We start from the raw sequence: 56,711 nt of genomic DNA, 5'->3' as shown, positions 1-56,711 counted from the left end.
TTTTCAGCAGGGCTGGACACCGGTGCGCCTGACTTGCCCACGGGAGGCGGATGAGGCAGATCAGCAACATTGAGACAGCGCAATCGTCCTGTTACAAAAAAGATGCGTCATGAAAGCTGCACCCTGCAATATGACAAACATGCCTGGCACGATTCCAGCTATAAGGGGAGATGAAGCAAAGAGACCGGCAAGCAGGCAGGAACGAATTGCACCGGCAGGAGGAGATCGGCAGCATCGCCAGGCACCAGCCGCGCTGGCCTGCGCAACCGCCCGACAGGCATTGTCCGCCTGTTCCCTCCCGCCGGCTATCAGGGTTTTCACGATGGCGCGCTGCGCGAAAATAGCGCACCGTGTGGTCAACCGCTGAAGCAATCCGCACATTGAAAGAGCATGATGTGAATGAAGCTGCGAATGTCCCTGCGCACGCAATGGGATAAACGCTTCACCCCAATGCGCGGGAAAATGCAAAGAAAATCCAGCGCTTGCTGAATGAAGCTGCACTATAGGGATCACCAAGCAGAAGCAAAAAAAGGAATAGAATGAACTGCAGGATCTGAAAAGATCTTCGCATCACGTTGTAGAAGCTACGGCTTTCAAAGAACACACCGGCAATGACGCAATGCAGAGTCACCGACGCGTTCTTCGATAACCGCAGATGGCAAGTCCAGACATATGAATCTGTTTCGTACTTTTTTGAGAGCGACGGAGGTGGTATGGATATCTACAGCAGCTTTGCAAGCCGGTTCGACAAGACCAGAGAAGAAGAATTATCGCTTGAAGAGTATCTGAATCTTTGCAAGAACGACCCGGCAGTCTATGCATCGGCTGCCGAACGGATGCTGATGGCCATCGGCGAACCGGAGAAGGTCGACACCCGGGAAGATCCGCGCCTCTCGCGCATCTTCGCCAACAAGGTCATCAAGGTCTATCCCGCCTTCAAGGAATTCTACGGCGCGGAAGAAGTGATCGAGCAGGTGGTTTCGTATTTCCGCCATGCCGCGCAAGGCCTGGAAGAAAAGAAGCAGATCCTCTATCTGCTGGGACCGGTCGGTGGCGGCAAGTCCTCCATCGCTGAACGCCTGAAGCAGTTGATGGAGCAGGTGCCCTTCTATTCCATCAAGGGTTCGCCGGTCAATGAATCCCCGCTGGGCCTGTTCGATTACGACGAAGACGGTCCCATCCTCGAAGAGCAATACGGCATCCCGCGCCGCTATCTCAAACCCATCCTGAGCCCCTGGGCCGTCAAGCGCCTGCACGAGTACAACGGCGACATCCGTCAGTTCCGTGTGGTCAAGCGCTATCCGTCCATCCTGCGCCAGATCGGCATTTCCAAGACCGAACCGGGCGATGAAAACAACCAGGATATTTCCACCCTGGTCGGCAAGGTCGATATCCGCAAGCTGGAACAATATTCGCAGGACGATGCCGACGCCTACAGCTACTCGGGCGGCCTGTGCCTGTCCAACCAGGGCCTGCTGGAATTCGTGGAAATGTTCAAGGCCCCCATCAAGGTGCTGCACCCGCTGCTGACGGCCACCCAGGAAGGCAACTTCAAGGGTACCGAAGGTTTCGGCGCGATCCCCTTCGATGGCGTCATCCTGGCCCACTCCAACGAATCGGAATGGAAGGCCTTCCGCAACAACAAGAACAATGAAGCGCTGCTGGACCGCATCTTCATCGTCAAGGTGCCGTATTGCCTGCGCGTTTCCGAAGAAATCAAGATCTACGAAAAACTGATCCGCAGCTCTTCGCTCGGCAAGGCCACGTGCGCACCGGGCACGCTGAAGATGATGGCGCAGTTCTCGGTACTCACGCGCCTGAAGGAACCGGAAAACTCCAGCCTCTTCTCCAAGATGCAGGTCTATGACGGCGAGAACCTCAAGGATACCGATCCGAAAGCCAAGTCCTACCAGGAGTATCGCGACTATGCCGGCGTCGACGAGGGCATGAACGGCATCTCCACGCGCTTCGCCTTCAAGATTCTGTCGCGGGTGTTCAACTTTGATACCACCGAGGTAGCGGCCAATCCGGTGCACCTGATGTACGTGCTGGAACAGCAGATCGAACGCGAACAATTCCCGCAGGAGACCGAGCAGAAATATCTCTCCTTCGTGAAGGACACGCTGGCCTCGCGCTACGCCGAATTCATCGGCAAGGAAATCCAGACGGCCTACCTGGAGTCGTATTCGGAATATGGCCAGAACGTCTTCGACCGTTACGTGACCTATGCCGACTTCTGGATCCAGGATCAGGAATACCGCGATCACGATACCGGCGAGAGCTTCGACCGTGCGGCCCTGAATGCGGAACTGGAAAAGATCGAGAAGCCGGCCGGCATCAGCAACCCCAAGGACTTCCGCAACGAGATCGTCAACTTCGTGCTGCGTGCGCGGGTCAACAACGGCGGCAAGAATCCGCTGTGGACCAGTTACGAAAAACTGCGCGTGGTGATCGAGAAGAAGATGTTCTCCAACACCGAAGACCTGTTGCCGGTGATTTCCTTCAACGCCAAGGGCTCCACCGAGGAAATGCAGAAACACGAAGACTTCGTCAATCGCATGGTCAGCAAGGGATACACGCCCAAGCAGGTGCGCCTGCTGTGCGAATGGTACCTGCGCGTGCGCAAGTCCTCGTAAGCGCCGCTGTTGCGCATCGCCCGCGGTATGCGTGGCGATGCGCGCGGCGACCCTTCGGCGCCGTGCGCCTGGCGCACCGCCGACCACTAGCAGGAGAACCGAGTGCTGCATCAGATCATCGACCGCAGGCTGGCTGGCAAGAACAAGAGCATCGCCAACAGGGAGCGCTTCCTGCGGCGCTTCAAGGGGCATATCCAACGTTCGGTGGCGGACGCCGTGCGCGACCGCAGCATCACCGATCTCGAAAAATCGAAGAGCATCAGCATCCCGCGCAAGGATGTCTCGGAGCCCTTCTTCCATCACGGCAAGGGCGGCAAGCGCGAAGCCGTGCACCCGGGCAACCAGGATTACTTGCAGGGTGACCGCATCCCGCGCCAGAACGGCGGCAGCGGCGGCGGTGGCGGCAGCAGTGCCAGCAACGACGGCGAAGGCCAGGACGACTTCACCTTCGAACTGACCCGCGAAGAATTCATGCATTACTTCTTCGAGGACCTGGAACTGCCGCGCCTGGTGGAAACCAACCTGCTGCAGGTACCGAACTGGAAGAACCAGCGCGCCGGTTATTCGGTCGACGGTTCGCCCAACAACATCGACGTGGTGCGTTCGCTGCGTTCCTCGCTGGGCCGCCGCATCGCCCTGGGTGGACCGCTGCAGCGCCAGCTCGACGTGGCCGAGGAAACGCTGGCCGAGATGAAGCGCAAACCCGAGGAGCACAGCGCCGACATCCCGCTGCTGGAAGAGGAAGTGAAGCATTTGCGCGCCCGCATCCTGCGCATCCCCTTCATCGACCCCTTCGACCTGCGCTACGTGAACAGAGTGCGCCAGCCGCAACCCTCCAGCCGCGCCGTGATGTTCTGCGTGATGGACGTATCGGGTTCGATGGATGAGCAGCGCAAGGATCTGTCGAAGCGCTTCTTCATCCTGCTGTATCTGTTCCTGACGCGCAATTACGAACACATCGAAGTGGTCTTCATCCGCCATCACACCCGCGCCGATGAAGTCGATGAGAACACCTTCTTCCATTCGCAGGAAAGCGGCGGCACAGTGGTCTCCAGCGCGCTGGAGCTGATGCACGACATCATCACCAAGCGCTATTCGCCCAGCGAGTGGAACATCTATGGCGCGCAAGCCTCGGATGGCGACAACTGGAACGACGATTCCCCCAAGTGCCGTGAACTGCTGGAGTCGTCGATCCTGCCGCTGACACGCTACTTCGCCTACATCCAGGTGGCCGAGCCGGAACAGAACCTGTGGACCGAGTACATGCAGCTGATCGAATCGCATCCGCACTTCGCCATGAAGAAGGTGCAATCGGCCGCAGAGATCTACCCGGTCTTCCGCGAACTCTTTGAAAAGCAGGTGCACGCATGAACAGCCGCTTCAAGCATGACCCGCTGCCTTGCCCCTCGGACTGGAGCTTTGATCTCATCGAGCGCTACAACGAGGAAATCGCACGCGTGGCCAAGGGGTACGAGCTGGACATCTATCCCATCCAGCTGGAGATCATCTCGGCCGAGCAGATGATGGATGCCTATGCCTCGCACGGCATGCCGGTCAACTATCGCCACTGGTCCTACGGCAAGCATTTCATGCTGACCGAACGCGATTACAAGCGCGGGCAGATGGGCCTGGCCTATGAGATCGTGATCAACTCCGATCCCTGCATCGCCTACTTGATGGAAGAGAACACGATGACCATGCAGGCCCTGGTCATCGCGCACGCGGCCTATGGCCACAACTCCTTCTTCAAGGGCAATTACCTGTTCCAGTTGTGGACCGATGCCAGCGCCATCATCGATTACCTGGTGTATGCGCGCAATTACATCGCCGAGTGCGAAGAGCGGCACGGCTTCGAGCGCGTGGAAGAATTGCTGGACTCCTGCCATGCGCTGATGAACTACGGCGTGGACCGCTACAAGCGTCCGCAACGCCTGTCGCTGGCGCAGGAGAAGGCGCGCCAGCGCGAGCGCGAGGCCTACATGCAGTCGCAGGTCAACGAACTGTGGCGCACCCTGCCGGCTAAAAAGGAGACGGCCGCCGCGGCTGTGGAAGGCCGCTTCCCGTCCGAACCCCAGGAGAACCTGCTGTATTTCGCCGAGAAGAACGCGCCCCTGCTGGAGCCCTGGGAACGCGAGGTGATCCGCATCGTGCGCAAGGTCGGGCAGTATTTCTATCCCCAGCGCCAGACCCAGGTGATGAACGAAGGCTGGGCCACCTTCTGGCATTACACGCTGTTGAATACGCTCTATGACCAGGGCCGCCTGACCGATGGTTTCATGATGGAATTCCTGCATTCGCACAGCAATGTGGTGTTCCAGCCGCCCATCACCAAACCGTATTACAACGGCATCAATCCGTATGCACTGGGCTTCTCGATGATGAGCGACATCCGCCGCATCTGCGAGAACCCTACCAATGAAGACCGCGAGTGGTTCCCCGACATCGCCGGGCGCAACTGGCTCGATACCTTGCAGTACGTGATGCGCAACTACAAGGACGAAAGTTTCATCGCGCAATATCTCTCGCCCAAGCTCATGCGCGACATGCGCATGTTTGCCGTGCTCGATGACGAGGCGCGCAGCGAGATCGAGGTCTCGGCCATCCACAACGAACGCGGCTTCCAGTACGTGCGCCAGGCACTGTCCCGGCAGTACGACATCAACCACCGCGAGCCCAACATCCAGGTCTGGTCGGTCAACACGCGCGGCAACCGCAGCCTGACGCTGCGCCACTTCCGCAGTGACGGCCGCTCGCTGGGCGACAGTACCAACGAGGTGCTGCGCCACATGGCGCGGCTGTGGCAGTTCGACGTCTATCTGGAAAGCGTGGACGACAACGGCTACATCGTGCAGCGCTATGAATGCGTGGCCGAGAACCGGTATGCTCTGCGTTCGTGAGTGACCGCTGCCAGGAGTGACCATGCCCGCCGCCCCCGCTACCCCGCGCCCGCCGATCTCGGCCCAGACCATCCCGCTGTTTCCGCTGGCCAGCACGCTCTTCCCGGAAGGGCGGCTGCCGCTGCAGATCTTCGAGGTGCGTTATCTGGACATGATCGGCAAGTGCATCGCCGAGGGCAGCAGCTTCGGCGTGGTGGCGCTGACGGAAGGATCGGAAGTGCGGCGGCCCGGCCAGAGCGAACGCTTCGTCGGCGTGGGCACGCTGGCGCGCATCCAGGAATGGAGCACGCCCTCCCCCGGCCTCATGCGCATCGCCTGCTTGGGCAGCGAGCGTTTTCGCATCGTGCAGGCCGAGCAGCAGAAACATGGACTATGGACGGCGCAGGTGGAGATGATGGAAGCGGACCGTGCCGTGACGATCCCCGAGGAGTTGCGCAATACCTCGCAGGCACTGGACAACCTGCTGCAATCGGTATTGCGCCAGGGCCTCCCGGACAGTGAAGTGCCCATCGCCGCACCTTACCGGCTGGAAGATTGCGGCTGGGTGGCCAACCGCTGGGCCGAGATGATGCCCATCTCCGTCAACCTCAAGCAGAGCCTGCTCGCGCTGGACAATCCCCTGTTGCGGCTGGAGCTGGTGCAGGATGCACTGGATGAGTTGGGCTGGCTGAAATAGTTAGTTATTTCCATAATGCAACTAACTATCCCGCTTCAGATTTCCTGATATTTGTACTTCCCCATCACGGGGACACGCCGCTGATCCCCGCCTCGGCCAGCAGCGCCGACATCCCCGACCAGAAGATCTGGATCCCGATACACAGCAGGATGAACGCCGACAGGCGCAACACCACCATGGTGCCCAGACGCCCCATCAGGTGCACCAGCTTGTGCGCATAGTTGTAGCAAAGGAAGATCACCAGCGCCGTGAGCGCCGCGCCCAGGGCGGCACTGCCGACCGAGATCACCCAATCCAGCAGGCGGGTTGGCGTATTGGCCCCCAGCGTGATGGACGCGGCGATGGTGCCGGGGCCGACGGTCAGGGGAAAGCTCATGGGATAGAAGCTGCGCGCCTTGATTTCATCGTCGGGCAGGTCTTCGTCATAGGTCTTGGCCACTTGGGTGGGGATGGAGCTGTCCTGGCTGTTGTCGTTGAGGAGTTTCCAGCCCGAGACCGCCACCAGCAGGCCACCGCCGACGCGCACGATGGGCAGCGAGATGCCGAAGAAGGTCAGCACGTGCGAGCCGATGAAGATGGCCGCCACCAGCATGAACCAGCAATTGATGGCGACCTGGCGCGCGATGCGCTTTTCGGTGCTGCGGCTGACGTTGCCCAGCAGGTTGGCGAAGACCGGTGCGATGCCCAGGGGATTGAGGATGGGCAAGAGCGTGACCGGGATCAGGACGACCGCCTTGAGGAAAAGGATGAACATGGCGCAATCAGAAATAAACGGCGAATAATCGGCATTGAAGGTTGACCCGGCAGCGTAGCTGAAAGCCGCTACGCTGCCAACCACGGCCGCATCTGGCGTTGCGCGGTTGTGCCCTCTTCTCTCAGGCGGCCCGCAACCGCATGCCGCGCACCCGCGTGAAGAGCAGCACCGCGATACCCAGGTTCAGCAGGTTCCAGGCGATGCCATTGGCGAAGGCCGCGTGATAGCTGCCGGTGAGATCGAAGATCTTGCCGGACATCCAGCCGCCCAGCGCCATGCCGAACATGGTGGCCATGATGACCGCACCCACGCGCTGGCCGGCTTCGGCAGCGGGGAAGTATTCGCGCACGATGATGGCGTAGGACGGCACGATACCGCCCTGGAACAGCCCGAACAGGGCCGAGATGAGATAGAGCGAGGCCAGGCTGTCGAAGGGAATGAACAGCAGCAGCGACAGGCCTTGCAGGGCCGAGCCCAGCAGCAGGGTGCGCAGGCCGCCGATGCGGTCGCAGATGGCCCCGGAGACCAGGCGGCTGACCACGCCACAGGCCAGCATCAGCGAGAGCATCTGGGCACCGCGTGCCGGGCCGTAGCCGAGGTCGCCGCAGTAGGCCACGATGTGGACCTGGGGCATGGCCATGGCCACGCAACAGGCGACACCGGCCACGCACAGCAGCAGCTGGGCGGAGCCCGGTGCCAGGCCGAAGGGGCGCGGGCCGCCGCCGGCGCGGGCCGTCGCTGCACTGCTGTCCTGCACCGGCGGCCGGGCGCGCATGAGCAGGGCCAGCGGGCACATGACCAGGATGCAGATCAGGCCCAGACCGCGATAGGTTTCCTGCCAGCCGTAGTTGTCGACGAAATGCTGGACGATGGGCGGCCAGATTGCGCCGCCCAGGTAGTTGCCGCTGGCGCAGACCGCCACGGCGATGCCGCGCCGCTTGCGGAACCACAGCGAGGTATCGGCCACCAGCGGAGAAAAGGTGGCGGAGGTCCCCAGCAGGCCGATGAGGATGCAATGCACGGCCATGAAGGTCCAGATGTCCTGGGCCCAGGAAGCGGCGATGAAACCGCCGCCCAGGCACAGCCCGCCCAGCATCATCGGCCGGGTGATGCCGGAGCGGTCGGCCATGCGGCCCATGAGCAGGCCACCGACGCCCACGCCCAGCATGGTGAGGGTATAGGGCATCGAGGCCAGGCCCCGGTCGACGTAGTAATGCGCCTGCACGTAGGGCAGCACCACTGCAATCACGTACATGCCGCTGGCACCCACGACCATCAGGATCATGGTGATGCAGAGGCGCATTACGGCGTAGGGGGAGTCGACCTGGTGGGGGTCGGGGGGTGCGGGGCTTGCGGGGGAGAATGGGGGCATGGGGGTCTCCTGATCATTTTTTTAATGGGGCGCTGCAACGCCCGCTTGTTCTCTGTTGGCAATTTTTCTTGGCTGACTGCTGGCGATGAGCTTGGTCCGATCAGCCTTGTTTCTCATCTTTTTTATAGGGATAGTAATCGAGGCAGATGCCCAGGCTTGCTTCGGCAAGGCGTCCCATCAAGCGATTTCACCGATGTCTCTGCGAGCGAAAGGCAGAAGCTTTACCAAATGCCGATCGTCATGGCTCGTTGACCATTCCCGGCCTATCGTGACAGCAAGCCACAGTAGCGGAATCACTGCCATCGAAAACAGGAGCACTGGCTGACCGTGTACCTGTGTCTTGGTGTTGCTCACATTTGGCCGCTGGTGATTTCATGGATCATCTTTAAATCGCGGGATGGAGCCAAAATCCGCGAGCAACTTCTCCTTCAATTGGTTTGCCTTTTCCATATCCGCGTCACCCATTTTTCCTGCCAGCATCTTTAAATTCGATGCGAGAAATTGTTTTAGCTCTGCTTTTTCTTCATGACTTTCCGCGACAGAGAACCATGCGTAGGACAGTGGTAGATTCTTGATCGGAGAGCCTTCGCCGTAAGCGAACGCAAGGTCAACTTCAGCTAAACGGAAGCCTTTTTGTGCTGCACCAAGGAAAAACGGAACAGCTTCCTGGATGCTGCGCTCTTTGCGAAGAATGACACCAAGGATATGGATTGCGGGCGGATATCCACTCTCGGCCGACTTGGCTTCCAGCTTGACGCCTTCATCACTATCTTTTCTTCCGCATTGCCCCGTCAAAAGCTGAGTGCCCAACAAATATTGGGCCTTGGGATTCCCTTGCTGAACTTCTGCCTCCAGCAACTTTTGTGAGGCGTCGCTGCAATCGCGGGGGAGTTGCGCATGAGCGCAGTTCGACAGGAATAACAGTAGAAAAAAAAATGCCGGGTAAATTTTCATTTTGAATTTTCGTGATTGCTTGAATTCTTGGTTCCGGATAAATGGGATGTCTGCTTCTGGCCGGAAGCGGTCCTTGATGACTACGGCATTCGAATCAGGTATCTCGTTCAGCTTCAAGTACAGCGACATTAATCAAATCATCGGAACCGACCCAGAGCGTCCCAAATTTTCACTCAAGCAGGCATGCTCCGAAACAGTCAGTCGCCCAGCGACGCAGGTTTATAACGCACGTTGAATTCCTTGAAAATGCCATCTTCACCGATTCGTTCAAAGTTATCTTCATAGTAAGATTTTGCCCACTCAATGAACTCTTCCGCGTCCATTTGCACCATATCTAACAACCAGTCGGAGCCATCATCAATGCCGACAGGAAGTAACGCGGTTCCGGTTTCCCAAGATTTACCGTCTGTACTCCAACAGCAAAACGTAACGAGCTCAGATTCGATGGCCTCGTCCTGTATCAAACGTAGGAATTCTTGCGGCATACCCTCGTAAATCCCTGGCCAGATTCCGTATTCATCGCGCGCATATGGGCTGACTTCTGATTCGTGGTCAAAGCCTTTGAGCACAACTTTTCCGTCAACGCTAAAGAGCGCAATAACATGGTCTCCCGCACCATTGTCGTATTTAGCCATTGCAATCCCGTCCGACCAGTACTGTTCATACCAGAAGGATCTTAGCCAATCTTCGGAAGTTATCAGGGCATCGCACTGAGCTGCGCATTGCCACGTCATTTGGAGTTGAGACGGCGAGAGTTTTGGAATTTTCATTTTATTAATATTTTTAAAAATCTTTTTTAAGCATTGATTTTGGTCCGCTTGTGGCCGATTGCGGCCGTTCTCTTGCCGTCCAATTCGCAACCAAACAATATCTATAATTTTGAAATCTCCGCCATCACCTCACTGTGCCACATGGTATTGACGTTTGCGGCGGCGGCATCTATTCCTTCAATTTCAGTTAAACAAGAGGACATCGTTTCGCTTCGAAGATGCTCTTGGAAGACACAGAGGCATTCTGCAAACTGGTTCACTGTCGAATTGATAAAAACCCGTAAGTTATGCGCATCATGATTAAAGTAGACGACCTGTCGCGAGTCCTCGTCTATCGCAATGATGTCACCTGCCCCATTGTTTCCAATGGGAAGGTAATGGGGGGGTAATGCGAAGGTTTCGATACTTTGAGCAATTTGCGACGGAGAATATGCGGAAAAACTTAGAAACGGTGACGCATCGCACGGCAAACCATGTCGTTCAAGGAAGGCGCTATCCTCTTCAGCCAAGCAAGAGAGAAGATTTTTATCAAACTCGACAAACCTGTCCAAATTTAATTCCAGCCCAGGAGGAATAGAAGGTAAAGCCCCGATAAAACGCGTTTTAAAATCAAAGCTTTTCATAGTAGTCATAAGTAGTTAAGTACCTGAAGTAGCGTTGTTGATTGCGGGAGGCTCTACATCAATACCATTTTCAATGCCTGCTACTGGCCGTGTCCGGCTATACTTTCAGAACTCAAAATTCGCAATATTCCAGCTTAATTCCGTGCAGTTCAAGGTAAATGCCGTGTTCCGTATCCCATTGTGGAGAGATGTAAAAACATGAACTCAGTGCTTGCATGTCTTCGTCCCGAATGACGACAATATCTCTCACTACAAGATATGGCAGCAGTTCATCTTTATTTAAATTTTCTGGAACGTCGCAGGAAGCTAGCCATTCAGAATGCGCATCGAAACCCCGATAGTGTTCATAGACTTTATCCAATAGTTTATCGGGATGTGCTTGCATAAATGAGACTAATCTTTCAGCTTCATTAACCATCTGCAAATCTGGCTCGCCAATATCCGGACGAAGTTCGACGGCAAATAAACCTAATACGCTCGAAATTAAAACTGGGTGGACCCAAAAATCGAAAGCGTACGGCCCTCGCGGTGCTTTCTTAAATTCGGATAGTTGAAAAATTATTGGCATGTGCTTTATCTATTGAAAGTCCGCTTTTGGCCGTATTGAGACTTCATGGAATCAGGTCTACCGTTTCGCCAATCTTCAAAAGCTCGCCATCTTTACGCTCCAGCAATTCAAAGGAAAATACGGTCAAATCTGGTGAGCCGTCTGGTCGTAGTGCGCGTGGTTGTAAAAATTGGCACTTGATACGAACGCCGGCCAGACGCGAATCCGGCCCTACTCTGAAGTCACCTTTGTCTACTTGACGCGCCAACACATATGGAGCATTGCCAGTCGATAGATATTCCAATTTGAATCGCATATCTGATTCCTTATTGAACGGCATCCTCTGGCCAATAGAAGACATCATATTCCACGCCTTTAGCAAGTCTTTTCGCACTGGGAGCCTATGCCGCCGAACGTTGCGAGAGAACAAAAAACATTTCCTCTTCATTCTCGTCAAATGCCGCATCATGTCGGAATCCGACTAATCGCTCTGCCAGCATAATCGCGACATCAAAGACATAGTCGACATCCGTACGGCCATCCTGTAGCTGCAGCATCTCCGCGCGTACCTCATCAAAAAAGACAGGCGGATTGCCCATCACATCAAGGCTCATGACCCCATCTTCTGCGTCGTGAGCAATAAACCATTGCTCTTTTCCATTTTCCCAGCAAGCTGCCGTGCTGACCATTGCATGCTCTTCTATCTGACATGCGACGATCTTCGTGCTTGCGGAGAGCATACGCAGAAATTCCGGTTTCAATGCCGAAGGACTGGGGGTGTCAAACCATACGACGTACCATCCAGTTGGCAGCGCAATTCCCGCGCGAGCGGTTTCTGTGAATGACTGACGTTGATTGGTTTCAGCTAAACCCAATGCACTAAGCACAATCTCTTTCTTATCGGACGGAGTGGCTAACCAAGAGATAGAAAAACCCATTAATTTCCTTCATTTAATGTAAGCAGTTACATATCTAGGCCGCTAGCTGGAATCAATTTGGGCAAAGCGACGACGAACTGGGCAGGACGAAGCCTCAAAAGTCTGTCCCGGGCCGATTGCGAACTTTGATTCAATCATCGTCACCATACTCATGTGCATCAGAATCCATGGCTTGATGGAATTCGGCTAGAGACTGGTAGGTGATAACTGACGGGTATTCTGCTGGATTATTATGCGGGCCGGTTGCCCAGTCGAGATGGACAACTACCATTGCTCCATCGCAACAAAGGACCAATACATCATCGTTGTCCACTCGACGGCCAACGACTTCAATATCATTCCCCCAGAGGGGATGGCCTTCTGCAAGCTCTCGTTCCAGTTGGAGCTGAAGAGCAGGTACGTCTCGAGGATGGGTCAACGGCCTCCATGGCATCCTCCATACAATGTTATCGATTGTCTTTGTCAAAAATGATAGAAATCGTATGACTGCTTCTGGCCGGTAGCAGACATGGCTGCCTGTAAATACGGACCTAATCGCACATAACGTCAGTAGCGACAATTACCCAATGCGTTGCCGGTCTATCTATCTCAAAGCTAGAAATGCACGGTCCACCATCAGAGAATTCAATCCCGATTCCTCCTGCGTATAGACGTGAGACATGAACGTTCCAAGCTTCTCTCCTCGCAAGAACAATAGCGGCTCCCGCTACCTGAACTGCTGCAAAGTGCCCATGCTCATCATAACTTCCAGTGTCTACACTACGGATTGTTTCCGCAGTATGCGAAATTACGTACTCATAGGACTGATAATTGTCTCCACATAGCATTTCGAGCGCCAGACGAGAGGCAAGCGCCGGTTCATGATTTGTGGCAAGAACATGTATTTCGGCCTCTATCCGCTGGCGCTCAGAGGAAACGCAGGCATTTGGATATCCTTGAAATCTGTCATTAAAGGGGGCTGGTTTTAATGGGAAATTCTGTGCGTAGGCAGATGAAAAAAGGTTGAGCGCAGACAGAATCAGTATCGTGATGGCAGGGCGATATCTCTTCATTTTTGGCAATCCTGGTTAGCCACGACCATGATGTGTTGATTTGCTCGCAGATTTGACCCTCTCCATTTGACCCACCTTCCACCGCCTACCAAAGGCGGCCACACGGTCATACGACCCTTCATATCCCAGTTCTTTTAGATCCAGGAACATCTGTTTCAGGGTTCTTCGTTGCTTTCGAGATTTAACGGACTCAGCGCTCAGCCAAGCGGAGAGCCTGGGAGCAAACTCATCAAGAGAGCTCGGTGAATGCCTTGCTGGGTATGCTGGTTCGATCGCGTCCGACCGGATATAACGGCGAACCGTATTGCGGGAGATGTCCAGGCGGCGGGCGATTTCCCGGATTGAGATATGGTCTCTAATGTACCAGCGTCGAATAATTCCAAGTAGGGCCACGTTTATCACTCCGTTCTCCCGCTCGCTGTCATGAGCAGGATTGTGGTCTAAACATGGGTCAACTTAGGATGCAAATTTCCTGAGAAAGTGGGTCAGATTTAAATGCAATTCAACAACCTGACCATCTGTTTCTCGAGCGACGTAAGTATCAAGTCAACAATGTGATCGACGCCTTTGGATGCCCTTATCTGTGCCACGGCATCAGTTATTTCTTGAACATGCGGTGAGATATATGCCGCACTACTCAAATGAGATCGGATCGAATCAAGTACTGCGACGCGGATATCATAATTTACGGATTTGAGTAGTTGGAGCAAAACTAAAATCGCGTTGTAACTCTGGATATCGCCGAGAGTCTCTGCGCATCGAATACCCCACTTTTCGGGCTTGCCAAGGCACGAGGTAGCAAGAGCACTCCAATCGCTATCGGTAAATCTGCTCAACATCAATCCCGCCTGCGATATTCCCTCATCTGACCAATAGTCAGACGAGAAGTCGCGACCAAGATATTCATCGTAAAGTTCGTACATTTCAGATTCTCGCGGGTCCAGGAACGCTCGCTTGTTCCGAACGCCAAACCATGAGTATTTCCATCCACAACACCTAGCCGGAATTCGTGGGACAGTTTGCGTACAAGGGCCACTTCTGAACGATAGCGGACATCATGGCCCCCACAGCAATGAGGATCGCCGATATGGAAACCGCCTATGCTTCTCAGAAAATCATGCGAAACCCTAAACGAGCATGTGATCGGGATAGCTCCGTTATCTGCCGTTCATCATTAGCTAAAACCGCGGCCAGGAAAGCACGCTGCTGAAAACTTGCGGACGACATCTGGACGTTGAAACGCAAGCATGGAAGCAGCAAGAAAAAAGCGGGCGCTCAACGGCAAGTATTGAGATCTGTATTGCTGATGATCATTCCTTGCTTGCTGCCTACGCTCAGGCTCAATGACATATCCTCGGAACGATAACCAGGTTCATCTTGTTCCAGAACGATATACTGCGCGCCGTTTTTCCAGGCACGCAGAGATCCGTAAACCCTTCCCTTTTTGATGTCTTTCAGATACTCGGCTGTTGCGTCGCTATAGTTCTTGTCGAAGTAGGCTGATGCTGCGGCAACATCCTCTTTTTTCCCGCGCATGATATAGAACGCGGATTCCGCATTGCTACTGTCTTCCGTCGAAGCAAAGACAGCGGCCAAAACGGGAACCTGAACATTCGAAAATTCCATCTGGCAGAGCGGTGCTCCCATCACCATCAAAGACTTTGCACGGGGAAAGCATTTATTGGGTTCAGAATCCGAGTCCTGTACGACAACAGCCTTCTTCGATACGGATAATTGCGCATCAGCCATTTGCCTTACAGTTCTTGGGGTGGCACTTAATTTCTCACAGGCCTCCTGGCCCATCGCCAATGAGCACACCAATGACAGAGAGAAAAAGACGAGACGGCGAGTTTTCATATGCAGTTGAACTGGAAAAGAGAACGTATGAGAGGATTGACATGTCGGCCAGCATTTTCACCTCGGGAGACCAAACGGGACAATGTAGCAAGCCTGTCGGCGTTTGCTGGCACGGACATATCATCGGCGCGAGAGGGTTCGTTCGGCGAAACGGAAAAAGCCTGCTTCTGGTAGATTGCAGCCACAACCGAGCTTGCAGTCGCCTGAAACGCATCATTGTCACGACACGGGCATCGGCATCGGGTGACTCTGCAACCGCCAATTCCTGGCCGTCACCAAACACCTTCAGCGATTCACAAGCAGAACGATTGCAGAAAAGATCATTCCCCAAAATACCAACACGCCTGCCAATCCCATCAACATGAGGATCTGGCTGAGATAACGAAGAGCTGATCGGGCTTGATGGAATCTGTCATTCATCTTTGCCAGGAACAGGATGGCGAGCCCCGAACAAATGGTGAAGAAGATGGTGCCGCGGATACTGGCCGTGACAACCCGATTCCCCTCCTTCAACCACGAGGAATAGGAATGATCCATGAAGCTCACTACTATCAGCCATTGAATCGCGATAACGATGCCCGCAAGGACCAGTCCGATTTTTGTCTTCATTGAAAATGAGAAGTCAGATTTCAGGCCATTTGCCAGTAGTACTTCGCCGCCAGCCGATAGGCTCGCAATTGTTCGGTGACGCTTGCATCCAAGGCAATCGGTTCGTCAATGACTTGTGAGAGCGGATCGCAGGTCATATGGCTTCTTTCGATATGTTGGTTGGGCTGCAGTCCGTCCCGGGCCGATTGTGGGCATCGTGCGCAAGAACAATCCATGTCACTCGCGGTTGCACAGGACTCCGATTACATCGTTACAGGTACCGATTGGCGAACTCGTCGAGCGCCACCGATAGGTGGCCTATATTGACTCCTTGCATGCGCCATACCTGCTTGCGTGATTACTAGTGCATAACTCGCACCGCACCCAACATGTCATGCACACCAAGCACCATCATCGCGAGAAATGCAATCAAGGCGAGGTAGCACGTACTGTAGTTAAGCTTCGTCGAAAGCGGAACTCCGTAATAGCGTGCATTGTCGGGATGACTCGGATCATAGTTCCAGGCTAGTCGAAGTTGCGGCAAGGCCAATATCGCAACCAGGATCAGCATCGGACTCGGATGGTAGACGAACAGCGCTATCAACACCGGAACGCCGGCGAACCAGATACGGGGAGACAATACTGCCGTAATACGGCCACCATCGAAGGGCGACAACGGGATGAGATTGAATAGATTGAGGAAAAAGCCACTGTATGAAATGGCGAGCAACAGCGAGCTGTCCAGTTGACGTGCTGCGAAATAGCAGGCAAGCGCTGCAATACTGCCAGCAAGTGGGCCGGCCAATCCGACATACGCTTCCGTTTCTGCATCGAGGGGCTTGTCCTTCATTTCTATCCACGCACCGACGAATGGAATGAAGGTCGGCAAGCCGACATCCAGCTGCCGATTGCGGGCTGCCCAGTAATGGCCGTATTCGTGAATCAGCAGCATGCATACAAAGCCCAGCGCATAGCGCCAGCCGAAGATCAAGGTATAGCCTAATAGCGACAGCAGCATGGAACCGCCCGACGCAAGCAACTTGCCGAACTTGAGCCCGGATAGGGCAAGCACTAGCAGTTTGATCATGACGTTTGCTCAGCGTGAATCCGCAGGCCCAGGCGACGACGGTGGAGTGTTCTGCGCTTCCGGTGGAATTAGCACGGTCGAAACGGGAGCATGCGTATCTTCTCCCGACACAGTCGGAGAGGCAGTCTTGGCTTTACCGGTAAAGAACTTCTTGAAGGCCGCGCCAAAGCCGAATACGGCCAACAGAATCACCTTGAAGAACTTGGCAAAAAAGGCAGCAACGAGAGCAAACAGGCCCAGCTTCTTGATCGCCACCCCTGCCACCAAAGCGGCAAGACCATATTCGGCGACATGATCGGTGGATGCGTTGAAATCAATGTATCGTTTGCCTTCGTTGAAACTGATCGCCGCGAGCAGTTGTTGCGCAGCTGGCTTGTACTGTTGGAGCAGATCCAGCGAGCTGACCATAGTGAGTGAGAGATAGCCTTCACGACCCAATGCTAAGGTACGGTAATTCACCGAAAGGTCGGATGGGGCATCATGCTTGCCTTTGTTGGCCACGATGGCTGACCACACCAGCTTATGTGTAGCCGAATCATATTTGGGTATCTCGGCCCAACCGGTCACTTCGATCTCAGGAATTCCGTGTTGCGTGCGCTCAGCATTGGCGGCCTCTGTGCCTTCCTTGAGGTTGCTGAGGATGTCGTCTGCCTTCCAATCCTTGGCATCATCGTCACGGACATAGCCGGCTTTTTCCACGGTCAGTACGCTCATCCATGAGCTTGTGCCATCGGTAGGCACAATGATGCCGACCAATCCTTGTTCATTAACGCGGTTGCCAAGGGAACGCAAATAACGTGCCGCGGCAGCAGAAGGGATGAATGCAGTTCCAGCCGGGAGCGCAAGCTTTGCCTGATCTTGGATATCGATGGAGACAGGGCCATGCTGGAGAAGCTTTTCAGCCTCCTGAGCCGCAGCTTTTTGCTCGGCTTCGGTCGCTTGGTCCACCGCATAGGCGCTGCTGCAGATGAAAAATAGACTTGCAAAAAAAGAAATGAGAAAACGCAGTGATGCATTCATGGATGGAATTCCCCTTTTAATTGTTTATGTCGGCGGTATGGCGGCCAAACATTATGGCAGAAGAAGTTCCCGACTGATGAGATTGATTGGCATGCCGGCCCCAAAGCTGTCATCGCCAAAAATTGGATTCTGCTCGTGTACCAACGACGTCAGAAGAACCACCCAAAGCTACTGCTTCGATAAAAAGAAAGAGCGATTTTCTGTGACGCATGGATTCACCTTTCGGATTTCACAAGCTCACATGCAACGATTTCCATGTGCCCCGCTACCAACTCGATACGCCCGAAATCGCCTTCGAGCGTGAGCCGATGGGGAGCGAACTGTATCGCTTCAATCTCACCGAGGCTTGGGCTGCCGTCGGCAGTGCAACGGCCTGCATTGAGCGCGACGGGATGAAAGCTCATCTGCACATCGACATCATGCAAGGCGATGGCGTCGATCCGAACTCTCCGGTCGTCCACAGTAAGGACTTCAAGGCCGGCATACGTCTTCTCTTGCGCCCACTCAATGGAGAGGAGCTCCCCCTCCAACAGGTCATGCATGTTCATGCGACACTCCTGAATATCAGGCCTGCCAGACACCCGCACATAAAAAAACCGTCCGGGCCACCAGGGCGCGAACGGCGATCAGCAAGCAAGGCAGGCAGCCTCAGCCCACGTGATAAAGATGCACCGGCCGAAACCCCAGGCGCTCCTTGTGCCGGGCAATCTTCTGCAGCATCCGCAAGCCTTCCTCATGCCCGGCCACCACCACCCGGCGCACGGCGCTGCGGCCTTCGATGCCGTCCCAGGCTTGCGTGAGTACCCAGTCACCCAGCAGATCCTGCACCAGGTCCACCGTGAAGATGGCGCGCGTCTTGCCGTCGGTGAAGTGCAGGCGCGTGGCCACGGTCACGGGCAGTGCATGGGTGACGTGGTCAGCGGAATCGATCATGGCAAAAGCAGGGCTACGGAACGGCGGGCGTGGATGATAGCAGGACGGCGACGGAATACAAGAACCCGCGGCAAAAGTCCGGAAATGAAACTAACCGTCCGGCATCAGGCCGGACGGCGATTCCGTAAACTATTTACAGGTTCGGCGCCAGCCAGCGCTCCACCTCTTCCTTGGGCACATGGCGGCGCTCTGCCATATCCACCACCTGGTCTTCGCCGATCTTGCCGACCACGAAGTACTTCGACTGCGGATGCGCGAAGTAGAAGCCCGACACCGAGGCACCGGGGAACATGGCGTAAGACTCGGTCAACTGCATGCCGATCTCGTCGCACTGCATGACGCGGAAAGCCTCAGCCTTGACGGTGTGCTCCGGGCAAGCCGGATAGCCGGGGGCGGGACGGATGCCGAGATATTTTTCCTTGATGAGATCGGTGCTGCTCAGGTTCTCATCGGCCGCATAGCCCCACAGGTCCTTGCGCACGCGCTCATGCAGGTACTCGGCGAAGGCTTCGGCCAGGCGGTCCGCCAGGGCCTTGAGCATGATCGAGGAGTAATCGTCGTGCGCATCCTCGAAGCGCTTTTCGTATTTCTCGATGCCCAAGCCAGCGGTCACGGCAAACATGCCGATGTAATCCTGCACGCCCGATGCCTTGGGCGCGATGAAGTCCGACAGGCACTGGTTGGGACGCGCCACGCCATCCACCACCGGCTTCTCGGTCTGCTGGCGCAGGCCGTAATAGGTGAAGGCGACCTGGCTGCGGCTGTCGTCGGTGTAGATCTCGATATCGTCGTCGTTGACGGTGTTGGCCGGCAAGAGCGAGATGACGCCATTGGCGGTGAGCCAGCGGCCATCGATGATCTTCTTCAGCATGGCCTGGGCTTCCTGGAAGACCTTGGTCGCCGCTTCGCCCACGACTTCATCGGTGAGGATCGCAGGATAAGGACCGGCCAGGTCCCAGGTCTGGAAGAACGGACCCCAGTCGATGTAGTTGGCCAGCAAACCCAGGTCCACATTCTTGAACAGGCGGCGGCCGATGAACTTGGGCTTGACCGGTGCGAATTCCAGCTTGGTCTTGTTGGCGCGGGCTGCCGCCAGCGACAGCATGGGCGCGGCCTTCTTGCTGGCGTGCTGTTCGCGGATGCGTTCGTAGTCGGCGTTGAGGTCGGCCACGTACTGCGTCTTCTGCTCGTCGGCCAGCAGCGACTGCGCCACCGACACGGCGCGCGAAGCATCCGGCACGTAGACCACCGGGCCTTCGTAGTTGGGGGCGATCTTGACGGCCGTGTGGGCGCGCGAGGTCGTGGCGCCGCCGATCATCAGCGGCATCTTCAGGCCGGCGAAATACGGATCGCGCTGCATTTCCTTGGCGACGTAGGCCATCTCTTCCAGCGACGGGGTGATCAGGCCGGAGAGGCCGATGATGTCGGCCTTCTCTTCCTTGGCCTTGGCCAGGATCTCGGCGCAGGGCACCATCACGCCCATGTTGACGACCTCGAAGTTGTTGCACTGGAGGACGACGGTGACGATGTTCTTGCCGATGTCGTGGACGTCGCCCTTGACGGTGGCAATGACGATCTTGCCCTTGGGCTTGGCGACTTCGCCGGTGGCGATTTCGAGCTGGCGCTTCTCTTCTTCGATGAAGGGGATCAGGTGCGCCACGGCCTGCTTCATCACGCGCGCCGACTTGACCACCTGCGGCAGGAACATCTTGCCCTGGCCGAACAGATCACCGACCACGTTCATGCCATCCATCAGCGGACCTTCAATCACGTGGATGGGGCGGCCGCCATCGGCGGCGACCTGCTGGCGCACCTCTTCGGTGTCTTCCACGATCCACTGCGTGATGCCGTGCACCAGCGCATGCGAGAGGCGCTTGGCCACCGGCAGGTTGCGCCATTCCAGGGTGGCTTCTTCCTTCTTGTCGCCGGCCTTGAGCGTGGCGGCGTATTCGATCATGCGCTCGGTGGCGTCTTCGCGGCGGTTCAGGACCACGTCTTCCACGCGCTCGCGCAGCTCGGCCGGCAGGTCGTCATAGACGCCGATCATGCCGGCATTGACGATGCCCATGGTCATGCCGGCCTTGATGGCGTGATACAGGAACACGGTGTGGATCGCTTCGCGCGCCGGGTCGTTGCCGCGGAAGCTGAAGGAGACGTTGGAGACACCGCCGCTGATCTTGGCGTAGGGCAGGTTCTGGTGGATCCAGCGGGTGGCTTCGATGAAGTCGACCGCGTAGTTGTTGTGTTCCTCGATGCCGGTGGCGACCGCAAAGATGTTGGGGTCGAAGATGATGTCTTCGGGCGGGAAGTCCAGCTTGTCCACCAGCAGGCGATAGGCGCGTTCGCAGATCTCGATCTTGCGGGCGAAGGTATCGGCCTGGCCCACTTCGTCGAAGGCCATGACGATGACGGCCGCCCCATAGCGGCGGCAAAGCTTGGCTTCGCGCAGGAATTTCTCCTCGCCTTCCTTCATCGAGATGGAGTTGACGATGGACTTGCCCTGCACGCACTTCAGGCCCGCTTCGATGACTTCCCACTTGGAGGAGTCGATCATGATGGGCACGCGTGCGATGTCGGGTTCGGAGGCGATCAGGTTGAGGAAGCGCGTCATGGCGGCGACCGAATCGAGCATCGCCTCATCCATGTTGATGTCGATGATCTGCGCGCCGTTCTCGACCTGCTGGCGGGCCACTGCCAGGGCCTCGTCGTACTGCTCGTTCAGGATCAGGCGGGCGAAGGCCTTGGAACCGGTGACGTTGGTGCGCTCGCCGACGTTGACGTAGAGCGACTGGTCATTGATGGTGAAGGGCTCCAGGCCCGACAGGCGCATCTCGTGCGTGGGCTCGGGCAGCTTGCGCGGGGCGATGGTGGCCACCGTCTCGGCAATGGCCTTGATGTGCGGCGGCGTGGTGCCGCAGCAGCCACCGGCGACGTTGACAAAACCGCTCTCGGCGAATTCCTTCAACAGGGCCGAGGTGACATCCGGGGTTTCATCGAAGCCGGTATCGCTCATCGGATTGGGCAGGCCGGCGTTGGGGTAGATGCAGACGTAGGTGTCGGCGATCTTGGACAGCTCTTCCGCATAGGGGCGCATCAGGGCCGCACCGAGGGCGCAGTTCAGGCCCACGGTCAGCGGGCGCGCATGGCGGATGGAGTTCCAGAAGGCGGTCACGGTCTGGCCCGACAGGATGCGGCCGGACGCATCGGTGACGGTGCCCGAAATCATGATCGGCAGGCGCTTGCCGCTCTCTTCGAAGAAAGTATCAATGGCGAACAAAGCCGCCTTGCAGTTGAGCGTATCGAAGATGGTCTCGACCAGCAGCACGTCGGCACCGCCTTCGACCAGCGCACGGGTCTGCTCCAGGTAGGCCGCCACCAGCTGATCGAAGGTGACGTTGCGCGCGGCCGGGTCGTTGACGTCCGGTGAGATGGAAGCGGTCTTGGGCGTGGGGCCGAGGGCGCCGGCCACGAAGCGCGGCTTGTCCGGGGTCGAGTACTTGTCGCAGGCCGCACGGGCCAGACGCGCCGATTCCACGTTCATCTCGTAGACCAGATGCGCCATGTGGTAATCGTCCTGGGCCACGCTGGTGGCACCGAAGGTATTGGTCTCGATCAGGTCGGCACCGGCGGCCAGGTATTGCTCGTGGATTTCCTGGATGATGTGCGGCTGGGTCAGCGAGAGCAGCTCGTTGTTGCCCTTGACGAACAGGTCCTTGCCGGGAACGCTGAAGTCGGCGAAACGCTGGCCGCGATAATCCTCTTCGGTCAGCTTGTAGCGCTGGATCATGGTGCCCATCGCACCATCGAGGATGAGGATGCGCTGCGACATCAGGTCGCGCAGCAGCAATTCGGTCTGGCACAGTTCGTTCGGCTTCATCTGGCGTTTTTCTCTGGTAACGGCAACAATGCGAGGCCTGATCCCGCGCGCAAGCGCGCTGCGGATAAAAAAACCGGCCAGAAAAGGACCGGTTCATCAGGCAAAAAGTGAACCCGATTATACGCCAAAGCACCCTCCTCCCGCCTCCCGGCAGGCTTTGCGGGCGGGGCTTGGTTGCAGAATGTTAACTATTTACATCCATGCCCGATCACCCGCCCATCCTCATTCTGACCGCCCTGGAAAATGAACTCGATGCCACCGCCGCCCCGGCGGGGGTGCAGGTGGTCTATTGCGGCGTGGGCAAGGTCAATGCCGCCCTGCATGCGACCCAGGCCATCCTGACCCATCGCCCGCGCGCACTCATCAATTTCGGCACGGCCGGCAAGATCGATCCGGCGCACGACGGGCTGCTGGAAGTGGCGGCCGTCATCCAGCGCGACATGGCGGCCATGCCGCTGGCACCGCGTGGAGTGACGCCATTGATGAACCAGGAGCAACAGCCGGCGCGCCTGGAGTCCGGCTATCCCGGCGTGCTGTGCGGCACCGGCGACAGCTTCGTGACGGCAGCCGACGACTGGCTGCTGGAACAGAAGGTCGATCTGGTGGATATGGAATTGTTTGCCATCGCCCGCGTGTGCCGGCACTTTGGCTTGCCGTGGCGGGCTTTCAAGTTCATCACCGATGGCGCCGATGACGATGCGGCCGAGGACTGGCAGGCGCGCGTGCATCTGGGCGAGGAACTGTTCTGGCGGCATCTGCCGCTGGTGCTCAGACAGTTCGATGGAGAACAGGCGCGTTGATTCGCGCAGGCGTTCAGGCGCGACGGGAGGACTTAGTTCGCGCCTGAACCAAAGTCCTCATGCCTGCCTGAAGGTGGTCGCAGCGCTCAGGCGAAGCGGCCGCCTTCCAGCGGGAATCCCTTCAGGAATTCCGCCGCCGGCAGGCGCTTGCCGCCCGGCTTCTGCAGTTCCGTCAGCAGCAATGCGCCTTCACCGCAAGCCACCACGATGCCAGCTTGGGCATCGGCCGACAGTACCTGTCCCGGCTCGCCCTGCTGCGCCACCTTGACCGGACGCGCCTGCCACAGCTTGACCACGGTATCGCCGAAGCGGCCCGTTGCGCCGGGGAAGGGATTGAAGGCGCGGATGCGGCGGGCCAGCTGCTCGGCACTCTGGGTGAAGTCGAGCGCGGCCTCTTCCTTGGCGATCTTGGCGGCGTAGTTCGCGCCCTCTTCCGGCTGTGGCGTGGCCGGCAGCGTGCCCTGTTCCAGCCTCGCAATCGCTTCCACGATCATCTTGCCGCCCAGCGCGGCCAGCTTGTCATGCAGGGTGCCGGTGGTGTCGTCTTCGGCAATGGGGACGCTTTCGATCAGCATCATGGGGCCGGTGTCGAGGCCCTCTTCCATCTGCATGATGGTGATGCCGGTCTCGGCGTCACCGGCCTCGATGGCGCGATGGATGGGGGCGGCACCGCGCCAGCGCGGTAGCAGCGAGCCGTGGATGTTGATGCAGCCCAGGCGCGGGATGTCGAGCACGCTGCGCGGCAGGATCAGGCCATAGGCAGCCACCACCATCACGTCATGCGGGGTCGATTGCAGCAGGGCGTGGGCTTCCTGTGCCACTTCCGGATATTTGCCGTTCAGGCGCAGCGAGACCGGCTGCGCCACGGGCGTACCGTGCTTGATCGCGCACTGCTTCACGGGTGAGGCCTGCAGCTGCATGCCGCGTCCGGCGGGGCGGTCGGGCTGGGTCAGCACCAGCGTGATCTCGTGACCGGCAGCGTACAGCGCTTCGAGCGCGACGGCGGCGAATTCCGGCGTGCCGGCAAAAATGATCTTCATGAAAAACTCCAGGGGCGGCCGCAGCCGCCAGATTTACAGATTGCGTTTCTTGTGGGGCGCGCGGGCGAAGGCGATATCGTACAGCCAGTTCGGCAGCAGCCGCAGCAGCTTGGCCACCACTCCCATCTGCCACGGGATGACGCGATAGCTCACGCCCTCGGCGATGCTCTCGACGGCACGCTCGGCAAAGCGCTCCACGGGCATCAGGAAAGGCATCGGATAGGTGTTCACGCGGGTCATCGGGGTATCGATGTAGCCCGGCGCAATGGTCACGACCTTGATGCCGGAAGAGCGCAGCTCCACCCGCAGCGATTCGCAATAGCTGATGACGGCCGACTTGGAAGCGCTGTAGGCCCCCGCCCCCGGCAAGCCGCGAATGCCGGCCACGCTGCCGATGCCGACCAGGCGGCAGCGATTGCGCTGCGCGGGCGGCGCGGCCTTCATGCGGGCCACGAAGGGCGTGAAGGTGGCAAAGGTGGCCGTGACGTTGACGGCCAGGATGCGTTCGAAGGCCGGCAGGTCTTCCTGATATTCGGTCAGCGTGCCTTGCGAGATGCCGGCGTTGGCAATGACCACGTCTGCCCCGCCGAACTCGGCCAGGAAGGCTTCGGCGGCGGCGGCCAGGGCCGCATGGTCGGTCACGTCGAGGGCATAGACGCGGTGCCGCTCCGGATGCGGCAGGCTGGCGCGCAAGGCTTCCAGCTCGGCCGTGCGGCGCGCGACCAGGCCGAGGATGGCGCCACGGCGGGCGTAGGCTTGCGCCAGGGCCATGCCGATACCGCTGGAGGCGCCGGTCAGGAACACGCGTTCCTGGGCTGCAACGACGAGAGGGTTGGCCATGCCTGCTCCTGAGGTGAGTTGAAGGTTTAGGTAATTTCTGCTGCCCAAATGACAACGGTCCGCGGCCTTGCGGACGCGGACCGTGTGGAACGGGTGAAGCTTATTTCTTTTTCGCGGGGGTGCTGCCAGCGGCCTTTTCAGCAGCCACCTTGGCCACCAGGTGATCCATCACCTGCAGGGCGGCGGCTTGCTGCATCGATTCCGGCTGGTTGGCAAGGGCCACGCCGACCACGGCCGGCGAGGTCACATAACGGCCATCGATGGCGATCATGGGCACGCCGTCGACCTTGTAGGCTTCCTGCAGCTGGGCCGCGCGGCGGGCCTTGGTCTGCACGCCAAAGGAATTGTACAGGTCGAGGAATTTCTGCTTGTCCAGGCCGATCTTCTCGATGTAGGCCAGGATGGTCTTGTCGGTGTTGATGCGCTGGTTTTCCACGTGGATGGCCTGGAAGATCTTGGGGGTCAGTTCATCGGCCTTGCCCATGGCTTCCAGCGTGTAGTAGAGCTTCTGCTGCGGCACGAAGCTGTCGCGGAAGGCCACCGGCACCTTCTTGAAGCTGATCTTGTCGCCCTGCTTCTTGACCCAGGCCGTCAGCGACGGATCCCAGGCCGCGCAGTGCGGACAGTCGAACCAGAAGAACTCGGTGACTTCGACCTTGTTGCCGGAATCGGTCGGCTGGGCCTGCTCCAGCACACGGTAGTCGCTGCCCACTTGCGGATTGGCCGGCGAGGCCGAAGCGCCAACGCTGGCGGTGAAAGCCAGTACGCCGAAGCTGACCGCAGCCAGCAGCTTTTGATGGAAACGCATGGTATTACCCTCTCTGATGGATAGTCGGTGGGAACGGCCGCTGGCCATTCCACGCCCGTCGTGCCGGTCGGTTATCCCCTGCCGCCGGCATCCACGGTGCGATCTGTTTATTTGGGGATGCGCACGATGGCGGCATCGACCCCGTTATCGGACAGCTTGCTGCGCGTGCGGTTCATCGACTCCGCATGCTCGAAGGGACCGATGCGCACGCGGTAAAGCACGCCACTGTCTGCCGTGCGCTCGGTGACCTTGGCCTCGAAGCCCAGCAGGGCCAGCTTGGCGCGGGCACTTTCGGCATCGGCCTGGTCGCGGAAGGCACCGGTCTGCAGGAAGTAAGTCCACTTGTCGTCGTTGGTGTCGTTCTTGGCGGCCGGGGTCGCAGGCGTGGTGGCCGAGGGCTTGGCGTCAGCCGTCTTGGTCTCCGGCTTGGACGGTGCCGGGGTGGGCTGCGGCGCCGGGGCCACTGGCGGCACCGGTTGCGCGGCGGCCGTATTGGGCGGCACCGGCGTCTGCGACTGCTGCTGGTCGCGCGCTGCTTCGCGGGCGATGTCGCGGTTGCCGTAGAGCGGACGGTTGGGATCGGCCGCCTGGGCCGGTGTCGGGTCGGCGCGCTCGGGGCGCGTCACCTTGTTGACGAAGGGGATGGGCGACTTGGTGATCATCAGTGCCACACCCACGGCGATCCCAAGGCCGACGATCAAACCCAGGATCAGGCCGAGCAGCGTACCGCCAGCCTGCTTGTGATATTTCGCGTTCAACGGTTTCACGTTTCTCTTTAGCTGCTTGTTTTACATTCTGGCCGGAGCCGATACGCCCAACAATGCCAGGCCGTTGCGCAGCACCTGGCGGGTGGCGGACAACAGCGCCAGGCGTGCAGACCTGGTTGGGACATCGTCGACCAGCACGCGTTCCGCATTGTAGTAGCTATGCAGTTCGCCTGCCAGATCGCGCAGGTAGAAGGCGACCTGGTGCGGTCCCAGTTCCTGCAGGGCATGGGCCAGCATGTCCGGATACTCGGCCAGCTTGGCCAAGAGCGACGCTTCGCGCGGGGCGGTCAGCAGCGACAGGTCGGCTGTGGTCTTGAGCGCTTCTTCATCCACGCCCGACTTGCCCAGCACGGTGCAGATGCGGGCATGCGCGTACTGGACGTAGTAGACCGGGTTTTCATCGGACTGCGCCAGGGCCAGGTCGACGTCGAAGACGAACTCGGTATCGGCCTTGCGCGAGATCAGGAAGAAGCGCACCGCATCGCGGCCGCGCGTGAGATCACGTTCCTGGCCCTCGACCGCTTCGCCGGCCGACCATTCGATCAGGTCGCGCAGGGTGACGTAGGAACCGGCGCGCTTGGAGATCTTGACCTCTTCGCCATTGCGCATGACGGTGACCATCTTGTGCAGCACGTAGTCGGGATAGCCCTGCGGGATACCCACGCCGGCGGCCTGCAGGCCGGCGCGCACGCGGGCGATGGTGCCGTGGTGGTCGCTGCCCTGGATGTTGATGACCTTGCCGTAGCCGCGTTGCCACTTGTTGATGTGATAGGCCACGTCCGGCACGAAGTAGGTGTAGGTGCCGTCGGTCTTCTTCATGACGCGATCCTTGTCGTCGCCATAGTCGGTGGTGCGCAGCCAGAGCGCGCCATCCTGCTCGTAGGTCTTGCCGGCGGCAATGAGCGCCTCCACGGCGGCGGCCACCTTGCCGTCGGCGTAGAGCGAAGACTCCAGGTAGTAATTGTCGAACTTCACGCCGAAGGCCTGCAGGTCCAGGTCCTGCTCGTGGCGCAGGTAGGCCACGGCGAAGCGGCGGATCGATTCGATGTCTTCCACATCGCCGCTGCCGGTGACGGGTTCGCCATCGCTGGCCGAGACGGTTTTCTTGTCGAGGAAGTCGCGGGCGATGTCGGCGATGTAGTCGCCGTTGTAGGCCGACTCGGGCCATTCGGCGTCACCCGGCTTGAAGCCGCGCGCACGCGCCTGCACCGAGGTGGCCAGCGTGGCGATCTGCACGCCGGCATCGTTGTAGTAGAACTCGCGCAGCACGTCATAGCCCTGGGCTTCCAGCAGCGAGGACAGCGCATCACCCAGCGCGCCCTGGCGGCCATGGCCCACGTGCAGCGGACCGGTGGGGTTGGCCGAGACGAACTCGACCAGCACCTTCTTGCCAGCGCCCAGGCTGCCACGGCCGAAGGCCTCGCCCTGTTCGTGGATCACCTTGACCACCGCCTGCTTGGCGGCAGCCGCCACGCGCAGGTTGATGAAGCCGGGGCCGGCGATCTCGACCGACTCCACCAGGCCTTCACGCGCCGGGTCGGCCATGACGGCGGCCACGATGGCTTGCGCCAGTTCGCGCGGGTTCTTCTTGAGCGGCTTGGCCAGCTGCATGGCGATGTTGCAGGCGATGTCGCCGTGCGAGGCATCGCGCGGACGCTCCAGCGTGATGGTCGGGGTCAGGCCGCTATCAGCCAGCAGCGGCTGCAAGGCGGACGAGAACAGGTCGGAGATGCGTTGTTTCTGTTGTGCGAGCATGGGAATGAGGGGTAAAGCGGAAGCGGCCGAGGCGCTGGTCTGGCAGGCTGCGCCGCGCGGAGGGATCGCTTGCAATTGGTTGAGCAGCCGAGATTATACCGGCTAGGCGCACCATGTTGGCTGCCCGAGCAAGCAGCTTGCACACAGGCAAGCTCTCTGTTCCATAAAGATGGCGCAATCACAACAAAGCACGCAGCCTCGCTTGCCGGCGCTTGGACGCGCTTAGGTCAATTTTGCAACAAACTTCACCCGGCATTTCACGATGCGCCGGGGACCCGCCTGCGGCCGGGCTGCCTTCATATATCGACCGGATCGACCTCAAGCGACCAGCGCACCCGCGTCTTCAGTTGCCGCAACTCGGCCAGCCAGTGCTTGAGGAAGCCTTGCAGCGCCGGGCGTGATGGACATTCGATGAGCAACTGCGCCCGCTCCACGTTGGCCACCCGCATCATGGTCATGGGGATCGGTTCGTTGATGGTGATGGCGGGGGCGTCCAACAGGGCGGCGGCCTCCTTCAGGAAAGCCATGGCCGTATCCAGCTCGCGCGCCTCGGCGCGCAGCAGGGCCTGGTACATGAAGGGCGGGAAATGAGCCTGGCGGCGCTCGTCCAGCAGGTCGCCGGCAAAGCCGTCGTAATCGTGGCGCATCACGGCCTGATACAGCGGGTGATGCGGATAGCGGGTCTGGATGAGCACCTCGCCCGAGCTGCCATCCGCGGACAGCCCGGCCCGTCCGGCGCGGCCAGCCACCTGCATCAACTGGGCAAAGAGCCGTTCGCTGGCGCGGTAGTCGTGCGAGAACAGCGCCGTATCGGGATTGAGCACGCCCACCAGCGTGAGTTTTTTGAAGTCGTGTCCCTTGGCCACCATCTGGGTGCCGACCAGGATATCCACCTCGCCCCGGTGCACGCTGTCGAAGGCGCTCTGGGCCGAACCCTTCAGGCGGGTCGAATCGGCATCGATGCGCAGCACGCGCGCGCCGGGGAAAATCGCCCCCAATCCCTCCTCCACCCGCTGGGTGCCGCGCCCCAAGGGCTGCAGGTCGACGTTGCCGCAGGTCGGGCAGGCACGCGGGATGGCCAGTTCCAGGCTGCAATGGTGGCAGCGCAGTCGGCGCTCGGGCCGGTGCACCACCATGAAGGCATCGCAGCGCATGCAGTTGCTGATCCAGCCGCAGGCATCGCAGGCCAGCACCGGCGCATAGCCGCGGCGGTTCAGGAACAGCAGCGACTGCTCGCCCTGCTCCAGGCGCTTGCGCACGGCGGCGATCAGGCCGGCGGTGAGGCCATCGACGGGCTTGTCGCGCTCCATGTCGATCACCTTGACGGTGGGCAGCACCGCCTGCTGGGCTGCGCGCTGGCGCAGTTCCAGGCGGCGGTAGCGGCCGGCCTGGGCGTGATGCCAGGTTTCCAGCGAGGGCGTGGCCGAGCCCAGCACCACGGGAATGCCGAGCTGGTGCGCGCGCCACACCGCCAGGTCGCGCGCGGAATAGCGCAGGCCTTCCTGCTGCTTGTAGGAGGGATCGTGTTCCTCGTCGATGACGATGAGCTTCAGTGACGGCAGCGAAGACAGGATCGCCAGCCGCGTGCCCAGCACGATGTGGGCCTGGCCCAGGTGCGCGGCCAGCCAGTTGCGGGCGCGCTCGCCCTCGGCCAGTCCGCTGTGCAGCGCCACCACGTTCAGGTGCGGGAAGCGTGCGCGGATGTTGCCTTCCAGTTGCGGGGTCAGGTTGATTTCGGGCACCAGCACCAGGATCTGCGCGGGGGCCGGCGCGGGCTGGCCAGGGTCGGCCGTGCCGGTGGGCGCTTCCTTGTTGCCCTGTGCCGCCTCATCTGCCGCACGGCGCAGGATGGCGGCAGCGGCTTGCAGGTAGACCTCGGTCTTGCCGCTGCCGGTGACGCCGTACAGCAGCAACGGCGCGAATCCCGTGGCACCGGCGATGGCGTCCACGGCCTGCTGCTGGGCCGGGTTCAGGGACGGTGCCTCACCCAGCTCGAGCGGATCGGGTGCAGCCTGCAGGCCGGGTTCTGCTGCTTCGGCGGTGATCGCTTCAGCCTCGGCGCGGGTCTTGCGGCGCGCCTTGGTCTTCTTGGGCGCGACCAGACGGCCCAGGGCCTTGAGCGCCTTGTCCAGCGCTACGGTGGTCAGGGCGCGCAGGTTCTTGGGCAGCCCCGGCAGCATCACCTCGCCCAGCGGGCGCTGGTAGTAGTCGGCCGCGAAGCCGCACAGCGCCAGCCAGTGCGCCGACATCGGCGGCAACTGGTGGCGCACGGCAATGACGTCCTTGATCTTGTCGGCCTGCAAGTCGGTCTGGTCCGCATGGCCAACGACCACACCCACGGCTTCGCGGCGGCCGAACGGCACCACCACCAGCTGGCCGATGGCCGGCATGGGCTCCTCCGGCGTGGCCGGCTGCCAGCGGTAATCGAAGACGGTATGCAGGGGCGTATCGAGCGCCACCTGGAGCAGGCGTTGTTCCACGAACTTAAAGTCAATCCTGAAAAACCGGGCTAAGCCCCGGTTTCATCGTCATTTTTGGACCTATCCACATACGCTGTGGATAACTTTGGGGACAAGTGCCACTTGACATCGCCCCGCGCAGGCTGGCTGCGGCTTGCGATGCATTGCCCAAATCGAGGGCAAAAAATTAAGCCAATGAAATCAATGACTTGCATCCGAGGCTTCAAGCACGAAAAATATTTTTGCATGGAAGCTTTGCGCATGGCGCTGGTGCTTCCTGTGTGCATAAGTCTGCACCAAGGGACAATGCGCCCAGCATTTGTCAAGTCCTGACCGACAGAATTTTGTCGGCTTTGGATGGCAGGCCGTTATCTCACTGTCCTACAAACTTAAAGTAAACCTTCAAAGATTTCGATAAGCGGCGGTTTTGTAAACGCTTTTGGGTCTTATACACAGCGTCTGTGGATAACTTTGTGGGCAACTGCCTATTGACAAGCTCGCAAGCCACGGCCAGTGCATCTTTCAGCAAAAATGCCTCTGCAAGCCAAAAAATTAAACCCAATAAAATCAACGGGTTACACAGGAGCCCTCTGCGCAATCCTTCATATTCAAATAAATTTGATTCTCAGTCAAAAATTCTGCCTGTATGTGCATAAGTCCCTCGCCAGTGGCACGAATGTGCATATGGACTTGGCAAACTGCACAAATACGAAAAGATAACGACAGATACGCGCACGTTCAACCGCGCAGCGAGCGGCTGATCTCGTGCACGGCCTGCGCGAGGGTCGCCACCGCTTCCGGCGGGGTGTGCTGGGAGATGCCGTGGCCCAGGTTGAAGACATGCCCGCTACCGGCGCCGGGGCGTCCGAAGGACTCCAGCAGCTTGCGCACTTCGGTGCGGATGGCGTCGTCACCGGCAAAGAGCACGTTGGGGTCGAGGTTGCCCTGCAGCGCCACCTTGTCGCCCACGCGACGGCGGGCTTCGCCCAGGTTGACGGTCCAGTCCAGGCCCACGGCATCGGCGCCGATGGCGGCGATCTGCTCCAGCCACAGGCCACCGCCCTTGGTGAAGACGATCACCGGGATCTGCTGGCCATCCTGCTGGCGCTGCAGCTGGCTGACCACCTGCTGCATGTAGGCCAGCGAGAATTGCTGGTAGATGCCATCGGCCAGCGCGCCGCCCCAGGTGTCGAAGATCATCACGGCCTGCGCACCGGCGGCGATCTGCGCGTTCAGGTAGGCGGCCACGGCATCGGCATTGGTCTTGAGGATGTGATGCATCAGGTCCGGGCGGCGATAGAGCAGGCTCTTGACCAGGCGGAAATCATCCGAGCCACCGCCTTCGACCATGTAGCAGGCCAAGGTCCAGGGGCTGCCGGAGAAGCCGATCAGGGGCACGCGGCCATCGAGCTCGCGGCGGATCTGGGTGACGGCCTTGAAAACGTAGTCCAGCTTGCCCAGGTCGGGGGCCTGCAGGGCTTGAATGGCCGCCTCGTCGCGCAAGGGGCGCTCGAACTTGGGACCTTCGCCATCAGCGAAATACAGGCCCAGGCCCATGGCGTCCGGCACGGTGAGGATGTCCGAGAAGAGAATGGCGGCGTCCAGCGGATAGCGTTCCAGCGGCTGCAGGGTGACTTCAGTGGCGTAGTCGGGATTGGTGGCCAGGCCCATGAAGGAGCCGGCACGGGCGCGCGTGGCGCGGTATTCCGGCAGGTAGCGGCCCGCCTGGCGCATCAGCCACAGCGGCGTGTAGTCGGTGGGCTGGCGCAGCAGCGCACGCAGGAAGGTATCGTTTTTGAGCGGAGCGAAGGTGGACATGGAAGAAGAGGAGGACATGGTCGGCCTGCAATGCGGTCTGACGACAATCCGGCATTATCTCATCCTCCGCGCATGGCTTCCGGCTAATTGTCGCTATCAGCGTGCGCTGATATTGATGCAGGTCGTGGCGCGCGGTTTTGCTATGATCCGATGGCTGTCGCCAGCCGGTCCTTCCAATGAACAAGAAGCGGACCGAATTCAATGCCAACGTCCCTGTCCATCATCATCCACGAGGAGCTTCCATGAAGTCCATCATCCGCACCGCCCTGCTCGCAGGCCTGGCCACCCTGTCGCTTTGCCTGACGCTGTCGGCGGCCCGTGCCGACGACGCCATCCCTGCCTCACGCCTGGACCAGGTCATCAAGGCCGGCAAGCTGCGCATCTGCATGACCGGCGACTACAAGCCCTTCACCTACTATCGCCCCGACCAGACCTTCGAAGGCATGGACGTGGAGCTCGGCCAGGCGCTGGCCAAGTCGCTGGGCGTGGAGGCGCAGTTCGTCAAGACCACCTGGAGCACCCTGATGAATGACTTCATTGCCCAGTGCGACGTGGCCATGGGCGGCGTCTCGATCACCCTCGATCGCGCCCGCCGGGCGGCCTTCTCCGAGGCTGTCATGGTGGATGGGAAAGCGCCCATCATCCGCTGTGCCGACAAGGACAAGTTCCGCAACTTCGACATGATCGACCAGCCCGGCACGCGCGCCATCGTCAACCCGGGCGGCACCAACGAGCGCTTTGCCAAGGCCCGCTACAAGAATGCGACCCTGCTCCAGCATCCGGACAACGTCACCATCTTCCAGCAGATCATCGATGGCAAAGCCGATGTCATGGTCACCGATGCCAGCGAGACCCTGTGGCAATCCAAGCTGCATCCGGAACTGTGCCCGGTGCAGCCTGACCAGCCGCTGCAGTTCGCCGAGAAGGCTTACCTGCTGCCGCGCGGCGATGTCGCCTTCAAGGCCTATGTCGATACCTGGCTGCACCTGGCCAAGGCGACCGGCGAATACCAGCGCATCTTCGACAAGTGGCTGAAGTGATCAAGTAAGCGCCGGTTGACTCGCGCCCGGCCTCAGTCGAACTTGAGATCCTTGAGTTCGGGCTTGGGGTCGGGGAAGCGCAGCTTGAGCTTCTGTAGCGTCTCCAGGACCACATTGGCCACCAGCAGGTTGCGGTGGGTCTTGGAGTCGGCCGGCACCACATACCAGGGCGCATGCAGGGTGCTGGTCTGGCGCAGCACCTCCTGGTAGCGCTGCTGGTAGGCATCCCAGAACTTGCGTTCGGCCAGGTCTTGCGGATCGAATTTCCAGTGCTTGTTGGGATCATCGATGCGCGATTGCAGGCGTGATTTCTGCTCGGCCTTGGAAATGTGCAGGAAGAATTTCAACACCACCGTTCCGGTTTCCCACAGCATGCGTTCGAAGTCGTTGATCTGGCGATAGCGGCGCTTGCACTCCTTGTCGTCGATCCAGTCGTGCACGCGGGTGATGAGCACATCCTCGTAATGGCTGCGATTGAAGACGGCAATCTCCCCCGCCACCGGTACCTGCGCATGCACGCGCCAGAGGTAATCGTGTGCCAGTTCGATGGCCGTCGGCCCCTTGAAGTTGGCGATGCGGATGCCCTGCGGATTGACGGCCGCAAAGACGTCATTGACGGTGCCATCCTTGCCGCTGGTATCCATGCCCTGCAGGATCACCAGCACCTTGTGCTTGTGGCCGGCGTAGAGCATCTGCTGCTGCAGGCCGATCTCGGCTGCCAGGCGCTGCACGGTGGCGCGGTCGGTTTCCTTGTCGCCGCTGGAGAGCGGCTTGGTGGAGGCTTCACTTTCCTTCAGGACGAACTTGGGATGGACGATGAATTGCGGGCCGATTTTCTTTGCCATGCTGTCTCGCTTTTTTCGTTATAAATCATTTCCGGTTGGGACCGGTGACGTCTTACAACACGCCGTGGGATTGGCCCATGGCGTGTTCGATCTTGATGCACTTGTCCATGACTACCTTCAGCCCGGCGGCACGGGCGCGCGCCGCCGCTTCTTCGTGGACGATGTCGAGTTGCATCCAGACGCATTCGGCGCCGATCGCAATGGCCTCCTCCACCACCGGCGGGATGTCGGCCGACTTGCGGAAGCAATCGACGATGGCGATGCGCAAGCCGTCGCTGGCCAAGGCCGCGCTGGCGTCCTGCAGGCTGGCGTGGCAGTGTTCGCCGAGGATGGTCTGGCCAGCGTACATGGGATTGACGGCCACGATGCGATAGCCCGCGGACCGCATGTAGGCCGCGACGTCGAAACTGGCGCGCTCGGGGCGATTGGAGAGACCGACCACGGCAATGATGGGCTTGCCGTGCTGGCGCGGGCTGGCCGTGGAAGAGGATGCGGAAGATGCGGGTACAGCTGGCGACATGAGGGCTCCTGTCCGGCTGGTTTGAAAGGGGCGAATGCTTTAAATGATCTGGCTGGAAGGAATTGGTTCTTTTCTTCACCATCCGGGCACTTTACCCGAGGATGGCAGTGGCCGCAGCGCCAGTGGACGCGGCATTGGGGAAGGTTTGATGCAGATTGTTTCAAAGTGCCCGAAACCGGCAGGGCTGGTCAGCTCGGCAATCACTGCGAGTCCGGGGAGCGGCCAAAGGAAGGCCGGTCTGAGCGGATCGAGCGCGCATGAAAAAAGGCAGCCGAAGCTGCCTTTTCACGTACTGCATTCCTGCGGTAATACTGTGCTGCTGTGCTGCCGTGCTACCGGACCAGGCGTGCTTCGCAAGGAAGAACGCCGCTGCCGATCAGCGCTTCTGACGCAACTTCTGGATCGCGGCCAGCTGTGCCACTGCGGCGGCCAGTTCGGCCTGGGCTGCGGCGTGGTCGATCTTGGAGTCACGGTTCACCAGCGCTTCCTCGGCCAGACGCTTGGCTTCGGCGGCCTTGGCTTCGTCCAGGTCGGCACCACGGATGGCGGTGTCGGCCAGCACGGTCACGGCGTCGGGCTGCACTTCCAGCAGACCGCCGGCCACGAACACGAATTCCTCGTGTGCCTGGCCCGCGACCTTGATACGGACAGCACCTGGCTTGATGCGCGTGATCAGCGGGGTGTGACGGGGATAGATACCCAGTTCACCCGCTTCGCCCGGCAACGCGACGAATTCTGCCTCGCCGGAGAAGATTTCCTCTTCCGCCGAGACCACGTCCACGTGAATAGTATGTGCCATGTCGTTTCCTAGTCGATGGACCGCTCCTGCGAACAGGAGCGGCGCCAATGAATCAATGTGTACTTACCTGCCGCCACCGGCCCGGGTTACGCACCCGCTGCCTGCGACGGCATGGCCAGTCTTAGTTGATCTTCTTGGCCTTTTCGATTGCTTCGTCGATGGTACCGACCATGTAGAACGCTTGTTCCGGCAGGTGGTCCAGTTCGCCGCTGGCGATCATCTTGAAGCCCTTGATCGTGTCCTTCAGCGAAACGTACTTGCCCGGGGAACCGGTGAACACTTCGGCGACGTGGAAGGGCTGCGACAGGAAACGTTGCATCTTGCGAGCACGGGCGACGATCAGCTTGTCTTCCGGTGCCAGTTCGTCCATGCCCAGAATCGCGATGATGTCGCGCAGTTCCTTGTAGCGCTGCAGGGTACCCTGGACCGCACGGGCGGTCTCGTAGTGTTCCTGGCCGACCACTTGCGGGTCCAGCTGGCGCGAGGTCGAATCCAGCGGATCGACGGCGGGGTAGATACCCAGCGAGGCGATGTCACGCGACAGAACGACGGTCGAGTCCAAGTGGGCGAAGGTGGTTGCCGGCGACGGGTCGGTCAAGTCATCCGCAGGGACGTACACGGCCTGGATCGAGGTGATCGAGCCAGTCTTGGTCGAGGTGATACGCTCTTGCAGGCGGCCCATTTCTTCGGCCAGCGTCGGCTGGTAGCCCACGGCCGAAGGCATACGGCCCAGCAGCGCGGACACTTCGGTACCGGCCAGGGTGTAACGGTAGATGTTGTCGACGAAGAACAGCACGTCCTTGCCTTCATCACGGAAACCTTCCGCAATGGTCAGGCCGGTCAGCGCCACGCGCAGACGGTTGCCCGGCGGTTCGTTCATCTGGCCGTAGACCATGGCGACCTTGGAGTTGGTCGGGTTTTCCAGGTCCACCACCTTGGCTTCTGCCATTTCGTGGTAGAAGTCGTTACCTTCACGGGTACGCTCACCAACACCGGCGAACACGGACAGACCGCTGTGCGCCTTGGCGATGTTGTTGATCAGTTCCATCATGTTCACGGTCTTGCCCACACCGGCGCCACCGAACAGACCGACCTTACCACCCTTGGCGAACGGGCAGACCAGGTCAATGACCTTGATGCCGGTTTCCAGCAGCTCTTGCGAGGGCGACAGTTCGTCGTACGCAGGGGCCTTGCGGTGGATCGAAGCGGTTTGCTCGTGCGAGACCGGACCGCATTCGTCGATCGGGTTGCCCAGCACGTCCATGATGCGACCCAGGGTCGCGGTACCGACGGGCACCGTGATCGGCTTGCCGGTGTTCGAGATGGTCAGGCCGCGGCGCAGACCGTCCGACGAACCGAGCGCAATGGTACGAACCACGCCGTCGCCCAGCTGCTGCTGGACTTCCAGGGTCAGATCCGAACCTTCCAATTTCAAGGCATCGTAAACCTTGGGCATCGCATCGCGCGGAAACTCCACGTCCACCACAGCGCCGATACACTGAACGATTTTGCCATCAGCCATTTTCGTTCCTTCAATAGATAAAATTTAAATTCTGTTTCGCTACGCTACGCCAGCTGATCAGCCGACCGCAGCCGCACCGGCGACGATTTCCGACAGCTCTTTGGTAATGGCGGCCTGGCGAGTCTTGTTGTAGACCAACTTCAACTCACCGATCACGCTACCTGCGTTGTCGCTGGCGGCCTTCATCGCGACCATGCGTGCCGATTGCTCGGAGGCCATGTTCTCGGCGACGGCTTGATAGATCAGCGCTTCGACGTAACGCACCAGCAGTTCGTCCACCACGGATTGCACATCGGGCTCATAAATGTAGTCCCAGGAGTGCGCACCCTCGTCAGCCTTGAGCTTGTCGCTGGTCAGCGGCAGCAGCTGCTGCAGGGTGGCTTCCTGCTTCATCGTGTTGATGAACTTGGTGTACACCACGTACACCGCGTCCAGCTTGCCTTCCTGGTAAGCGTCGAGCAGCACCTTGACGGGGCCGATCAGCTTTTCCAGGTGCGGCGTATCACCCAGTTGCGTCACGTTGGCGGCCACACGGGCGCCGATGCGATTCAGAAAACCCAAACCCTTGTTGCCAATGGCGACGGTTTCGATGGCCTTGCCCTGGCCTTCCAGTTCACGGAACTTGTTGGTCAACAGACGCAGCGAGTTGGTGTTCATGCCGCCGCACAGACCCTTGTCGGTCGTGACGACGATGAAACCAACGCGCTTGGCCGTATCCTGCTGGACCATGAACGGGTGCACGTACTCCGGATTGGCCTGCGACAGGTTGGCCGCAATGTTGCGGATCTTGTCGCTGTACGGGCGGGCTGCGTGCATCCGGTCCTGCGCCTTGCGCATTTTGGATGCCGCGACCATTTCCATCGCCTTGGTGATCTTCTTCGTATTTTCTACGCTCTTGATCTTGCCACGTATCTCTTTACCTGTAGCCATGAGTAAGACTCCTTATAGCTTCAGTAAGAATTAGTACGCGCCGGATTTCTTGAAGTCAGCGATGGCGGCTGCCAGGGCTGCCTCAGCATCCTTATCCAGTTGCTTGGTGTCTTCGATCTTCTTCAGCAGGTCAGCGTGGCTGGTCTTCATGAAGTTGTGCAGACCCGACTCGAAGGCCAGGATCTTCTTCACTTCGACGTCGTCCATGTAGCCCTTGTTGACGGCGAACAGGGTGACAGCCATGATCGAGATCGATTGCGGGGTGTACTGAGCCTGCTTCAGCAGTTCGGTCACGCGCGCACCGCGGTCCAGCTGCTTGCGGGTGGCTTCGTCCAGGTCGGAAGCGAACTGCGCGAAGGCAGCCAGTTCACGGTACTGTGCCAGGTCGGTACGGATACCGCCGGACAGGCCCTTGATGACCTTGGTCTGGGCAGCGCCACCGACGCGCGACACCGAAATACCGGCGTTGATCGCAGGACGGATACCGGCGTTGAACAGCGAAGTTTCCAGGAAGATCTGGCCGTCGGTGATCGAGATCACGTTGGTCGGAACGAAGGCGGAAACGTCACCAGCCTGGGTTTCGATGATCGGCAGTGCGGTCAGGGAACCGGTCTGGCCCTTGACTTCGCCGTTGGTGAACTTCTCGACGTAGTCGGCGTTCACGCGGGCAGCACGTTCCAGCAGGCGGCTGTGCAGGTAGAACACGTCGCCAGGGTAAGCTTCACGGCCCGGCGGACGGCGCAGCAGCAGCGAGACCTGACGGTAAGCCACGGCTTGCTTGGACAGATCGTCATACACGATCAGGGCGTCCTGGCCGCGGTCGCGGAAGTATTCGCCCATGGCGCAACCCGAGTAGGCCGACACGTATTGCATCGCTGCCGATTCGGAGGCGGTTGCTGCCACGACGATGGTGTATTCCATCGCGCCGTGGGCTTCCAGTGCGCGCACCACGTTCTTGACCGACGAAGCCTTCTGGCCGATCGCAACGTAGATGCAGGTCATGTTCTGACCCTTTTGATTGATGATGGCGTCGATCGCAACAGCGGTCTTGCCGGTCTGGCGGTCACCGATGATCAGCTCGCGCTGGCCACGGCCGACAGGCACCATGGAGTCGATCGACTTCAGGCCGGTCTGCATCGGCTGCGACACGGACTGACGCGCGATCACGCCCGGAGCGATCTTTTCGATCGGGGCGGTCAGCTTGGCGTTGATCGGACCCTTGCCGTCGATCGGCTGGCCCAGTGCGTTGACCACACGGCCCTTCAGTTCAGGACCGATCGGCACTTCCAGGATGCGGCCGGTGCACTTGACCAGGTCGCCTTCGGAGATGTGTTCGTATTCGCCCAGGATAACGGCGCCCACCGAGTCACGCTCCAGGTTCAGCGCCAGGCCGAAGGTGTTGCCCGGGAATTCCAGCATCTCACCTTGCATCACGTCGGACAGACCATGGATACGGCAGATACCGTCGGACACGGAAATGACCGTGCCCTGATTGCGAATCTCAGCGGTATCGCCAAGGCCTTGGATCCGGCTCTTGATCAGCTCGCTGATTTCAGATGCGTTGAGTTGCATACTAACTCCTAAAAATTGTTCTTTCGCTTAGCCAGCCAGAGGCACTTACGCGGCCAGAGCAGCTTGCAGCTGCTGCAGCTTCGCGCGCACGGAGGTATCGAACACTTCGTCGCCGACCACGACGCGCACACCGCCAATCAGACTGCTGTCGACCGTCACGGAGGGGTTCAGCTTGCGGCCGAACTTCTTCTCCAGTGCCGAGACCACATCCTTGACCTGGGCATCGCTGAGCTCAAAGGCGCTCACGATGTTGGCATCAGCCGAACCTTCCGCCGTGTTCTTGAGCACGTGGAATTGTTCGGCGATCTGCGGCAGCAGGACCAGGCGGCCGTTGTCGACCAGCGTCTTGACGAAATTCTGCGCCTCGACGGACAGCGGGGTCTTCAGGGCAGCGGCAAACACTTCTGCCAGCTTGTCATGCGATACGGAAGGGTTCTGCGCCAGGGCCTGCACCTCGGGATGCGCCGCCACCTGGGCCATCTCGTCGACGAGATCGGACCAGGCTGCCAGGCTGCCTGCCTTGGCCACACGGAACAAGGCTTCGGCGTAAGGACGAGCGATCGTTGCGAGTTCGGCCATATTACAGCTCTGTCTTCAGTTGATTCAGCAAGTCGGCGTGAGCAGCCGCATTCACTTCGCGCTTGAGGATCTGTTCCGCGCCCTTGACGGCGAGCGTTGCGACCTGGCCGCGCAGTTCTTCACGTGCCTGGTTCACTTGCTGTTGAGCGTCGGCACGGGCAGCGGCGATGATGCGGGCAGCTTCTTCAGCGGCCGTCTTCTTGGCTTCTTCAATGATCAGCTGAGCGCGCTTTTCGGCTTCGCCGATGCGCTTCTGGCCTTCATCACGTGCCGATGCCAGTTCGCCCTGGATACGCTTTTCGGCGGCGGCCAGATCGGCCTTACCGCGGTCAGCGGCTGCCAGCCCGTCCGCAATCTTCTTGGCGCGTTCATCGAGCGCCTTAATCAACGGCGGCCACACGAATTTCATCGTGAAGCCGGCGAGGATGAAGAAGACCACGAACTGTGCAATCAATGTTGCATTTAAGTTCACGGTAATTTCCTTCTCAGAATAACGAGTGCCGGAACCAATCGTCCGGCAGATGAGAATCGGCTATGAAGCGCGAATTACTTGGCGATGAACGGATTTGCGAATGCGAACAGCATGGCGATACCAACGCCGATCAGGAAGGCCGCGTCGATCAGGCCAGCCAGCAGGAACATCTTGGTTTGCAGGGTGTTCATCAGTTCAGGCTGACGTGCGGATGCTTCGAGGTACTTACCGCCCATGATCGCGATACCGATACAAGCGCCGATAGCACCCAGGCCAATGATCAAACCGCAAGCCAGAGCAACGAAAGAGACATCAGTCATGACAATTCCTTAAGAAAAGTTAAATTAAATACAAAACCAAAAAACAAACTGAAAAACAGGTACTGCAAGCCTTGTGTTAGTGCGCTTCGTGCGCCTGGCCCAGGTAAACCAGTGTCAACATCATGAAGATGAATGCTTGGAGCAACACGATCAGGATGTGGAAAATTGCCCAGATAGAACCGGCGATCACATGGCCGATGAAGCCGAATGCGGTCGCGGTCGATCCCAGCAATGCGATCAGCAGGAACAACAGTTCGCCTGCATACATGTTGCCGAACAGTCGCATGCCCAGGGACACGGTCTTGGCGGCGAATTCGATGATGTTCAGCAGCAGGTTGAACGGCGCCAGCCAGATGCCGAAGGGTGCTGCAAACAGTTCGTGGATGAAGCCGCCTGCGCCCTTGATCTTGACGCTGTAATACAGCATCAGGGCCAGCACGCCCAGGGCGATGCCCAGGGTGCCGTTGAGGTCGGCGGTGGGGACGATGCGGTGATGCATTTCACCCAGGCCGAACAGGCCCAGAATGCCGGAAGCCAGGTCCACCGGCAGGAAGTCCAGCGAGTTCATCAGGGCCACCCAGACGAACACGGTCAGCGCCACCGGGGCGATGAAGGTACGGTCGCCGTGGACGATGGCCTTGGACTGGTCTTCCACCATTTCGACGACCATCTCGACGAAGGCCTGGAAGCGGCCCGGCACGCCCGAGGTCGCCTTGCGGGCAGCCAGGAACATGAAGAAGCAGGCGATGACGCCACAGAACACGGACCAGAAGATGGTGTCCACGTTCAGGATGGAGAAATCGACGATCTTGGTCTGGTGCTGCGTGGAGAGGTGTCCGAGGTGGTGGACGATATATTCAGAGGCTGTCGGCGCGTGCTCTGCGGCTTCTACGGTCATGGTCGGTGTCTAAACAGTAAAATGAAATAACTCTTAAGCACCACGATGAAGCTCAGCAAAAATGCGAGCCAGTGAACACCGTGGTACAACCAAACGATCGCGCCCATGAGCGCAAAAGTCGTAGCAATCTTGATAAATTCCCCGAAGAAAAACGTCATCGGGTTGGTACCACCGGGTTTCTGCGCACTGACATGAAGTCGCAGTGCAAACAGGGCATTGGGAACGACACAGCAGACGCCTCCCAACAATGCGGACCAAAGCGCCGGAAGTCCGCCCAGCATCCCCGCCACCAGGGCAGCAATGACCGTGGTGAGGAGCTGCAAGAGAATGATGCGCAGCATATCTATCCAATATCGTGCATGCGCCGCACCCTTTACGAGCAGACGGCAGCTTAAAAGCCCGGCGATTATAAAGGTTCGTTTTCCGGTAAGTCAAACCTTTTGCAGCCAGATCAAGGGCTTATCTGGGGCACTTCGCGGCGAGTTGTGGCAAATAAGCAGCCACTTCGATTTTTTGCAGTGCAGCACAAAAACGCCATGGCGCGTGTTTTGTCCCCTGCCCGCTTTTTGCTCCCGACGGATCTCCCCTTCTTATCCGTTTGTTCAGATTTATGCATCTCGCAGTGAATTTGCAGAAATGCATGCACAAAAGCCGGAAAAACGCGCCGGTTTTTGAAACAGCGCTCAATTTAATCAAAAACGCCCCTCGACGCCAGAGAAATATCCCGCAAATTCAATGATTTACGGAAATTTCCGGGGCGCTCGCAAACGTTTACGCAAGGCGCTGACATTTTGTCAGGAAATCGGGAGAGGTCGGACGACCGGGCTCGCTTTCAGGGACGCATGTTGCAGCACAGCGCCGCCCCGCAAAAAAGTGAGCCCGCTCACCAGACCGGTGCAGTGGTCGGACCGTTGATGCCGTAGAAATACGGCATCGGATCAAGATCAGATCAAGCCCAGGTGCAGCCCCTTGAGCGTGGCGGCAGCCCGCGTGGAGCACTGCAGTTTGCGGAAGATGCTCTCGACGTGGGTGCGCACGGTGGAGGGACTGATCTGCATGGTGCGGGCGGCTTCCTTGTTGCTCTCGCCCAGGCTGATGCGGCGCAGCACCTCGACCTCGCGCTCGGAGAGCAAGCCCTTGCGGACCGGGAGCGGAACACCCTCTCCTGCCGCTGCGGCCAGCACCCAGCGCACCGCCTCCGGATCAACGCGGCCAAGGCGGGCCTGCTCCTGCAGCACCTCCCCGGCGGCCTGCGGCGCATACGCCTCGCGCCAGGGACGGCGGGCGCACAGCGCGGCCTGGATCGACGCGGCCGCCAGGATTCGGGCTGGCAATGCCAGCATGTCGGCGTCCAGCCCCCGGAAATAACCGCTGCCATCCAGACGTTCATATAGTTGCGAGGCCAGCGCGGCCTCATGATGCAGGCCGGGAATGAGCGCGCCGGCACGGGCGGTCCAGTAGGGTGCGAGGCGAATGCGCTCCCAGTCAGCCTGGCCCGGACGGCCCTCGCGCTCCCAGATCGTGTTGGAAACCGAAGCGCGCCCGATGCCATGGATCAAGGCGGCCCGTGCCAGCCGTTCCTGTTGCTCCACAGGCAGGCCCGCCAGCACCGCTGCCCGCTGCACCAGTTCGCTGACGCGCCTGGAGTAGCCGGTCAACCACGGCAGCTTCAGTTCGATCAGGTCGGCCACGATGCTCAGGGGAACGGCGTGCATGGGCAGGTCCACCGGTATCGCTGCCGCATCGGCCTCCTCGTCCAGCGCCGCCAGCCAGTCTGCCGCCTGCGGCAGGACGCGGCTGACCAGCTCGGCCGGATACTTGATGCCGCCGTTGCGCTGCACCGCCTCCAGGGCGAACGGGATATCGTGCGACCGTGCATGAATCTCCAGATCCCCTGCCAGGCTGGTGTAATAGACCACGGCGGGCACGGCCGCGCCCTGCAGCCGCTGCGGCACGCCGCTGCCATCGTAGTGTTCCCAGACATGGCGCAGTCCGGTCTCGACCCCGCCCGGCAAACCCAGCATGCCGGCCACGTCGCCCGCCACTTCACAGTGGATGCGGGCCAGCGGCTCGACCGTCGCAAAGTTCAGGGGATGCCCCTCGGGCAAGGCTTGCCGCAGCATGGCCTCGCGTCCGCCCACATCGTCACCCAGCAGGCTGGCAAAGCCCGCCGCATTGGCAGTGCAGCCGGACCAGCGCAGCCAGGCCACCAGCTGCGCCTGCTGGATCAGGTCGGCCGAGGCACCGTCCAGCGCGGCAATGCGGGCGGCCAGGACAGCGCACCGGCGGGACTGGTGCGGCGGCTGGCCCATGCTGAGGTCGCCGACCAGTGCCAGAACCTGCACGGCAGTGCCGGCGGCGACCAGGTGGGCGGCGGGTAGCGCGGACGTGCCGGCGTCGGGAAGGGGGGAAGCGTCGGGAAGCATCCCGACACTGTAGCGGCAAGCATCCACCGGCCGCAATCAACTCTTCGGTTAATGGGCAGGCCGGTGGCAACCGGCCACAATCGCAGCGCCTTGCCGCACGCTGGCCGGGGTCGGTCAATTGACCGATACCGGCAGCGCAGCTGCATTTCTATACTGGCCTCACTGCAACACACCCTAGCCCACGCACTCTTTGAACAGGAGAACACCATGAAATCCGCTTTCCCCCGCTTCAGCTTCAAGACCACTCTCGGCATGCTGGCTCTCGCCGCCGCCTTCACCGGCAGCAGCGCGATCGCCGCCGATGCCTCGGACAAGCCGTCGGTCGTGATCGTCCACGGTGCCTTTGCCGATGGCTCCGACTGGGCCAAGGTCATCCCGCTGCTGCAAGCCAAGGGCATCAAGGTCACCGCGGTGCAGAATCCGCTGACCTCGCTGGCCGACGACGTCGCCGCCGCCAAGCGCGCCATCGACAACCAGCCGGGCAAGGTGGTGCTGGTCGGCCACTCCTGGGGTGGCACCGTGATCACCGAGGCCGGCAATCATGAGAAGGTCGCCAGCCTGGTCTATGTCGCGGCCTTCGCACCGGACGCCGGCCAGGCCACGGGCGACCTCGGCAAGGACCTGCCGGTACCGCCGGGCATCGCCAAGCTGTCGGTGGACAAGGCCGGTTTCGCCAGCCTGCCGCCGGCCGCGCTGGCCGCTGATTTCGCCCAGGACGTGCCGGCCAGGCAGGCCGCCGTGATGGCCGCAACCCAAGGTCCGATCGCCATGAAGGCCTTCGGCGACAAGGTCGAGACCGCCGCCTGGAAGACTCGTCCCAGCTGGTACATCGTCAGCACCAAGGACCGCATGATCCAGCCCGCACTGGAGCGCAGCTTTGCCAAGCAGATCAACGCAAAGACGACCGAGCTGGCCGCCAGCCACGTGCCGCAGCAATCGCGTCCGGCCGAGGTGGCCAAGGTGATTCTGGAAGCTGTGGCAGCGACCCGGTAAGCCTCCCTCCTCAGCAAAGTTCGCCGCCGGCCCGCGCCGGCGGCGCATCTCTCATTCCCTTTCCTCCTCTTCCGCCGCTGCGCAACGGCGGGAATGAAAGAAGAAAGCCTGCCTGCTTCACCCTTGCCCGGCCGCCACGCCATGGTCTAATAGGAGCCTCGTCGACACCAACGCTGCTGCGCACATGCATTCGTCCGGGTGATCTCGGCGATATTCCTCTCCCGCATTCGAGGCTGCATGATGTCGAACTTCTGGCGTGACAAACGTGTTTTCATTACCGGGCACACCGGATTCAAGGGTGGCTGGCTGAGCCTGTGGCTGCACATGATGGGCGCGAAGGTCAGCGGCTATTCGCTGCCTGCACCGACCCATCCCAGTCTGTTTGAACTGGCCCGGCTGCACGACTGCGTGCAGACCACCACCGGCGATGTGCGCGACCCGGTGCATCTGGCGCAGACCATGGCAGCCGTGCAGCCTGACGTGGTGTTTCATCTTGCGGCCCAGGCGCTGGTGCGGGACTCCTATGCCAACCCGGTGGACAACTACGCGACCAATGTCATGGGCACCGTGCACGTGCTGGAAGCCGTACGGCACACCCCCAGCGTGCGATCCGTGGTGGTGGTCACCAGCGACAAATGCTATGAGAACCGTGAATGGCTGTGGGGCTACCGCGAAGACGATCCCATGGGCGGGCATGATCCCTACAGCAGCAGCAAGGGCATCGCCGAACTGGTGACCTCGGCCTATCGCCGCTCCTTCTTTGGCGAGCGCGATGCGGGCCGCGCCGCAATCGCCAGCGTGCGGGCCGGCAATGTGATCGGCGGCGGCGACTTCGCCGCAGATCGCCTGATCCCCGATGTCATCCGCGCCCTGCAAGCGCAGACGCCGCTGAACATTCGCCACCCTGGCGCAATCCGTCCCTGGCAATTCGTGCTGGAACCGCTGTCGGGCTATCTGCAGATTGCCAGGCTTCTTTACGAAGAAGGCCCGCGCCATGCGGAAGCCTGGAATTTCGGCCCGGCCGATGCCGATCCCCGCAACGTCGGCCAGCTCTGCGAGAGCTTCAACAAGGCGCTTCGGCAACACGACATCGCGCCGCTGGACATCCGTGTTGAATCCCAAGCCCATGCCCCGCATGAAGCCCATCTGCTGCGGCTGGATATCTCCAAGGCGCGCCAGCGCCTGAACTGGACGCCCAAACTGGAATTGACCGTCGCGCTGCAGATGACCGCGCGCTGGTACGCCGCCTACCTGAACAACGATGACCTGCGCACCCTGACCGAAGAACAGATTGAGTTTTACCAGACTCTGACATAATCACGCTGTTGCCAACTTACCAAGAGAAGCTCACATGAACATCCTCGTCACCGGCGGTGCCGGCTACATCGGTTCACATACCTGCGTGGAATTGCTCAAGGCAGGCCACGAAGTGATCGTCTTCGACAATTTCTGCAACAGCAGCCCGGAGTCGGTGGCGAGAGTGCAACAGATCACCGGCCGTTCACTGGCGCTGGTCAAGGGGGACATTCGCAACCGCGATCAGCTGGAAAGCGTGCTGCGCGAGTTCAAATGCGACGCGGTCATCCATTTCGCCGGCCTGAAAGCCGTGGGCGAGTCGGTGGAAAAGCCGCTCATGTACTACGACAACAACGTGGTCGGCACCGTGCGCCTGCTGGAGGCCATGGAAGCCACGGGCGTGAAGACCATCGTCTTCTCCTCCTCGGCGACGGTCTACGGCGACCCGCAATACCTGCCGCTGACGGAATCCCATCCGCTGTCGGCCAGCAATCCGTATGGCCGCAGCAAGATCGTCATCGAAGACATGCTGCGCGATTACCATCGCGCCCATCCGGACTGGAAGATCGCCCTGCTGCGCTACTTCAACCCGGTCGGCGCGCATGAAAGCGGCATGATCGGCGAAGATCCGGGTGGCATCCCCAACAACCTGATGCCCTATGTCGCCCAGGTCGCCGTGGGCCGCCGTGAAAAACTGAGCATCTGGGGCGGCGATTATCCGACCCCGGATGGCACCGGCGTGCGCGATTTCATCCACGTAGTCGACCTGGCGACCGGCCACCTGGCCGCCCTGCAGGCACTGACCGAACCGCAATGCTTCGCGGTCAATCTCGGTACCGGCAATGGCTACAGCGTGCTGGATGTGGTCAAGGCCTATGAAAAGGCCGCCGGCAAACCCATCCCCTACACCATCGCCGCGCGGCGCCCGGGCGATATCGCCTCCTGCTATGCCGATCCGGCCGAAGCGCGCCGCAAGCTGGGCTGGGAAGCCAGGCTGGGACTGGACGCCATGTGCGCCGACTCGTGGCGCTGGCAGCAGAACAATCCGAACGGCTTCAAGCCCTGAGCCATGAAACCCATGCGCATCCTGCTCACCGGCAGCAGCGGCCAGGTCGGCAGTGAATTCCTGCGCCGCCTGCGTGTCATGCCGGCCGGCCTCGATGTGATCGCGCCCGTGCGCGGGCATCTCGACCTCACCGACGCGGATGCGCTGCGCACGGCGGTACGCGACGCCCGGCCCGATCTGATCATCCACCCGGCCGCCTACACGGCGGTGGTCAAGGCCGAGTCCGAACCTGAGCTGGCGCGTCGCATCAACACCGACGCGCCCGCCCTCCTGGCGCAGGAGGCCGCGCGGCTGGGGGCTGCCCTGATCCACTTCTCCACCGATTACGTGTTCGACGGACAGCACCCCGGTGCCTATACGGAAGACATGCCGACCCATCCGCTGAATGTCTACGGTGCCAGCAAGCGTGACGGCGAACTGGCCATCGCCGCCAGCGGCGCAGCCCACTGGATCTTGCGGACCAGCTGGGTCTACAACCGCACGGGCAACAATTTCATGAAGACGGCCATTCGCCTGGCCCAGCAGAAGGAAAGCTATACCATCGTGGGCGACCAGTTCGGGGCACCGACCTGGGCCTCCACCATTGCGGCGGTCTGCTGCCGCATGCTGGCCGGGACCGACGGCGGGCGCGAGAAAGTTGCGGCCACCAGCGGCATCTATCACCTCACCGCGCAGGGAGCCACGTCGTGGCATCGCTATGCGCAACTGGTGGCGCGCGAGCTGATGGCGCGTGGCGTCCCGGTCAAGCTCAAGGGACTGGACCAGATCACCCCGGTACCGACCTCTTCCTACCCTACGCCGCCCGAGCGTCCGCTCAATTCACGGCTGGATTGCAGCAAGCTGGAACTGCGCTTCGGCATCACCCTGCCCGCGTGGGATGAGGACGCCACGGCCTGCCTGCAGCAGATCATCGACCACTACCAGCTCGATCAGGGCAAGCTGCTCCCTGACTGAAGACGCAGGCGGTATCGGCAGCCGGGCCGTGATGAACCTGGTCAGTGGCTGGGGACGTATTTGGTCTGGTCACCACGGGTGATGAGATTGAGCTGTCCAAAGAAACGCATGTAGCCCGGATCACCGTAGCGTGCGCGCAGTTCGCGCAGGAGCAGGTAGCTGCCCAGGCGTTCAGCGCAGAATGCCCACGCGCGGGATTGATAGCCTTCGCGGCGGGTGTCGTAGTGCTGGACGCAATACCAGGTCACGGTTTCGATCTGCTCCACGGTGCGCAGCCAGAAATCGGCAGGAAACACGCCCATCTCGATGCCGCCCATGAAGAAGGTCTTCTCGTTGAAGAACAGCTCGGCCTCGCTGCGTGCGAAGACCCCCAGCTCGGTTGCGGCAGCCGCATAGCGCAACAGATCCTCGGCGTGATGCGAGACCGCGTAATGCGACAGATAGCCGGCATCCCGGCCGCTCACCTTGAACCCGCAGGTCTTGCCAACCAGGAATTCCTGCTCGCCCGGCTCCATCATCTGCTCCAGCGACAGCCGTGCGAATTCCTTGTCGGAGACCACGTCCATCATCCAGTTGTCTTCAGCAGGCACGCCGCTGATGCGCTCGCGCGAAATGAACTTGCGGTACAGGCAAACGCCCACGCGCTTGACGTGGGGGTAGTCGCGCAGGATCAGGTTGCGCAAGGCAAAGTTGCCGAGCATGCCGGCCACGATGGGGTGATAAGGGACCCATTGGGGTGCCAGGTCGCGCAGGTTGAGCGCGCCCTCATGCTGGGCCTCGCCGAGGTAGATCGGCAGCACATGATCGGGGAATTTCACCGGCAACGGCACGTGGGTCATGCAGCCAAACACCAGCTCGCCACGCGCGGCCTGGGCCGCCGCGTTATCGGGCTGCGCCAGCGTGCGCGGTGCCAGCGTCAGCGATGGCGATGGAGATGACGCAGCGGCGAGCGGTGCCGACAGCGGCGCAGGCGGCCGGGCCGGCGCGCCACTCAACTGTCCGCTGCGCAAGCTGAAACGCTGCAGATCAGCGGCGTCACCGCTGGCCGCATAGGCGTTGCGCAAGGCTTCCAGTTCTGCCAGGTCGGCAGCAGCCACGGGCAGGGCAGCCGGCATCAGCGCCGGCGGGCAATGCCATACGCGCAGTTGCTGGTCCAGTCCCAGCACCAGGGAGCCCAGGCGTGCCGCCAGCAGCGACCGTCCGGACTCGCCGGATGCTGCCTGGCGCTGCAGTGCCGCGCGCAACTCACCCGGCTCCTGCTCGGCCATCTGGAACAGGCGTTCGGCCAGATCAAACCAGGTTTGCCAGAACGCCGGCTTGGCCGCGATGAAACCGTGCGGCACATTGTTCTGCCACTGCGGCACGAAATGCAGCGGGTCCAGTTGCAAGCCCAGCGCCTGCAGGAAACGCTTGGCCAGCGCGGCGAAACCCTCCAGGTGCTGCTCCGCCTGCAGCAGCAGGTTGAGCTGGCCACAGGCCTCCAGCGGATGCGGCATGAAGGTCCAGGCGGCGGCTTGCGGATTCGCCTCGATCAGACTGCGCACGCCAGCCGCATCCAGACCGGTCTGGCCGAGAAATGCCGACGTGACGAAGGCATAGCAAGCCTCACCATCGATAGCCTGTTCATGAAAAAAGCGGCGCATGGCCAACAGATCGCCCCAAGCGTCAGGCGCAGGGGTGAGCACGTGCTGGAAGCCTGGCGCTACCGGGACGGTCGACGGAGCGAGCTGCAACAGATGAATATGCATGTTGGCCTCCCTCACCACACCTGAAGCTGCGGCACCGCGATGGCGAAGCGGCCGCCCCACGCACGGATCTCGGCCAGCTGCTGCGCGACCTCGTCCTTGATGTTCCAGGGCAGGATCAGCACCACGTCCGGTTTTTCGTCGAGCAGGCGCTGCGGGGAAACGATGGGAATATGACTGCCTGGCATGTACTTGTCCTGCTTGGAAGGTGCAGCATCGGCGACCATGGCCAGCAGATCGGGATGCACGCCGGAATAATTGAGCAGCGTGTTGCCTTTGGCAGCGGCGCCATAGGCCAGCACCTTCTTGCCGGCGCGCTTCTGCTCCAACAGGAAGGACAGCAACTGCAACTTGATCTCTTCGGCACGCGCCTGGAACCCTGCATAGCCCTCGATGCGCTCCAGCCCGGCCTCCCGCTCACGTGCCAGCATGGCCTGCACGGCCGGCGTGGCGGCGATGGCGGCATCGGCATGGCAGGCATAGATGCGCAGGCTGCCACCGTGGGTCGGCAGCTCCTCGACGTCGTAGACGCGCAGCCCCTGCGATTGCATCACGCGCTGTACCGCCACCAGCGAGAGATAGGAGAAATGCTCGTGGTAGACGGTATCGAACTGTGCCTGAGCGATCAGGTTCAACAGGTGGGGACACTCGACCGTCACCGTCCCTTGCGGTGCCAGCAGGGCACGCATGCCGCCAACGAAATCATTGATGTCCGGGACATGCGCCAGCACGTTGTTGGCGGCAATCAGGTCTGCAGCACCGTGGCTCTCGCGCAGCCGCTGGCCAAGTGCCACGCCGAAAAATTCCTCGACGATCGCAATGCCCCTGGCACGCGCGGCGTCAGCCGTGCTGGTGGTGGGCTCCACGCCCAAGCAGGGGATGCCCTTCTGCTGCACGTACTGCAGGAGATACCCATCATTGGCGGCCAGTTCGACCACCAGGGATTGCGCGTTCAGGTTCAGGCGTGCCGCAATCATGTCCACATAGCGCGCGGCATGCGCCAGCCAGGTGCTTGAGGTGGATGAGAAGTAGGCGTAATCGGTGGCAAAGAGCTGGTCGTAGTGCGTGTAATCCTCGGTCTGGACCAGCCAGCACTGGCGGCACACCATCACCTTGAGCGGATAGGTGGTTTCAGGACGACGCAGATCCTCGGCCCTCAGATAAGCGTTGGAGGGCGGTGAGAAACCCAGGTCGAGGAATGTGTCATGCAGTTCGGTCTGGCAGTGGCGGCATTTCATAGCGGTATTCCATCGAAATCGGGAGCCAGCAGCGGATGCTGGAGGTCGCGTGGCGACAGGTTCTGCGGCGGCAGCGGCCAGGCAATGGCCACGCGTGGATCATCATGGCGCACACCGCCTTCGGCATGCGGGACATAGGGAGCAGTATGCAGGTAGAGCAGCGAGCTGCCCGCTTCCAGGACCTGGAAACCGTGCGCACAGCCTTCCGGCACCAGCAGCGCGCGGTCGTCACCGGCCGCCAGCTCGACGCCGCGCCACTGCAGGAAGGTGGGCGAGCCCTTGCGCAAGTCCAGCACCACATCGAAGACGCGGCCTGCCAGGCAGCGAATCAGTTTCTTTTCCGCGTGGGGCGCATGCTGGAAGTGCATGCCGCGTACGCTGCCGGGCTCGGCCGTGAACGAATTGTTGACCTGCACGATGCGGCTGCCCTGCAATACCGGTACCAGTTCCTCGTCGCAGAACCAGCGCGCGAAGCTGCCGCGCGCGTCACCGCGTCGCACACTGGACACCACCGCCGCCCCCGCGATTCCGGTGGGCGTGATCTGCAGGTTCATGCGCACTCCCCGCGCCCGCAGGACGGGCTCAGCTCCAGGTCTTCCATCGTGCCTGGTCCTGGTCCCACATCTGGTTGAGCTGGATCTTGTCGCGCAGGGTGTCCATGCATTTCCAGAATCCGTGGTGCGGCCAGTTCAGCAGCCTTCCATCCCCTGCGATCTGCTCCAGCGGGGCGCGTTCGAAGATGGTGCCCTCGCCTTCCTTGAGGTAATCGAACACGCCCTGGCGACATACCATGAAGCCGCCGTTGATCCAGCCCAGGTCTCCCGGCGGCTTCTCGCGGAAATCGCGGATGAAGCCGGCCTCATCGGTCTGCACCATGCCGAAACGCGCCTCGGGCTGCACCGTGGTCATGGTCACCAGTGCCTGGGGATTGGCCTGGTGATGCGCCACCAGAGCGGTCACGTCGACATCGGAAACGCCATCGCCATAGGTGAGCATGAAATCGCCCTCCTTGAGATAGTCGCGGGCGGCCAGCAAACGGCCACCCGTCTGGGTCGACAGGCCGGTTTCCACCAGCGTCACTTTCCACGGCTCGGATTTGTTGCGATGGACTTCCACCCGGTTGTCGGCCAGATCGATGGTGACATCGCCCTGATGCAGAAAGTAGTTGGCGAAAAATTCCTTGATCAGGTAACCCTTGTAGCCCAGCAGGATCACGAACTCATTGAAGCCGTGCTGCGAATAACCCTTCATGATGTGCCACAGGATGGGCTTGCCACCGATCTCCACCATCGGTTTCGGACGCACATCGGTTTCTTCCCCAAGCCGCGTACCCAGACCGCCGGCGAGAATGACGACTTTCAATTTGTACCCCTAGATGAGTGATGATCCGTCAGCCATGAAAGTATTGCATCCAAAGCAACACTCTCACCAAAGATGCCTATGTTACCGGCTTTGCCAGCGGGAACAACCGTGGGTCTGGGCGGTTTATCGAGGCCAATTTGGCTTTTTGCAGTCCGCCGCAGCAGCCGGCCATGCGAGGATTTGTCGCCCTCTTTGCCGCCAATTCAGACCATTCCCCGCAAAAGTGCGCTGCTATACTGCCCCGATTGCATGAGGTCTGCCCTGCAGGGGGCGCAGCGCCTGGATGCCGCCGCCGGGGCCAGGAAGCCGGGGCGCTGTCCGTTGCGCAGATCATCGAGCCACCCAGAGACAGACCACCGAGTAGCATATGAGACCAGATTTGTTCGCCCGGCTGCACTCCCCCTACTACATCTTTGCGCCCGCCTTCTCCACCCAATCGGAAGAAGCCCTGCTGCTGCATCGCCTCTGCCACGCGCTGAACCTGTGGGGCGAAGAAGCCTATGTCACCGAAGAAGGCAGCACCGCCCTGCGCACGCCGCGACTGACGCAAGAGCTCATCAACGCCCACCTGGCGGCCGGACGCAATCCCATCGTGATCTACGCCGGCAGCGTGGCCGGCAATCCCCTGTCCGCAGTGAACGTGGTGCGTTTCCTGCTCAAGCCTGGACAGGCCGCGCTGGCCGGCGAATTGCCATTGGCCTGGCAGCCCGGACTCGGTGGCGGCGTGCAACTGCTGGAATTGCCGCTGCTACCAGCGGCGGACCAGGCAGCCCGCCGCGACCTGGTGGCGGGGCAGTTGGACGACTTCATCCTGGCCAGCCAGCGGCGCTTCAACGCGCCTCCTGCAGCGCCGGCCTTTGCGCCCGCACCGGCCCCGACGCGCCGCAAGAAACGGCTGGTGGTGTATTCGGTGGAATCGACCTGGAGCCCTTGCCCGCAGATCCGCCTGATCCGTCCCTTCGCCCATCTGCAGGACGAGTGGGAACTGGTCTGGGGTATCCAGAATGGCCAGCTGCAGAGCAATTACCTGGCCGATGCCGACCTGATACTGCTGCATCGCTACACCCCCGGCCTGATGTCGCTGGACGTGCTGCGCACCATCTTCAGTTCCAAGGTTCCCATCATCTACGAGTCCGACGACCTGCTCAACGAGATTCCGGCCGACCATCCTGAAGCCCAGCAAGGCGCGGCCTGGAAGACCGGCATCGAGTTCGCGGTGCGGCATGCGAAGGCCGTCGTGGTCTCCACCGAATTCCTCGCCGCCAAGTACCGCGAGCTCAATGCGGCGGTCCACGTCCTGCCCAACTACATCGATTTCGATCTGTTCTACCGTCCGGTTCCCCAGTCCACCGCCCCCGACGGACGCATCAACATCGGGCTGCTGGGCTCTTCCATCCAGCCCTCCAATTTCGCGCTGGTCGACCAGGCCTTGCGCGCCCTGGTGGAGCGCTACGGTACGCGCCTGCACATCGACTTCGTCGGCTGGGAGTGCCCGCAGGGCTGGGCCGGCCATCCGCTGACGACCTTCCATACCTTCGTGCATCAGTACGTGGACTATGCGGCGCAATTGCGCCAGTGGAACTGGGATATTGCGCTGATCCCGCTGGCCAGCGACGAATACAATCAATGCAAGAGCTACATCAAGTGGCTCGATTACTCGGCGGCCGGTATCGCCTCCGTCTTCAGCGACGTCTCCGTGTACAGCCAGGTCGTCACGCATGAGGTCACCGGACTGTTGATGCCCAATTCAAGCCAGGCATGGCTGGACGCCATCACGCAACTGATCGAATCGCCCGGGAAGCGCCACGCCTTGGCCGCCGCCGGGCAGAAGGAAGTGCGTGAAGGCTTCGACCTGGCCGCCAAGGCCGCCCACTATCACGATGTCTACAGCCGTTGCCTGGCCCCCTGATGACCATGAACAAGCACATCCTGCAGATCCACTACGACGAAGCCAGCCGCCGCATGCTGGATCCCGGCTTCACGCCGCTTGAGATCGTCGGCAATCCCCGGCCTGACTGGCGCGAGTACTGGGGCATCCGCAATTATTTCCTGAACACGGCGCTCAATGAGGACGATTACTACGGTTTCCTCTCTCCGCTGTTCTTCGACAAGACGCGCATGAACGCGCAGCAGGTGCACGCCTTCATGGACAGCCGCCTTGGCGCGGATGTGTACACGTTCTCGCCGTCGATGTCGGATGCCTCGGCCTACCTGAGCGTCTTCGAACAGGGCGCCCGGCGCCATCCCGGCATCGTTCCGGTCGCGCAGGCGCTGATGGCCGACATCGGACTGGAAGTGAACCTGCAATCGCTGATCAACAATTTCCGCTCCACCGCGTACTGCAATTACATCATTGCCAAGCCCGTGTTCTGGGACAAGTGGTTCGCCATCAACGAGCACATGTTCGCCCTGGCGGAGGCCAATGCCACGCCACTGGCGCGCAAGCTCAACGAAGTCACCGACTATGGCAAGAGTACGGTGCAGATGAAGGTTTTCATCATGGAGCGCATCGGTTCGCTGGTGATGGCGCTCATGCCCGAACTGCAGGTGACGAATCTGAACATTGCCGCCATGCGCTTCGGTGACCCGCTGTTCTATCCCTGCCGCGACGAGATGGTGATCCTGGATGCGCTCAAGACTGCCTACCTGCATTCGGCCGACCAGGCTTACCTCGATCGTTTCCACGCCCTGCGCCACGACCTGCTGCGGCGCTGCGATCCCGAGTACCGACAGGATCGCCCGGCCAGCTTCTTCTGATCCTACACCGGACGCCGCGCCGGCGCGGCGGCCATCCGGCCATTCAAGTTTTGCCCTTTCCTTCCGTAGATGAACGCATCGGTGCGGGCTTGCCTACCTGCGCGCGGGCGATCCTTCAATGACGTCCATGCGATAAATAGGGGGCAAGTTTCCTCGCTTATGTGGCCGTCGTCCGCCTGCCCAAGCTGTCAAGATGCAAGCATGGGCAAGACTCTCTGTGATATTTCTCCAGGGAAATTTCCTGCGCTGCAAGCGCACGGTACGGCCTCGGCCGAGGTATCCGCAGCCGCCGGCCTGATCCGCTTTGGCCAGCCATGGCGCGATCACCACTGACAGTTTTTACATTAGGGAATCACGCGTAGATATGAATATTCTGGTCACCGGCGGCTGCGGCTACAAAGGCAGCGTTCTCGTCCCCAAACTGCTGGCGCGCGGCTACAAGGTGCATGTGCTGGACATCATGTGGTTCGGCAATTATCTGGCCCCCCACCCCAACCTGACCGTGACCG

55 protein-coding genes and 1 pseudogene (1 of these 56 only partly in view) are annotated in these 56,711 nt (G+C 60.4%); 15 read left to right on the top strand and 41 right to left on the bottom strand.

What is annotated here, in order from left to right:
- The first annotated feature begins 713 nt into the window (after positions 1-713).
- From JOD78_RS23830 to JOD78_RS23815, 4 genes are all read left to right on the top strand, one after another.
- Positions 714-2,636 carry a PrkA family serine protein kinase gene (locus JOD78_RS23830; RefSeq protein ID WP_013236263.1) on the top strand — a complete coding sequence of 641 codons (1,923 nt, stop codon included), beginning with the start codon at positions 714-716 and terminating at the stop codon, positions 2,634-2,636.
- A gap of 102 nt (positions 2,637-2,738) precedes the next feature.
- Positions 2,739-4,007, top strand: coding sequence for a YeaH/YhbH family protein (locus JOD78_RS23825; RefSeq protein ID WP_034336397.1), 1,269 nt, complete (start codon positions 2,739-2,741; stop codon positions 4,005-4,007).
- The gene (locus JOD78_RS23820) at positions 4,004-5,533 is read left to right on the top strand and encodes a SpoVR family protein (protein ID WP_008332933.1); all 1,530 of its coding nucleotides are present in this window, start codon (positions 4,004-4,006) and stop codon (positions 5,531-5,533) included. The genes JOD78_RS23825 and JOD78_RS23820 overlap by 4 nt, the downstream gene beginning before the upstream one ends.
- A 22-nt stretch (positions 5,534-5,555) precedes the next feature.
- Positions 5,556-6,209 (top strand): LON peptidase substrate-binding domain-containing protein, encoded by a 654-nt coding sequence (locus tag JOD78_RS23815; protein WP_209569893.1) that lies wholly within the window; start codon positions 5,556-5,558, stop codon positions 6,207-6,209.
- Positions 6,210-6,273: 64 nt separating this feature from the next.
- On the opposite strand, the gene JOD78_RS23810 is transcribed toward JOD78_RS23815, so the two are convergent.
- From JOD78_RS23810 to metH, 18 genes and pseudogenes are all read right to left on the bottom strand, one after another.
- Positions 6,274-6,963, bottom strand: coding sequence for a MarC family protein (locus JOD78_RS23810; RefSeq protein WP_039783569.1), 690 nt, complete (start codon positions 6,961-6,963; stop codon positions 6,274-6,276).
- Positions 6,964-7,084: 121 nt separating this feature from the next.
- Positions 7,085-8,335, bottom strand: a complete 1,251-nt coding sequence (locus JOD78_RS23805) for an MFS transporter (protein WP_209569895.1) — start codon at positions 8,333-8,335, stop codon at positions 7,085-7,087.
- 372 nt (positions 8,336-8,707) lie between these two features.
- Positions 8,708-9,418: a sel1 repeat family protein gene (locus JOD78_RS23800; protein WP_121040703.1), complete on the bottom strand. Its 711-nt coding sequence runs from the start codon at positions 9,416-9,418 to the stop codon at positions 8,708-8,710.
- Positions 9,419-9,486: 68 nt separating this feature from the next.
- Positions 9,487-9,924 (bottom strand): hypothetical protein, encoded by a 438-nt coding sequence (locus tag JOD78_RS23795; RefSeq protein ID WP_209569897.1) that lies wholly within the window; start codon positions 9,922-9,924, stop codon positions 9,487-9,489.
- Between the two features lie 236 nt (positions 9,925-10,160).
- The gene (locus tag JOD78_RS23790) at positions 10,161-10,691 is read right to left on the bottom strand and encodes an SMI1/KNR4 family protein (protein WP_209569899.1); all 531 of its coding nucleotides are present in this window, start codon (positions 10,689-10,691) and stop codon (positions 10,161-10,163) included.
- A 103-nt stretch (positions 10,692-10,794) separates the two neighbouring features.
- Positions 10,795-11,250 carry a hypothetical protein gene (locus JOD78_RS23785; protein WP_209569901.1) on the bottom strand — a complete coding sequence of 152 codons (456 nt, stop codon included), beginning with the start codon at positions 11,248-11,250 and terminating at the stop codon, positions 10,795-10,797.
- A gap of 43 nt (positions 11,251-11,293) precedes the next feature.
- Positions 11,294-11,593: a hypothetical protein gene (locus JOD78_RS23780; RefSeq protein ID WP_134040223.1), complete on the bottom strand. Its 300-nt coding sequence runs from the start codon at positions 11,591-11,593 to the stop codon at positions 11,294-11,296.
- A gap of 37 nt (positions 11,594-11,630) precedes the next feature.
- Complete coding sequence (locus JOD78_RS23775; protein ID WP_209569903.1) at positions 11,631-12,167, bottom strand: hypothetical protein; 537 nt, start codon at positions 12,165-12,167, stop codon at positions 11,631-11,633.
- A gap of 130 nt (positions 12,168-12,297) precedes the next feature.
- Positions 12,298-12,585 (bottom strand): hypothetical protein, encoded by a 288-nt coding sequence (locus JOD78_RS23770; protein ID WP_209569905.1) that lies wholly within the window; start codon positions 12,583-12,585, stop codon positions 12,298-12,300.
- A gap of 112 nt (positions 12,586-12,697) precedes the next feature.
- Entirely contained in the window at positions 12,698-13,219 is a 522-nt protein-coding gene (locus JOD78_RS23765) for a hypothetical protein (RefSeq protein ID WP_134040217.1), read from the bottom strand.
- A gap of 78 nt (positions 13,220-13,297) precedes the next feature.
- Positions 13,298-13,621: pseudogene (locus JOD78_RS23760) on the bottom strand (helix-turn-helix domain-containing protein); the annotation flags it as partial.
- 873 nt (positions 13,622-14,494) lie between these two features.
- Entirely contained in the window at positions 14,495-15,076 is a 582-nt protein-coding gene (locus JOD78_RS23755; protein ID WP_134040213.1) for a hypothetical protein, read from the bottom strand.
- Between the two features lie 285 nt (positions 15,077-15,361).
- A complete protein-coding gene (locus tag JOD78_RS23750; RefSeq protein WP_039783554.1) occupies positions 15,362-15,685 on the bottom strand; it encodes a hypothetical protein in 324 nt (107 codons plus the stop codon).
- Positions 15,686-16,025: 340 nt separating this feature from the next.
- The gene (locus tag JOD78_RS23745) at positions 16,026-16,751 is read right to left on the bottom strand and encodes a site-2 protease family protein (protein WP_121040719.1); all 726 of its coding nucleotides are present in this window, start codon (positions 16,749-16,751) and stop codon (positions 16,026-16,028) included.
- A gap of 9 nt (positions 16,752-16,760) precedes the next feature.
- The gene (locus JOD78_RS23740; protein WP_121040721.1) at positions 16,761-17,771 is read right to left on the bottom strand and encodes a DUF2167 domain-containing protein; all 1,011 of its coding nucleotides are present in this window, start codon (positions 17,769-17,771) and stop codon (positions 16,761-16,763) included.
- A 215-nt stretch (positions 17,772-17,986) separates the two neighbouring features.
- Positions 17,987-18,319 carry a hypothetical protein gene (locus JOD78_RS23735; protein WP_121040722.1) on the bottom strand — a complete coding sequence of 111 codons (333 nt, stop codon included), beginning with the start codon at positions 18,317-18,319 and terminating at the stop codon, positions 17,987-17,989.
- 100 nt (positions 18,320-18,419) lie between these two features.
- Positions 18,420-18,704, bottom strand: coding sequence for a WGR domain-containing protein (locus JOD78_RS23730; protein ID WP_034336458.1), 285 nt, complete (start codon positions 18,702-18,704; stop codon positions 18,420-18,422).
- A gap of 133 nt (positions 18,705-18,837) precedes the next feature.
- Positions 18,838-22,581, bottom strand: coding sequence for a methionine synthase (metH, locus tag JOD78_RS23725; protein WP_209570068.1), 3,744 nt, complete (start codon positions 22,579-22,581; stop codon positions 18,838-18,840).
- Positions 22,582-22,781: 200 nt separating this feature from the next.
- Between metH and JOD78_RS23720 the strand changes: the two genes are divergently transcribed.
- Entirely contained in the window at positions 22,782-23,381 is a 600-nt protein-coding gene (locus JOD78_RS23720; RefSeq protein ID WP_134137039.1) for a 5'-methylthioadenosine nucleosidase, read from the top strand.
- An 86-nt stretch (positions 23,382-23,467) separates the two neighbouring features.
- Here the strand turns inward: JOD78_RS23720 and fmt are convergent, their stop codons facing one another.
- The 7 genes from fmt to hemE form a co-directional block, all read right to left on the bottom strand.
- The gene (gene fmt / locus JOD78_RS23715; protein WP_134137040.1) at positions 23,468-24,421 is read right to left on the bottom strand and encodes a methionyl-tRNA formyltransferase; all 954 of its coding nucleotides are present in this window, start codon (positions 24,419-24,421) and stop codon (positions 23,468-23,470) included.
- A gap of 33 nt (positions 24,422-24,454) precedes the next feature.
- On the bottom strand, positions 24,455-25,261 hold the full coding sequence (locus JOD78_RS23710) for an SDR family oxidoreductase (RefSeq protein WP_121040730.1): 807 nt from the start codon (positions 25,259-25,261) through the stop codon (positions 24,455-24,457).
- 100 nt (positions 25,262-25,361) lie between these two features.
- The gene (locus JOD78_RS23705; protein WP_121040732.1) at positions 25,362-26,069 is read right to left on the bottom strand and encodes a thiol:disulfide interchange protein DsbA/DsbL; all 708 of its coding nucleotides are present in this window, start codon (positions 26,067-26,069) and stop codon (positions 25,362-25,364) included.
- Between the two features lie 107 nt (positions 26,070-26,176).
- Positions 26,177-26,836: an SPOR domain-containing protein gene (locus JOD78_RS23700; RefSeq protein WP_134137041.1), complete on the bottom strand. Its 660-nt coding sequence runs from the start codon at positions 26,834-26,836 to the stop codon at positions 26,177-26,179.
- Between the two features lie 21 nt (positions 26,837-26,857).
- Complete coding sequence (gene argS / locus JOD78_RS23695; RefSeq protein ID WP_209570067.1) at positions 26,858-28,591, bottom strand: arginine--tRNA ligase; 1,734 nt, start codon at positions 28,589-28,591, stop codon at positions 26,858-26,860.
- A gap of 296 nt (positions 28,592-28,887) precedes the next feature.
- Positions 28,888-31,071 (bottom strand): primosomal protein N', encoded by a 2,184-nt coding sequence (locus tag JOD78_RS23690; protein ID WP_209570066.1) that lies wholly within the window; start codon positions 31,069-31,071, stop codon positions 28,888-28,890.
- 717 nt (positions 31,072-31,788) lie between these two features.
- A complete protein-coding gene (hemE, locus tag JOD78_RS23685; RefSeq protein ID WP_199725059.1) occupies positions 31,789-32,868 on the bottom strand; it encodes a uroporphyrinogen decarboxylase in 1,080 nt (359 codons plus the stop codon).
- A 242-nt stretch (positions 32,869-33,110) separates the two neighbouring features.
- On the opposite strand from hemE, the gene JOD78_RS23680 reads away from it, so the two are divergent.
- Entirely contained in the window at positions 33,111-33,908 is a 798-nt protein-coding gene (locus JOD78_RS23680; protein WP_209570064.1) for a transporter substrate-binding domain-containing protein, read from the top strand.
- A gap of 32 nt (positions 33,909-33,940) precedes the next feature.
- Here the strand turns inward: JOD78_RS23680 and JOD78_RS23675 are convergent, their stop codons facing one another.
- From JOD78_RS23675 to JOD78_RS23625, 11 genes are all read right to left on the bottom strand, one after another.
- Entirely contained in the window at positions 33,941-34,753 is an 813-nt protein-coding gene (locus JOD78_RS23675) for a polyphosphate kinase 2 family protein (RefSeq protein WP_034330975.1), read from the bottom strand.
- 52 nt (positions 34,754-34,805) lie between these two features.
- Entirely contained in the window at positions 34,806-35,273 is a 468-nt protein-coding gene (locus tag JOD78_RS23670) for a CoA-binding protein (protein ID WP_209570062.1), read from the bottom strand.
- 376 nt (positions 35,274-35,649) lie between these two features.
- Positions 35,650-36,072 (bottom strand): F0F1 ATP synthase subunit epsilon, encoded by a 423-nt coding sequence (locus tag JOD78_RS23665; RefSeq protein WP_008332978.1) that lies wholly within the window; start codon positions 36,070-36,072, stop codon positions 35,650-35,652.
- Positions 36,073-36,193: 121 nt separating this feature from the next.
- Positions 36,194-37,594, bottom strand: coding sequence for a F0F1 ATP synthase subunit beta (gene atpD / locus JOD78_RS23660; RefSeq protein ID WP_008332979.1), 1,401 nt, complete (start codon positions 37,592-37,594; stop codon positions 36,194-36,196).
- Positions 37,595-37,651: 57 nt separating this feature from the next.
- Positions 37,652-38,524 carry a F0F1 ATP synthase subunit gamma gene (atpG, locus tag JOD78_RS23655; RefSeq protein WP_209570060.1) on the bottom strand — a complete coding sequence of 291 codons (873 nt, stop codon included), beginning with the start codon at positions 38,522-38,524 and terminating at the stop codon, positions 37,652-37,654.
- A 30-nt stretch (positions 38,525-38,554) separates the two neighbouring features.
- Entirely contained in the window at positions 38,555-40,096 is a 1,542-nt protein-coding gene (gene atpA, locus JOD78_RS23650; RefSeq protein ID WP_034330981.1) for a F0F1 ATP synthase subunit alpha, read from the bottom strand.
- A 45-nt stretch (positions 40,097-40,141) separates the two neighbouring features.
- Positions 40,142-40,675 carry a F0F1 ATP synthase subunit delta gene (locus JOD78_RS23645; protein ID WP_034330982.1) on the bottom strand — a complete coding sequence of 178 codons (534 nt, stop codon included), beginning with the start codon at positions 40,673-40,675 and terminating at the stop codon, positions 40,142-40,144.
- Position 40,676: 1 nt separating this feature from the next.
- Positions 40,677-41,147, bottom strand: coding sequence for a F0F1 ATP synthase subunit B (locus JOD78_RS23640; protein ID WP_034330984.1), 471 nt, complete (start codon positions 41,145-41,147; stop codon positions 40,677-40,679).
- A gap of 74 nt (positions 41,148-41,221) precedes the next feature.
- On the bottom strand, positions 41,222-41,467 hold the full coding sequence (atpE, locus tag JOD78_RS23635) for a F0F1 ATP synthase subunit C (protein WP_006461334.1): 246 nt from the start codon (positions 41,465-41,467) through the stop codon (positions 41,222-41,224).
- Positions 41,468-41,543: 76 nt separating this feature from the next.
- Positions 41,544-42,365 (bottom strand): F0F1 ATP synthase subunit A, encoded by an 822-nt coding sequence (atpB, locus tag JOD78_RS23630; protein WP_039783516.1) that lies wholly within the window; start codon positions 42,363-42,365, stop codon positions 41,544-41,546.
- Positions 42,362-42,706: an ATP synthase subunit I gene (locus JOD78_RS23625; RefSeq protein WP_039783514.1), complete on the bottom strand. Its 345-nt coding sequence runs from the start codon at positions 42,704-42,706 to the stop codon at positions 42,362-42,364. The genes atpB and JOD78_RS23625 overlap by 4 nt, the downstream gene beginning before the upstream one ends.
- Here JOD78_RS23625 and JOD78_RS23620 point away from each other — a divergent pair.
- Entirely contained in the window at positions 42,693-43,040 is a 348-nt protein-coding gene (locus tag JOD78_RS23620) for a hypothetical protein (RefSeq protein WP_204726947.1), read from the top strand. The two genes, JOD78_RS23625 and JOD78_RS23620, sit on opposite strands and share 14 nt — an antisense overlap.
- 269 nt (positions 43,041-43,309) lie before the next feature.
- On the opposite strand, the gene JOD78_RS23615 is transcribed toward JOD78_RS23620, so the two are convergent.
- A complete protein-coding gene (locus tag JOD78_RS23615; protein WP_209570058.1) occupies positions 43,310-44,791 on the bottom strand; it encodes an HD domain-containing phosphohydrolase in 1,482 nt (493 codons plus the stop codon).
- 207 nt (positions 44,792-44,998) lie between these two features.
- On the opposite strand from JOD78_RS23615, the gene JOD78_RS23610 reads away from it, so the two are divergent.
- The 4 genes from JOD78_RS23610 to rfbD all read left to right on the top strand — a co-directional run bounded on the left by JOD78_RS23610 (position 44,999) and on the right by rfbD (position 49,100).
- Positions 44,999-45,784: an alpha/beta hydrolase gene (locus JOD78_RS23610; protein WP_121040752.1), complete on the top strand. Its 786-nt coding sequence runs from the start codon at positions 44,999-45,001 to the stop codon at positions 45,782-45,784.
- Between the two features lie 240 nt (positions 45,785-46,024).
- Complete coding sequence (rfbG, locus tag JOD78_RS23605) at positions 46,025-47,101, top strand: CDP-glucose 4,6-dehydratase (RefSeq protein WP_209570070.1); 1,077 nt, start codon at positions 46,025-46,027, stop codon at positions 47,099-47,101.
- Positions 47,102-47,135: 34 nt separating this feature from the next.
- Positions 47,136-48,146 carry a UDP-glucose 4-epimerase GalE gene (galE, locus tag JOD78_RS23600; RefSeq protein WP_121040756.1) on the top strand — a complete coding sequence of 337 codons (1,011 nt, stop codon included), beginning with the start codon at positions 47,136-47,138 and terminating at the stop codon, positions 48,144-48,146.
- A 3-nt stretch (positions 48,147-48,149) separates the two neighbouring features.
- Positions 48,150-49,100: a dTDP-4-dehydrorhamnose reductase gene (gene rfbD, locus JOD78_RS23595; RefSeq protein ID WP_134137053.1), complete on the top strand. Its 951-nt coding sequence runs from the start codon at positions 48,150-48,152 to the stop codon at positions 49,098-49,100.
- Between the two features lie 41 nt (positions 49,101-49,141).
- On the opposite strand, the gene JOD78_RS23590 is transcribed toward rfbD, so the two are convergent.
- From JOD78_RS23590 to rfbF, 4 genes are read right to left on the bottom strand one after another with little or no spacing between them, the layout of a single operon-like run.
- Positions 49,142-50,848: a hypothetical protein gene (locus tag JOD78_RS23590; RefSeq protein ID WP_209570056.1), complete on the bottom strand. Its 1,707-nt coding sequence runs from the start codon at positions 50,846-50,848 to the stop codon at positions 49,142-49,144.
- Positions 50,849-50,859: 11 nt separating this feature from the next.
- Positions 50,860-52,083, bottom strand: coding sequence for a class I SAM-dependent methyltransferase (locus tag JOD78_RS23585; protein WP_134137055.1), 1,224 nt, complete (start codon positions 52,081-52,083; stop codon positions 50,860-50,862).
- Positions 52,080-52,637: a dTDP-4-dehydrorhamnose 3,5-epimerase family protein gene (locus JOD78_RS23580; RefSeq protein WP_209570054.1), complete on the bottom strand. Its 558-nt coding sequence runs from the start codon at positions 52,635-52,637 to the stop codon at positions 52,080-52,082. The genes JOD78_RS23585 and JOD78_RS23580 overlap by 4 nt, the downstream gene beginning before the upstream one ends.
- A gap of 28 nt (positions 52,638-52,665) precedes the next feature.
- Complete coding sequence (gene rfbF / locus JOD78_RS23575; protein ID WP_121040765.1) at positions 52,666-53,445, bottom strand: glucose-1-phosphate cytidylyltransferase; 780 nt, start codon at positions 53,443-53,445, stop codon at positions 52,666-52,668.
- Between the two features lie 367 nt (positions 53,446-53,812).
- On the opposite strand from rfbF, the gene JOD78_RS23570 reads away from it, so the two are divergent.
- From JOD78_RS23570 to JOD78_RS23560, 4 genes are all read left to right on the top strand, one after another.
- A complete protein-coding gene (locus JOD78_RS23570; RefSeq protein ID WP_227022779.1) occupies positions 53,813-55,354 on the top strand; it encodes a glycosyltransferase family 4 protein in 1,542 nt (513 codons plus the stop codon).
- Positions 55,355-55,359: 5 nt separating this feature from the next.
- Positions 55,360-56,202, top strand: a complete 843-nt coding sequence (locus JOD78_RS23565) for a hypothetical protein (protein WP_209570052.1) — start codon at positions 55,360-55,362, stop codon at positions 56,200-56,202.
- Between the two features lie 201 nt (positions 56,203-56,403).
- A complete protein-coding gene (locus tag JOD78_RS28260) occupies positions 56,404-56,535 on the top strand; it encodes a hypothetical protein (RefSeq protein ID WP_276842091.1) in 132 nt (43 codons plus the stop codon).
- Positions 56,536-56,566: 31 nt separating this feature from the next.
- On the top strand, positions 56,567-56,711 hold the 5' portion of the coding sequence (locus tag JOD78_RS23560; protein ID WP_034331005.1) for an SDR family oxidoreductase. 806 nt of this gene lie beyond the right edge of the window; only the first 145 of its 951 coding nucleotides appear in the window; the start codon lies at positions 56,567-56,569; the stop codon falls past the right edge of the window.

This window comes from Herbaspirillum sp. 1130 (assembly GCF_017833835.1).
Lineage (GTDB): Bacteria > Pseudomonadota > Gammaproteobacteria > Burkholderiales > Burkholderiaceae_D > Herbaspirillum > Herbaspirillum huttiense.
This window is presented reverse-complemented; position numbering and strand designations above follow the sequence as displayed.

Coding starts and splice junctions, on each gene's coding strand:
- argS (WP_209570067.1), bottom strand. CDS start 28,591: ATGCTCGCACAACAGAAACAACGCATCTCCGACCTGTTCTCGTCCGCC.
- JOD78_RS23620 (WP_204726947.1), top strand. CDS start 42,693: ATGATGCGCAGCATATCTATCCAATATCGTGCATGCGCCGCACCCTTT.
- JOD78_RS23645 (WP_034330982.1), bottom strand. CDS start 40,675: ATGGCCGAACTCGCAACGATCGCTCGTCCTTACGCCGAAGCCTTGTTC.
- JOD78_RS23570 (WP_227022779.1), top strand. CDS start 53,813: ATGAGACCAGATTTGTTCGCCCGGCTGCACTCCCCCTACTACATCTTT.
- JOD78_RS23590 (WP_209570056.1), bottom strand. CDS start 50,848: ATGCATATTCATCTGTTGCAGCTCGCTCCGTCGACCGTCCCGGTAGCG.
- JOD78_RS23795 (WP_209569897.1), bottom strand. CDS start 9,924: ATGGCTAAATACGACAATGGTGCGGGAGACCATGTTATTGCGCTCTTT.
- JOD78_RS23820 (WP_008332933.1), top strand. CDS start 4,004: ATGAACAGCCGCTTCAAGCATGACCCGCTGCCTTGCCCCTCGGACTGG.
- JOD78_RS23765 (WP_134040217.1), bottom strand. CDS start 13,219: ATGAAGAGATATCGCCCTGCCATCACGATACTGATTCTGTCTGCGCTC.
- JOD78_RS23565 (WP_209570052.1), top strand. CDS start 55,360: ATGAACAAGCACATCCTGCAGATCCACTACGACGAAGCCAGCCGCCGC.
- hemE (WP_199725059.1), bottom strand. CDS start 32,868: ATGTCCACCTTCGCTCCGCTCAAAAACGATACCTTCCTGCGTGCGCTG.
- metH (WP_209570068.1), bottom strand. CDS start 22,581: ATGAAGCCGAACGAACTGTGCCAGACCGAATTGCTGCTGCGCGACCTG.
- fmt (WP_134137040.1), bottom strand. CDS start 24,421: ATGAAGATCATTTTTGCCGGCACGCCGGAATTCGCCGCCGTCGCGCTC.
- JOD78_RS23585 (WP_134137055.1), bottom strand. CDS start 52,083: ATGAAATGCCGCCACTGCCAGACCGAACTGCATGACACATTCCTCGAC.
- JOD78_RS23830 (WP_013236263.1), top strand. CDS start 714: ATGGATATCTACAGCAGCTTTGCAAGCCGGTTCGACAAGACCAGAGAA.
- atpE (WP_006461334.1), bottom strand. CDS start 41,467: ATGACTGATGTCTCTTTCGTTGCTCTGGCTTGCGGTTTGATCATTGGC.
- JOD78_RS23790 (WP_209569899.1), bottom strand. CDS start 10,691: ATGACTACTATGAAAAGCTTTGATTTTAAAACGCGTTTTATCGGGGCT.
- JOD78_RS28260 (WP_276842091.1), top strand. CDS start 56,404: ATGGGCAAGACTCTCTGTGATATTTCTCCAGGGAAATTTCCTGCGCTG.
- JOD78_RS23580 (WP_209570054.1), bottom strand. CDS start 52,637: ATGAACCTGCAGATCACGCCCACCGGAATCGCGGGGGCGGCGGTGGTG.
- JOD78_RS23735 (WP_121040722.1), bottom strand. CDS start 18,319: ATGAACATGCATGACCTGTTGGAGGGGGAGCTCCTCTCCATTGAGTGG.
- JOD78_RS23805 (WP_209569895.1), bottom strand. CDS start 8,335: ATGCCCCCATTCTCCCCCGCAAGCCCCGCACCCCCCGACCCCCACCAG.
- JOD78_RS23785 (WP_209569901.1), bottom strand. CDS start 11,250: ATGCCAATAATTTTTCAACTATCCGAATTTAAGAAAGCACCGCGAGGG.
- JOD78_RS23720 (WP_134137039.1), top strand. CDS start 22,782: ATGCCCGATCACCCGCCCATCCTCATTCTGACCGCCCTGGAAAATGAA.
- JOD78_RS23615 (WP_209570058.1), bottom strand. CDS start 44,791: ATGCTTCCCGACGCTTCCCCCCTTCCCGACGCCGGCACGTCCGCGCTA.
- JOD78_RS23670 (WP_209570062.1), bottom strand. CDS start 35,273: ATGTCGCCAGCTGTACCCGCATCTTCCGCATCCTCTTCCACGGCCAGC.
- JOD78_RS23730 (WP_034336458.1), bottom strand. CDS start 18,704: ATGATCGATTCCGCTGACCACGTCACCCATGCACTGCCCGTGACCGTG.
- JOD78_RS23610 (WP_121040752.1), top strand. CDS start 44,999: ATGAAATCCGCTTTCCCCCGCTTCAGCTTCAAGACCACTCTCGGCATG.
- JOD78_RS23815 (WP_209569893.1), top strand. CDS start 5,556: ATGCCCGCCGCCCCCGCTACCCCGCGCCCGCCGATCTCGGCCCAGACC.
- JOD78_RS23780 (WP_134040223.1), bottom strand. CDS start 11,593: ATGATGTCTTCTATTGGCCAGAGGATGCCGTTCAATAAGGAATCAGAT.
- rfbD (WP_134137053.1), top strand. CDS start 48,150: ATGAAACCCATGCGCATCCTGCTCACCGGCAGCAGCGGCCAGGTCGGC.
- JOD78_RS23675 (WP_034330975.1), bottom strand. CDS start 34,753: ATGGCAAAGAAAATCGGCCCGCAATTCATCGTCCATCCCAAGTTCGTC.
- JOD78_RS23775 (WP_209569903.1), bottom strand. CDS start 12,167: ATGGGTTTTTCTATCTCTTGGTTAGCCACTCCGTCCGATAAGAAAGAG.
- JOD78_RS23665 (WP_008332978.1), bottom strand. CDS start 36,072: ATGGCACATACTATTCACGTGGACGTGGTCTCGGCGGAAGAGGAAATC.
- JOD78_RS23680 (WP_209570064.1), top strand. CDS start 33,111: ATGAAGTCCATCATCCGCACCGCCCTGCTCGCAGGCCTGGCCACCCTG.
- atpA (WP_034330981.1), bottom strand. CDS start 40,096: ATGCAACTCAACGCATCTGAAATCAGCGAGCTGATCAAGAGCCGGATC.
- JOD78_RS23710 (WP_121040730.1), bottom strand. CDS start 25,261: ATGGCCAACCCTCTCGTCGTTGCAGCCCAGGAACGCGTGTTCCTGACC.
- atpD (WP_008332979.1), bottom strand. CDS start 37,594: ATGGCTGATGGCAAAATCGTTCAGTGTATCGGCGCTGTGGTGGACGTG.
- JOD78_RS23810 (WP_039783569.1), bottom strand. CDS start 6,963: ATGTTCATCCTTTTCCTCAAGGCGGTCGTCCTGATCCCGGTCACGCTC.
- JOD78_RS23745 (WP_121040719.1), bottom strand. CDS start 16,751: ATGATCAAACTGCTAGTGCTTGCCCTATCCGGGCTCAAGTTCGGCAAG.
- JOD78_RS23740 (WP_121040721.1), bottom strand. CDS start 17,771: ATGAATGCATCACTGCGTTTTCTCATTTCTTTTTTTGCAAGTCTATTT.
- JOD78_RS23625 (WP_039783514.1), bottom strand. CDS start 42,706: ATGCTGCGCATCATTCTCTTGCAGCTCCTCACCACGGTCATTGCTGCC.
- JOD78_RS23755 (WP_134040213.1), bottom strand. CDS start 15,076: ATGAAAACTCGCCGTCTCGTCTTTTTCTCTCTGTCATTGGTGTGCTCA.
- JOD78_RS23705 (WP_121040732.1), bottom strand. CDS start 26,069: ATGCGTTTCCATCAAAAGCTGCTGGCTGCGGTCAGCTTCGGCGTACTG.
- atpG (WP_209570060.1), bottom strand. CDS start 38,524: ATGGCTACAGGTAAAGAGATACGTGGCAAGATCAAGAGCGTAGAAAAT.
- JOD78_RS23750 (WP_039783554.1), bottom strand. CDS start 15,685: ATGAAGACAAAAATCGGACTGGTCCTTGCGGGCATCGTTATCGCGATT.
- JOD78_RS23800 (WP_121040703.1), bottom strand. CDS start 9,418: ATGTCGCTGTACTTGAAGCTGAACGAGATACCTGATTCGAATGCCGTA.
- atpB (WP_039783516.1), bottom strand. CDS start 42,365: ATGACCGTAGAAGCCGCAGAGCACGCGCCGACAGCCTCTGAATATATC.
- galE (WP_121040756.1), top strand. CDS start 47,136: ATGAACATCCTCGTCACCGGCGGTGCCGGCTACATCGGTTCACATACC.
- rfbG (WP_209570070.1), top strand. CDS start 46,025: ATGTCGAACTTCTGGCGTGACAAACGTGTTTTCATTACCGGGCACACC.